Consider the following 56970-nt stretch of genomic DNA (forward strand, 5'->3'; position numbering starts at 1 on the left):
CGCATCCGCACACTCAAGGTGTGACAGCAGTTTCGGCGTTACCAGGGTATCGCTAACCGGATCGTAGACATCGTGTGGGAAGTCCACCAGGATGCCGGTCAGGCGTTGATGTTCTTCAATCGCCACCGAGGGGGACAGGCCAATACCGCATTGTCCGTCTTGAATCACCTCGGGCTGGCCATCGACCTGCGGGAAAATCACCGGTACGCCGAAATATAACGATTCCATGCAGGATAAGCCGAAGGGCTCGGTGATCGGCGTACTCATATAAATATGTATACGGTTAAAGAAGTCGGCCACGTTATCCTGAAAGCCGCTGAAAGTGACTTTATCACCCAGCCCAAGTTTCTCGGCCAGGGCTTCAAATGCTGCCCGATCCGGGCCCTTGCCAGCGATCTCCAATGTCACGTCATGTCCACGACGCAGCAGCTCTTGCATCATCAGCAACGAAACACTAATGCCTTTCAGGCTCACCAGGCGTGATGCCGTGCCGATCCTGACAGGTTTACTGAGCGGTTTCAGACTATCGCTGATGCCCGAGGGCGTCTTCAGTCGATTTATCACCACGTGATTAGGGCAGGGCAGGTTAAACCGTAGCGCCATAACCCGTTTTGAGGCGTAGGACGCAGAGATGCAACCGTCCAACATCGCCAGAAAACGCAATGTCTTGTGGTTTTTCGGATAGCGCCATGAACAGCCGTGATCGTAATACACCAGCTTGCCGCGTTTAGGTTTTCCAGCCAGGCCCGGAATCAGGTCCCAAACGATCACCACGTCGGCGTTGGCCCGCTCGATTTTTCTTTTCAGCAGGTATTTACGCAAAAACTGCGGGCAGCGCAGGGGGAGCGCGTTGATCAGTCGATTGGCAAAGGTCACTTTCTGGCCAGGCATTTGCCGACGTATTTCTTCGCCGACTTCACTGCTGATGCAAATCACCTCATTGCTGCCGTCGCTGGTGTCGTTGATATACTGCAGGAACAGGCGTTCAACGCCCCCCATTTTCCCCAAATTGATAACATGCAGTTTTTTCATTCAATAACCTTTTGCAACTCTGCCCAGACTGCGTCGGCGGTGAGGGTTGCCATGCTTTTTTCTGGGGAAATCAATGAGTGTTGATTCTGACCATAGCCGCCGATCAAGCCTGGATCGGTAGGGCCGAACAGGGTGATATTCGGCCTGTCGAGCGCGGCGGTCAAGTGGCTGAGGCCGGTATCAACCGAGACCACGGCTTTTGCTCCTGCCAGGACTTCGGCAACCTGTTGCAAACTGAGTTTTGGCAACACATCTACGTGCGGAAAGCCTTCCGCCAGACGCAGCGCGCGCTGGCGTTCGTGCTCAGCGCCCCATGGCAGTTTAATCTTTAATCCGCTCGGTGCGGTTAACGCAATCAGATCGCGCCAATGAGCTTCCGGCCAGTGCTTATCATCGCGGGTGGTGGCGTGCAAAAACACCAGATACTGTCCGGCGTCGGCCGGTGGATGGCTGAGAAAACGGGCCGCAATGGCGTAATCACCGTAGCTGTCCGGTTTATCATAGCCCAGGCTTTTGGCGAACAGCTCACGTGTGCGTTCTACCGCATGCTGCTTTTTGTCGATCTCATGGCGGTGGTTATAAAACCAACTGGCGAAGGGCTCGCGGGCGCTTTTACTGTCCTGGCCGTGCTTGCTGCCTTTGGCGATGCGGGTGATCAGCGCGGAACTCTTGATTAGCCCCTGGGCGTCGATCACGACATCGTAGTCACGTTCCTGAACCACACGTTTAAAGTCGCAGCGTTGCTGGCGAGTTTCGCTGCCGAACCAGTTTTTGCGCCAACGGCGGATCGCCACCGGGATCACGCGGTCTACCGCCGGGTGCCAGGTAGGAATTTGGCTGAAACCTTCCTCGACCACCCAGTCAAAGCGGATGCCGGGAATAGCCCGCATGGCGTCGGTCAGTGCCGGCAGCGTATGGAGCACATCCCCCATGGAGGAGGTTTTTACAATCAACACCTGCATGTTTATTCCTCGCTGGCGGCAAGTAACGGCGTCAGCGCGTCCAACACCTGCTGTGGCTGAATATCGATCAGGCTCTGATGATAACCCTGGTCGGCATCGCCTTTGCGTATCTTATGGTAACCACTGATTAAGCGGATCACTTTGGCCTTGTCGGACAGCGGCGGTGTGAAGTCCGGGCTGCTTGGGCCGTACAAGGCAATCAGCGGCTTATTCAACGCGGCTGCTACGTGCATCAGGCCGGAGTCGTTACTGACCACGGCCGAACAGGAAGCCAGCAGGATCACCGCTTGCTCAAGCTGGGTTTCTCCAGCCAGATTCATGCAAAAACCGCGGGAGTCATCATCCAGCGCGGCCCGTATCTGCTCACCGGCTTCATTATCTTTGGCGGAGCCAAACAGGGCGATTTGATAACCCTGGTCAATCAGCTTCTGCGCCAGTGCGGCGTAGTGATAGTGCGGCCAGCGTTTGGCCGGGCCAAATTCGGCGCCTGGACAAAAGCCGATAATCGGCCGGTGATCGGTCAGATTGAAGGCAGCGGTGGTTTCGGCAATTTCTTCGTCGCTGACCTGCAGTTGCGGCCATAGCAGTGGCTGCGGCAGATCTGCGGCGCTTTGAATGCGTTGTTTATCGTAGGCCAGCGCCACGTAACGCTGCACCATCAGTGGAAAGGCGGCTTTGTCCAGCAAGCGAATATCATTCAGCAGGCCATAGCGCATTTCTCCGCGCCAGCCGGTGCGTTGCGGCACCTTGGCAAAGAACGGCACCAGCGCGGATTTGAATGAATTTGGCAGCACATAAGCGCGATCGTAGCCGTTGGCTCGCAGGGCATGCCCCAGTCGTCGGCGTTCACCGAGCGCCAGCGCACCGTGGCCCAATGGCATCGACAGGGCCTGACTGACCTCTGGCATACGTGCCAGTAATGGACGGCACCAGGCCGGCGCCATCACATCAATTTCTGCCGTTGGGTGCTCGGCCTTCAGGGTGCGGTAGAGACTTTGCGACATCATCATATCGCCAACCCAAGAAGGGCCGATAACCAGTATTTTCATACCCTACGTCAAATCCCTTCAGCTTAAGCGGTGCGGTTTAACCAGGCCATGTACTCTTTCACGCCTTCGGCGACCGTTTTGAACGGTGCGTCATAGCCGGCATCGCGCAGCTTGGTCAGATCGGCCTGGGTAAACGCCTGGTAGCGGCCCTTCAGCTTTTCCGGGAACGGGATGTTTTCTACCGCACCTTTTTGGTGGAAGTCGACTACGGCATCGGCTACCGCCTGGAAGGTTTCCGCACGGCCGGTGCCGCAGTTGAAGATGCCGGACACGCCACTTTTCAAGAACCACAGGTTGACTGCCGCCACGTCGCCGACGTAGATGAAGTCACGTTTGAAGTCTTGGCTGCCGTCGAACAGTTTTGGGCTTTCGCCGCGGTTGATCTGGCCGTTCAGGTGGAACGCCACGCTGGCCATGCTGCCTTTGTGACCTTCGCGTGGGCCATAAACGTTGAAGTAACGGAAGCCGCAAATCTGCGACTCCGCCTGCGGCAGAATTTCGCGGACATATTGGTCGAACAGGAATTTGGAGTAGCCGTAGACGTTCAGCGGTGCTTCAAATTGGCGCTCTTCGATAAATTCTACGCGGCCGCCGTAGGTAGCGGCAGACGAGGCGTACAGGAACGGGATCTCCCGATCCAGGCAGTAGTGCAGCAGGTCTTTGGAGTACTGATAGTTATTGTCCATCATGTACTTGCCGTCCCACTCGGTGGTGGAAGAGCACGCGCCCTCATGGAAGATGGCGTCGATTTCGCCCAGATCGTCACCGGCGATGATATTGGCGATGAAATCTTCTTTATCGATATAGTCGGCGATATCGAGATCAACCAGATTGGCGAATTTGGTGCCGTCTTTCAGGTTATCTACCACCAGGATATCGCGATACCCTGTGTCATTGAGCGCTTTAATGATATTGCTGCCGATCATGCCGGCGCCACCAGTGACGATAATCATTGGGTTACCCCTGTTATTCTGCCCGGTGGGACAGGCTGTCCCACACACAATGTCGCTTATAATAGCATTTCATGTCGCCGCAAACATCGGACGGGCTCCGAATATCCCGCAATGTCGAGCACCGCAGCACTTTGCCGTGATATCTGCTGCAATTTTCATATTCTCTCCCGCAGATTCTCGTCAGTTTGGTTACAAATCAGTAAAATATGTTGAAAACAGACCCATCCTGGAGATAACCGAATGTCCGCGTCTTTTTATCAGCAGTTGGAACAACAACTTGAGACCACCCGTAGCGAAGGTTTGTTCAAAGAAGAACGCATCATCACCAGCGCTCAGCAGGCGGATATTGCCGTTGCTGACGGCCGCCACGTGATCAACTTCTGCGCCAACAACTATCTTGGCCTGGCCAACCATCCGGCAATGATCGCGGCAGCCAAGGCCGGTATGGACAGCCACGGTTTCGGCATGGCGTCGGTACGCTTTATCTGTGGCACCCAGGACAGCCATAAACAGTTGGAACAAAAGCTGGCCGATTTTCTCGGTATGGAAGACGCCATTCTGTACTCCTCCTGCTTTGATGCCAACGGCGGGCTGTTCGAAACCCTGTTGGGCCCGGAAGACGCGATTATCTCCGATGCGTTGAACCATGCGTCGATCATTGACGGTGTCCGCCTGTGCAAGGCGAAGCGCTACCGCTACGCCAACAACGACATGACCGAACTGGCCGCGCAGCTTGAGCAGGCGAAAGCCGACGGCGCCCGCCACATTATGATCGCCACCGACGGTGTGTTCTCTATGGACGGCGTGATCGCCAACCTGAAAGGGGTGTGTGACCTGGCGGACCAATATCAGGCGCTGGTGATGGTAGATGACTCCCACGCGGTTGGTTTTGTTGGGGCCAATGGGCGCGGCACCCACGAATATTGTGAAGTCATGGGGCGCGTCGACATCATTACCGGCACCCTGGGTAAGGCATTGGGCGGCGCTTCCGGCGGTTATACTGCGGCGAAGAAAGAAGTGGTGGAATGGCTGCGTCAGCGTTCGCGCCCTTATCTGTTCTCCAACTCGTTGGCGCCGGCGATCGTTGCCGCTTCGATTAAAGTCCTGGAACTGCTGGAGCAGGGTGACGCGTTGCGCGACCGCCTGTGGGCCAATGCCAGCCTGTTCCGTGAAAAAATGACCGCGGCGGGCTTTACGCTGGCCGGGGCCGATCACGCCATCATCCCGGTGATGTTGGGTGAAGCAAAACTGGCGCAGGAATTCGCCAATGCGTTGCTCAAGGAAGGCATCTATGTAACGGGTTTCTTCTATCCGGTGGTGCCGAAAGGCCAGGCGCGCATCCGCACCCAGATGTCCGCCGATCACACCCCGGAGCAAATTGAACGAGCGATTGCGGCGTTCATTCGTATCGGTAAGGATCTTGGCGTTATTGCATAAGGTAAAACCATGAAAGCATTGTCAAAACTGAAAGCGGAAGAAGGGATTTGGATGACCGATGTGCCTCAGCCGGAGCTGGGCCATAACGACATCATGATTAAAATCCGTAAAACTGCGATCTGCGGTACCGATGTTCATATTTATAACTGGGATGAATGGTCACAGAAAACCATCCCGGTCCCTATGGTGGTCGGCCATGAGTATGTCGGTGAAGTGGTTGCCATCGGTCAGGAAGTTAAAGGCTTCACCGTTGGTGACCGTGTTTCCGGCGAAGGCCATATCACCTGCGGCCATTGCCGTAACTGCCGTGGTGGCCGTACGCACCTGTGCCGCAATACCACCGGCGTAGGCGTGAACCGCCCAGGCTCGTTTGCTGAATATCTGGTGATCCCGGCGTTTAACGCATTCAAGATCCCGGACAATATTTCCGATGAACTGGCGTCTATCTTCGACCCGTTCGGCAATGCGGTGCACACCGCGCTGTCGTTTGATCTGGTTGGCGAAGACGTGCTGGTTTCCGGTGCCGGGCCGATCGGCATCATGGCGGCGGCGGTGTGCAAGCACGTTGGTGCCCGCCATGTGGTGATCACCGACGTTAACGAATACCGCTTGGATTTGGCGCGCAAAATGGGCGTGACCCGAGCGGTAAACGTCAGCAAAGAAAACCTGAATGACGTGATGGCCGAGCTGGGCATGACCGAAGGCTTTGACGTTGGGCTGGAAATGTCCGGTGCGCCACCGGCGTTTCGTACCTTGCTCAATGCGATGAACCACGGTGGGCGTATTGCCATGCTGGGTATTCCACCGTCGGATATGTCGATCGACTGGAATCAGGTGATCTTCAAAGGGCTGTTTATCAAAGGGATTTACGGCCGTGAAATGTTTGAGACCTGGTATAAGATGGCAGCGCTGATCCAGTCTGGTCTGGATCTGACGCCTATCATCACCCACCGTTTCTCAATCGACCAGTTCCAGCAGGGCTTTGACGCCATGCGTTCCGGTCAGTCCGGCAAAGTGGTTTTGAGCTGGGATTAGTTTTAAACAACTGCTCAGGAGTAAAAGGGGCCGGGATTCCGGCCCCTTTCTTTATGCTTTGACCCGTCCTAAATAGCGTTGACACATTTTACTCACGCGCAGAGGAAAATGTGATGAACCAGTATGTTAAACGCACGCAACGCGATTACTCTCTATCCTTTAAATTAGCCGTCGTCGAACAGGTCGAAAAAGGTGAAATGACCTGCCGTCAGGCCACTGACCGGTACGGTATTCAGGGAAACGCAACGGTGTTGAACTGGCTACGCAAGCACGGTCAACTCGACTGGCGTTCATCCTCCCCCACAAGAACGTGCGGAGTCACCATGCCCAAAATGCCGCTTACGCCCGAACAACGCATTAAAGAGCTGGAACAGCAACTGGCTGAATAAGAAGTCAAAGCCCAGTTTTTTGAAGCCGTTGTGAAAGTGATGAATACCGAGTTCGGAGCCACACTGACAAAAAAGCAGTTGGCCGTCTTATCACGCAAACACAAACGCCGAGACTCACAATAACGCGCGTCTGCCGGTATATGGGCATCAGTCGGCAGGCGTGGTATCAGTCATTGCAACGCGAGTGCGGGAAAGAAAGACAGGCCCGGCACATCGTTGAGCACGTGACCGCCATTCGGCTGCACCAGCCCCGGCTGGGCACACGCAAACTGCATTACTTGTTGCGACAGCAGCCAGAGCCCGCGTTGCACGTTGGCCGGGACCGCCTGTTCCAGATACTGCGCTGTTCACGGCTGCTGGTGATGCCCAAACGGGCCTATCACAAGACGACACACAGCCATCATCGTTTTTACCGCCATCCCAATTTGCTGAAGCCGGGTGCAAATCAGGTCATTGCCCATCGCCCGGAACAGGTGTGGGTAGCGGATATCACCTACCTTCCGCTGCGGACAGGCACGGCGTATCTGAGTCTGGTAACCGATGCCTGGTCGCGAAAAATCGTGGGTTATCATGTTCACGATAGCCTGCATACCCGGCATGTGGCCAACGCGTTCAAAATGGCGTTAGCCGGCAGGCGCACAACCCATGCGCTGGTTCATCACTCAGACCGGGGTATCCAGTACTGTTCGAAGGAATATCAGGAATTACATCAACGGCATGGTGTTACCTGTTCAATGACGGATGGGTATGACTGTTACCAGAATGCCCTGGCGGAACGGGTAAACGGGATATTAAAAATGGAGTATCTGCTTGGCAGACCGGAAGATATCGGGCAGGCAAGGAAGATGGTCAGGCAGTCAGTGGAAATCTACAACACACGACGGCCACATCTGTCGCTACAATACAAAACGCCCGATGAAGTACATCGGGCGTTATAAGGCTGAAAAGTGTCAACCTATAGCAGGACTAGTCATTTAGGTTTGTCTACCGCTGACCCTGTCCAGCGTTGCCATTGGTGTTTGATGAACGTCACGGCCGGCGACTGTGCCACGCTTTCGCCGATCACGCTTATGGCTTTGCCTGCACTGACTTTTTCCTTCGGCAACTTGACCTTACACTGCTTGATACCGCCGGTGAACGGGTTCTTCGGCTGCGGTTTCGGCGGTTTGACCGCTGGTGGGACGTAACTGCCACCGCTGCCGCCCTGCGGTTCATTCAGCAGTGAGCTGGGTTTTACCAACACAATATCGGCCGGCAATGTCGGCAGCATTTGCTGTAACACTCTTACCGTCGCCGGGCGCGGGTGACCAATGGCGATGGCGGAACCGTTGCGTCGTGCCAACTCGACCGCGCGGTTGAACTGACGGCGGATATCGGCTTCGTTGGCGGTATCGTCCAGGAACACCTTCCGCTTGATCACCTTCACGTGTGTGCCGGCGGCAGCGCGAGTGGCCTGGCTATTGCCAATGGTCATGCTGTCGAGGAAATAGAGCTGGTAGCTGTCGAGCGCCTGCATCACTTTCTGCATGCCCGGCAGGCTGGAGGTCATGGCGCTGCCCATGTGGTTATTCATACCTACCGCATAGGGCACATTATTGACCGCATTGCGGATAATACGCTGGATCTCTTCGCTGCTCATCGAAGGCTGCAACGTATCGCGTTCCAGCGGTTGTTTGCTGAGCGGTGCCATTGGCATATGGATCAGCACTTCACGCCCCTGACTGTGGGCGCGGGTAGCCATTAAGCGGGCATGGGGTGCGTTGGGCAGTACGGCGACGGAGATCGCCGTTGGCATCTGCAACACCGCGCCTTCTTCATGCGGTCGATAGCCCACATCATCGATAACGATGGATAATTTTCCTGCCTGTGCGGCGCAAACCTGCAGCAGGCAGCCAATCAATACGACAGTACGGGTTTTGATATAGCGCAAATCTATCTTCCCAACCACGGCAGTGGGTTAACGGCCTGACCCTGGCGACGAATTTCGAAATAGAGCGACGGCGTTCCCTGGCCCCCGCTGGTACCCACTAAGGCGATTGGTTGACCGGCACGCACCTGCGCCCCGACATTGACCAACGCGCTCTGGTTGTAGCCATACAGGCTCATGTCACCCTTACCGTGCTCGATGACGACCACCAGACCATAGCCCTGCAACCAGTCGGCCAGCAATACGCGGCCATCGGCGATGGCTTTCACTTCGCTGCCTTCTCTGGCCTCGATGACCATGCCTTTCCAGCGTAACTCGCCTTGCAGCTGTTCGCCAAAGCCGTGCAGTGTGCGGCCGCGCACTGGCCATATGGCCTGTCCATTTGGTCGGCCGAGGCCACCGGTACGGGCCATCAGCGAGCGATCGGCTTCGCTTGGTTTATAACTGGTGCCGGTTTTCTTCGCCTGTTGTTCTTTGACGCGAACCTGTTCGCGCACCTTGGCGGCTTCACGCGCTTCACGTTCCGCGCGGGCGCGGGCTTCACGTTCGGCCCGGGCAATTTTGTCGCGCATGCGGGTTTCGTTCTGACGCAGTTCCACCAGACGCTGCTGGTCTTTTTCCAGCGAGGCTTCCAGTGCGGTCAGGGTTTTCTTACGCGCTCCGCGTGCCTGCTCCAGCTTTTGCTGTTGCGTCTGTTGTTCGCCCAGCAGTGATTTCTGTTGGCCTTGCTTGGCGACCAGCGTGGTTTTTTGCTTGGCCAGTTCGGCGCGGGTTTGTTTCAGCTCTTCAATCGTTTGCTGACGTGCTTCGTTCAGATAACCGAAGTAAGCCAAAATACGCTCGCTGCGCTGGCTTTCTTCACCGCTGAGTACCAATTGGACGGCGCTGTGCTGGCCCTGCCTAAAGGCGGCATCGAGTTGTTTGGCCAGGATTTCCTGCTGGGTAGACTGCTGCTTTTGCAGCTTGGCGATTGAGGCGTTCAGGCCGGAGATATCTTTCCCCAACTGGCTCAGTGTGCCCTGGGTATCACGCAGCAGGCGGCTGGCCTGGGCAATGGTTTTTTCTTGCTGCTTAAGTTGATCCTGCAGTGAGCTGCGCTGTTGTTGCTGCTGTTTAACCGCCTTTTCTTTCTCGGCGATACTCTGCTGGATGTCTTTGAGCTGGGATTTGTTGTCCTCCGCCGCCTGGCTGGCTAACGGCAACAACAAGACGCCAGCGTAAAATACGCTGGCGCACATGGTGGTCAACTTCCTTGGCGCGGTGCGTTCAGGCAGCGGTTGGCTGCCTGCGTTTGCGCTTCGGGTTACCCTTGATAGTGCAAAAAACGCCTTTTCCCTCATGGAGAAGGATTATTCCACGATGAACAGCGGCTTACCAGTCATCTCTTGCGGGATTTCCATTCCCATCAGCGTCAGCATGGTTGGCGCGATGTCCGAAAGCTTGCCACCATTGACTGCCTTGGCAGGCTTGCCGATGTAAATCAGCGGTACCGGCAGGCTGGTGTGAGCGGTATGCGCCTGACCGGTAGCCGGGTCACGCATCTGTTCGGCGTTGCCGTGATCGGCGGTGATCAGCAACTGCCCGTCAACAGCCTTAACCGCCTCGACTACCTGGGCGATGCAGTTATCCAGCGTTTCTACTGCTTTCACCGCTGCGTCGTAAACCCCGGTGTGACCTACCATGTCGCCATTCGGATAGTTGCAGATAATAGCGTCGTACTTGCCGCTGCCAATGGCTGTCAGCAGTTTATCGGTCAGTTCGGCCGCGCTCATTTCCGGCTGCAAATCATAGGTAGCGACCTTTGGTGAGTTGATCAGCACGCGATCTTCACCGGTGAACGGCTCTTCAACACCGCCGTTATAGAAGAAGGTGACGTGGGCGTATTTTTCGGTTTCCGAGATGCGTAGCTGGGTCTTGTCGTGTTTCATCAGCCACTCGCCGAAGGTATTGCTCAGCGATGCCGGCGGATAGGCGCAAGGGGCTTTGATGTCGGCGGCATACTCGGTCAACATTACGAAATCACCAAAATTGATGACTTTGGCGCGAGGGAAACCGTCGAAATCGGCATTAACGAAGGAGCGGACGATCTGGCGTGCGCGATCGGCACGGAAGTTCATGAAGATCAGTGCGTCGCCATCATGTAATTCGGCAGAGGCTTCACCGGCGGCTTGCAGCACGGTCGGCTTGACGAATTCGTCGTTTTCACCGCGCTCATAGGCGGCCTGCAGGGCTCCCACGGCATTATCGGTGAGGTAATCGCCCTTGGCCTGAGTCAGCAGATCGTAGGCCAGCTGAACGCGGTCCCAACGGTTGTCGCGGTCCATGGCGTAATAACGGCCAATCAGTGATGCGATACGCCCGGTACCCAGTTTGGCAAAGGCTTCGCTAAAGCGTTGCAGAGAGGCTTCTGCGCTGCGCGGCGGGGTATCGCGACCGTCCAGGAAAGCGTGCAGGTAAACGGCTTTGGCGCCGCGCTGTGAAGCCAGTTCAATCATCGCCAGAATATGGTCTTCGTGGCTGTGGACGCCGCCCGGTGACAGCAGACCCATGATATGCACCGCTTTGCCTGCCTGCACGGCCTTATCGACCGCTGCCGTCAGCGTTGGGTTAGCGAAGAAATCACCTTCTTTGATTTCTTTATCCAGTCGGGTCAGGTCCTGATAAACGATGCGCCCGGCACCCAGGTTGACGTGGCCGACTTCGGAGTTGCCCATCTGGCCGTCAGGCAGGCCGACATCCAGCCCGGACGCGGCGATTAGCGTATGGGGTTGCTGTTGCCACAGACGATCCATCACCGGCGTTTTGGCGTTCAGAATGGCGTTGTCCTGTTGTTCCTCGCGGTGGCCGTAACCGTCCAGGATCACCAGTACCATCGGCTTTTTGTTGCTCGACATTGCGTTAACCTCGTTATGAACTTTATGAACTTTTAAGTTGTGAATAGCCATCAACCCATGGCCGGGCGGATGGCTATTCACTCTCAAAACTGCCCGATTTTACAACGCAACCGCTTAAAAAGAGCCCAGAGAGATCAAAGTTGCGGTGAACAGGGGCGGCTTTTATGCTGTGGTATCGTGAATTTCTCAGCGTAGCCCGCAGTTTCTGCAATAGCGCTTGCTTATTGGCTGTATTTGCTGCACTCGGCAGGTATACTCTGGAACCTTGAGTTATTTTTTCCCTTAACTAACGGGAGTTGTTACACCCCATGCTGCAAGAAATTATGCAATTCGTTAGCAAGCATCCCATACTGAGCCTGGCCTGGATCGCCCTGCTGGTTGCGGTGATCGTCATGACGTTCAAGAGCAGTTTCTCCAAGGTGAAAGAGATCACCCGTGGTGAAGCCACCCGCCTGATAAATAAAGAAGATGCCGTTGTGGTTGATACCCGCAGCCGTGATGATTTCCGCCGAGGCCACCTGGCCAACGCCATCAACCTGACCGCCAGCGAAATCAAAAGCGGCAGTCTGGGCGAGCTGGAAAAACACAAGGCTCAGCCGATCATCGTGGTTTGTGCCAACGGCACCACCTCCCGCGAGCCGGCAGAGAACCTGAGCAAGGCCGGTTTTGAAAACGTAGTTACGCTGAAAGACGGTATTGCCGGCTGGAGCGGGGAAAACCTGCCGTTAGTGCGCGGTAAGTAATTCTTTAACGTATTTGAGGTGGTAATCCATGGCTAACATTGATATCTACACCAAAGCGACCTGCCCGTTCTGTCATCGCGCCAAAGCGCTGCTGAACAGCAAGGGCGCCGCGTTTAACGAAATCGCCATTGATGGTGATAATGAAAAACGCGAAGCGATGATTGCGCGCAGTGGGCGCACCACCGTGCCTCAGATTTTCATCGACGGCCAACATATCGGCGGCTGTGATGATTTATATGAACTCGATGCTCGTGGTGGTCTGGATCCGCTGCTTTAAGCGGATGACTGCCGGTTACTGAGTATCAATAAGGACGTTTAACCAAGGGTATTACACACATGTCAGAACAAAACAGCACCGAGATGGCTTTCCAGATCCAACGTATTTATACCAAGGATATCTCCTTCGAAGCGCCAAAGGCTCCGCAGGTTTTCCAGCAGGAATGGCAGCCAGAAGTTAAACTGGATCTAGATACCGCTTCCAGCCAGTTGGCTGATGAAGTGTATGAAGTTGTACTGCGCGTAACCGTGACTGCGTCCCTGGGCGAAGAAACTGCGTTCCTGTGTGAAGTGCAGCAGGCGGGTATCTTCTCCGTAGCGGGCATCGACGGTACTCAACTGGCGCATTGCCTGGGTGCATACTGCCCGAACATCCTGTTCCCGTATGCGCGTGAGTGCATCACCAGCCTGGTTTCTCGCGGTACATTCCCGCAGTTGAACCTGGCACCGGTTAACTTTGACGCGCTGTTCATGAACTATCTGCAGCAGCAGTCAGAAGGCGAAGGTGCCGCCCCACATCAGGATGCCTGATGAACACCGTCAATGCTTCAATGACTGTAATCGGTGCCGGCTCGTACGGCACCGCATTAGCTATTACGCTGGCGCGTAACGGCCACTCCGTGGTGCTGTGGGGCCATAACCCCGAGCAAATTCAAAAAATGCAGCACGATCGCTGCAACCAGGCATTTCTTCCCGATGTAGCTTTCCCCGATACGCTGTTGCTCGAAGCCGATCTGGCGCGCGCGCTGGCTGCCAGCCGCGATGTGCTGGTGGTGGTGCCAAGCCATGTGTTCGGTGACGTGCTGCGCCAGTTGAAACCGCATCTGCGTCCGGATGCCCGCATTGTGTGGGCCACCAAAGGGCTGGAAGCGGAAACCGGCAGGCTGTTGCAGGACGTGGCGCGCGAAGCGCTGGGCGAGGCTATTCCGCTGGCGGTGGTCTCAGGGCCGACGTTCGCCAAAGAGCTGGCTGCCGGGCTGCCGACCGCGATTGCGCTGGCCTCTACCGATGCACAGTTCGCCGAAGATTTGCAGCAGTTGCTGCATTGCGGCAAAAGTTTCCGCGTATACAGCAACCCCGATTTTATCGGCGTTCAACTGGGCGGAGCGGTGAAGAACGTGATTGCCATCGGTGCCGGGATGTCTGACGGTATCGGTTTTGGTGCCAATGCGCGTACTGCACTGATTACCCGTGGCCTGACAGAAATGACCCGTCTCGGCTCTGCATTGGGCGCTGATCCATCGACCTTTATGGGCATGGCCGGGTTGGGCGATCTGGTGTTAACCTGCACCGATAATCAATCGCGTAACCGCCGTTTCGGTATTATGCTGGGGCAGGGTAAAGGCGTACAAGAAGCGCAGGACAGCATCGGTCAGGTAGTCGAAGGTTATCGCAATACCAAAGAGGTATTGGCGCTGGCGCAACGCTACGGCGTAGAAATGCCGATTACCGAACAGATTTATCAGGTGCTGTATTGCCATAAAAATGCCCAGGAAGCTGCGCTGAGCCTGCTTGGGCGTACCAGAAAAGACGAAAAGCACAGCGCATAACCTATAAAACCGATATGCGGGGCGGCATGCTGACCCGGCAATTGAATTGGGCTGTCTGACTGCGATGCGGTGAGGCAGCCTGTTTTGCAAGGCGGAGAGGAACCTGATGTCGTCAGAAGAGTTAGAGCAGGTCTGGAATAGCATCAAATCAGAGGCGAGAGAGCTGGCTGAGTGTGAACCGATGCTGGCTAGCTTTTATCATGCGACGTTGCTCAAGCACGACAACCTGGGTGGTGCGCTCAGCTATATTCTGGCAAACAAGTTGGCTAACCCGATTATGCCCGCTATTGCGGTGCGTGAAGTGGTGGAGGACGCCTACCTGGCCGATCAGCAAATGATCGCTTCGGCGGCTCGCGACATCCTGGCGGTACGCTTGCGTGACCCGGCAGTAGACAAGTACTCGACGCCGCTGCTGTACCTGAAAGGCTTCCACGCGCTGCAGGCATACCGTATTGGCCATTGGTTGTGGTTGCAGGGGCGGCAGGCACTGGCGATCTATCTGCAAAACCAAATTTCGGTCGCTTTTGGCGTGGATATCCACCCGGCGGCAACCATTGGCTGCGGCATCATGCTCGACCACGCCACCGGCATTGTGATCGGTGAAACCGCGGTGGTAGAAAACAACGTCTCTATTCTGCAGTCGGTCACCCTCGGCGGTACCGGGAAGACCAGCGGCGATCGCCATCCGAAGATCCGCGAAGGCGTAATGATTGGCGCCGGGGCTAAAATTCTCGGCAATATCGAAGTGGGAAAAGGCGCGAAAATCGGTGCCGGTTCAGTAGTGCTGCAATCGGTGCCACCGCATACTACGGCTGCCGGTGTGCCGGCGCGCATTGTCGGTCGGCCGGAAAGCGATACGCCATCGATGGATATGGATCAGTATTTCAACGGTACCAACCACGGCTTTGAGTACGGCGATGGCATTTAAGCCGGTGGGTTACAGAATAAAATCAGGGGAGCTTCGGCTCCCCTGATGCTTTTTAGCGCGGCGTTAACCCTGTTTCGGGAAAGCTACGGTATCGGCGACCATTTCATCGATTGCCGCTTTGACTTCTTCTTCCGTTACCGGTGAGCTGCCGTTGTTGACGGTTTTGCCGTAGTTCTTGCGCACAACCTCCAGCACCGTCTTGCCGGTATCTTGATCGATCAGCTGCGCTTCCAGGAACAGGGTGGTGTTTTGCGTCCGGTGCCCGGTGGCGGCCATGGTGCTGGCAACGACTGCGGCAACGGGCACCACTTCATAGAATTTCACGTCTTCATCTTCGGCGGAGACGGCGGTAATCGCCACTTTTGCCAGCAAGACGCGAGAACCCGCCGGGCTTTTCAGGATTGTCGTGCGCTCGGCTACCGCTTTTCTCATGCTTTGGTCGGTATAGTTCCTGATTTTATCCAGCGTTTGCTGGCTGACGCGATCGTTGGGTTTTGCCGCTGGATAGTAGACTACAGGGGAGAAATACACGCCTCGGTAGTTGGATTCTTTAAAGTCAGGATCGATCCAACGCAGCGTTTTATGTCCGCTTGGCGAGCTGGTTTCCTGCAGTTTGCTGTAGTCCGGCAGGAAGCCCGAGTACTGCTCTGTTTTAGTCACTTTCGATGCACAACCCGCCAGCAACAGGCCAGCCGCCAATACTGCAATGGCAACGCTCAAGCGTTGTTTTTTCATACGATTTCCTATGATGAGTGCCGATTACCCTTACAAAACATAGCTCATTATCTTCTGCTACAGCGATTGTTTTGGCGCCGAGCGTGCCATGTTTCAGAGCGGCCTATCAGGATCGTGATGTACAGCTTGTTTTTACCTGCAAAGCACGTGGTCAGGATTTGATCAGTGCGCCAGCATAGTCCAGCTGCCGCCAGGCTTCATACACCACCACGGCCACGGCATTAGACAGGTTCATGCTGCGGCTTTGCGCCTGCATGGGAATGCGGATTTTCTGCTGGGCGGGCAGCGCCTCGAGGATCTCTGCAGGAAGGCCGCGGGTTTCCGGTCCAAACAGCAGGTAATCGCCGGCCTGATAGCTGACCGCGCTGTGTGCCGGAGTGCCTTTGGTGGTCAGGGCAAACAGCCGCTGAGGGTTTTCGCTGGCGATAAAAGCGGCGTAGTCGGCGTGACGTCGGATGCTGGCGAATTCATGATAGTCCAGCCCGGCGCGGCGCAGGCGTTTGTCATCCCACGGGAAGCCCATCGGTTCTATCAGGTGCAGTTGAAAGCCGGTATTGGCGCACAGGCGGATGATATTACCGGTATTGGGTGGAATTTCAGGTTCGAATAAAACAATGTTCAACATGTAAAAAGCCCCTCATGACGAGGGGCGCAGAATAACAAAATCTTACCGACCTGTCTTAGGCGATCAGCGCTGATGCAGCGGTAGCCATAACACCAACCGCAGGCCACCGAGCGGACTGTCTTCCGCTTTTACCCAGCCGCGATGCTGGTTGACCGCCGCCTCTACGATTGCCAGGCCCAAACCGGTGCCACCGGAGGCGCGATCGCGTGCTTCGTCGGTGCGATAAAACGGACGGAAAATTTGCTCGCGATCTTCCGTACTGACGCCCGGGCCGTCGTCGTCGACCACAATAGTGATGCCCTGGTTGTCCGCGCTGAACGCCACGGCGATCCTGGTGTTTGAGTAGCGCAGCGCGTTACGCACAATGTTTTCCAGTGCGCTGTCCAACGCGCCGGCGTTGCCGAACAGCGTCCATGGACCGGGAGGGGCGGTAACTTCCAAATGCTTGCCCATTTGCTCGGCTTCAAAGCTGGCGTCATCGAGTACATTGGCCCACAGTTCATTGGCCAGCAGCCGCTCACGGACCAACTCGCTTTTCTGCTGTCCTCGTGACAACACCAACAGATCGTTGATCATCGAGTCCAGACGCTGCGCCTCGGTTTCGATGCGCTCCAGCTCACGCCCTTCGCCGTGGCGACGACGCATTAACGCGGTAGCCAGCTGCAGACGGGTTAGCGGGGTGCGCAGCTCATGCGAGATGTCGGAGATCAGCCGCTGTTGGGCGGTCATCATGCGTTCCAGAGAACTGACCATTTGGTTGAAACTGGCGCCGGTGGCCAGGAACTCTTGTGGCCCGGCTTCCAGTTCCGGATGCTGTTTCAGGTTGCCACGGGCGACGTCATCGGCCGCGTTTTTCAGCTTACGTGCCGGTTTCGCCAGACTCCAGGCCAGCCATAGCAGCAATGGGGCGCTGATCAACATGGTGACGATCAGCAACAGTAGCGGCCGGTCGAACATCAGGTTGATGAAATCGGATTGTGGGCTGTTGGCGGGGCGAATTAGATACAACTGGTAATTGTCTTCACCATCGCGCACGGAGAAGGGACCGACCAGCTCGACACGGCCGTATTTCTTCTTCTTCGGGTGGTCGGAATTATCAGATTGGCCGATAAAATTACGTACCAACTGCATTTCGTTGCGCTGCATGTTACCAATCACCCGGCCTTCGCTGGTGACCAGGATCAGACGCTGCCCTGGCGGGGCCCATTTTTCAATGGCGCGGAATAAACGCCGCCACCACATCAGGTCGTTGGCCGGATCGTTTTGCAACTCGGCCTCGACATGTTGTTCCAGCATCAGCCCCTGCCGCTGCTCGCTGTCCAGCAGCGAGGTCATTTGGCGGGAGTCGAGCTTGGGCACCATCAACACCAGCATCAGCACCAGGGCTAATGTGAACCAAAAAATGGCGAAGATGCGTGCCGTCAAACTGTTGATCATGTTGCAGATACCATTAAGTAACCCCGTCCACGCAACGTTTTGAACCACGGGTGGCCGTCTTTGCGGTTCGGTAGTTTACGTCGCAGGTTAGAGATGTGCATATCGATGGCGCGATCAAACGGCGTCAGACGTTTGCCCAGCACTTCCTGGCTAAGCAGTTCACGTGATACCACCTGGCCCAGATGCTGTGCCAGCAGGTACAACAGGGTAAATTCGGTGCCGGTAAGATCCAGCGTTTGGCCGTCAAAGCTGGCTTCCTGGCGGCCTGGATTGAGCTGCAAGCCGTCAACGTCCAGCGTGGGCGCGCCCGTATCGACGTTTTGCTGCTGTTCGCTCCAGTTGGAACGGCGCAGGATCGCCCGAATGCGAGCTACCAGCTCACGATCGTTAAAAGGTTTTGGCAAGTAGTCATCGGCACCCAGTTCCAGACCCAGTACGCGGTCCAATTCGCTGCCGCGTGCGGTCAGCATAATCACTGGCGTCTGGTGGTGCTGACGCAGCTCTTTTAACGTATCGATACCGTTTTTCTTCGGCATCATGATATCGAGCAACAGCAGATCAATGGAGCTGTCCAGAAGCGACAACGCCTGTTCACCATCGTAGGCCACGACGATGGTAAAACCTTCCATTTCAAGCAGTTCTTTTAACAGCGAGGTCAGCTCGCGGTCGTCGTCAACTAACAGAATTTTGTTCATTGTATTTTTTCCTCCTGACGCAAAATACGTCATCAACTGTTGGCATTCCATGACTTTACGTAGTTTTACATGCACTGACGCATGTTTGCAGGTGCAGCAGTACACTGCTCCTCGTTGATTCGCAAAGTGAGAAAGCACGAGGAGTTAAAATGCGTAAGGTGACCGCATTAGTTATGGCATCAATGCTGGCAATAGGTTCTACCGCTGCGTTTGCTGCTGACACTACATCGGAAACTGTACCGACTCCCGGCAACGACACGATGACTCGAGCACCAGGTCAGCACCACATGTTTGACGGTGTCAGCCTGACCGAAGAGCAGCGTCAGCGAATGCGCGATTTAATGCGCCAGGCCCGCCACGATTTGCCTGGTGTCAATGTAGCTGAAATGGAAGCCATGCATAAGCTGGTGACCGCAGACAAATTTGATGAAGCCGCCGTGTATGCCCAGGCGGAACAGATGGCTCAGCAACAGGTTAAGCGTCAGGTCGAAATGGCCAGAGTACGCAACCAAATGTATAACCTGCTGACGCCACAGCAAAAAAGTGTTTTAGACCGGAAACATCAGCAGCGCATGCAGCAGATGGAGCAACAAATTTCTGGTTTGCAGCAAACTTCTGCCCAGAAGTTAAGTATGACTGAGTAGTCCCTGTTTTTCCTTGCCATAGACACCATCCCTGTCTTCCCCCGCCATGATGGCGGGGTTTTTTTTGTCAATTTTTTAGTCGTTCTTGAGTTGTTGATTAAGATCACGGCATTAATGATTGTTCTTAGATGCACTCTATCCACTAATTGTATAGTAGCGATTGATTTTCTCTGTTATTTCTGTTTTTTCACCAATGCTCATTTTTGAATTTTTAGTGTTAACAATGAAACTTCCAATAGCCGTAGTATTCTCAAAGACACTTGAACAATGACTGTCAAATAAAGAGCAGCCAAGGAAGTAATTCCCTCCATTCTTTACTCCAAGTATATCCAGCAGAGTTGGAGCCAGAGCTAGTGAGTTTTTACCATCCACATCAAAATTTATTGTTGGTGCGTTTTTCTTATAAATCATCAATGGTATTTTATCAACAAATACATCGCTTTCTGAGTTAAATGTTTCCTTGAATTTTGGCGTAGGGAAGGCAGCATGATCAGCTGTAAATACAAGGATGGTATTGTCTGCAATTTTGCTATTTTTAAACTTCTCAAAAAAAACGCCGAACTGATGGTCAAGATTATGGAATTTATTATTGTATTCGTTATTGCCGTCACCAAATTTTTCGTCCGGACTATCCATTCCAATATGAGTGCCTACGGTGTAGACGCCTATAAAGAAAGGTTTATCATGGGGTTCATTAATTTTTTCCCACAGTAACTCATAGGTTTGTTTATCGGTTAACTTAATATCTGTGGCATCATTGAAATCCTCGTTACCATAAACATCATCAAATCCTAGTGTGGATATCATTTGGCTAAGATTTTCTTGTCTGCTGTTCGGAGCGATAAAATAAGATGTATAATTATGCGTTGCAAGTATGTTTGGTATACTGATCAATTTTCCGTTAAAACGTCTCTTTACCGTGGTAGCTGATACTTCACCTACACCAACATGTTCTGGATTGAATCCACCGAGGAATTGATAACCTGATGTCAGTTGTCCCCGGATACCACGAAATGTCGCTGCTGTATGGTTATAGTAATTTAAAAAATTGAAAGACTGCCGGGAGAGCTTGATAAGATTAGGTGTCATATTATCACTCATAACCACAGAGGATAGTCCTTCGGTAAAGATGACGACTATATTTTGGTTTTTTGAATGTAGCGACAGAGGAAGGCTGTCTTTTTCAGATGAGATAGACTCCCTTTTAAAGTATTTCGCATTGCTTGGGTTTATCGCATAGATGCTGCTATATTGGTTATATGCTTCATAAACGCTATTTGAAAATTTATATATTGGTGTGTTTTTCCATAATAAAATTGCCATCACTGAAGAAAATAATAAACAAACCAGTGGTAAGCCTTTAAGCGGTTTTTGAGATGATTTAAAAGATAAAGCAAAATAAAGTAGAGTGATTAATATTGTTGATGCAATAATTTCAACGCCTACCACTCTAGCTTCGCCAAGGTTTGTTATGGTTAATGGCTGTATGTAAAATCCCGTGTTAAATATTGAGGACAGCTGAACCCCTTCAATTACAACAAAAAACAGCGCAATTATTTTAATTAATAAGTATGATCTATATCGCACGAGCAAAGTGATTGCTGTCATTTCCATGATGAAGGGGAGTAAAAAACTGTGCGAAAAACCAACAATGTAAATTATTATAAATAATTTGATGGGGTAGGTTAAATTTGTGATTAATTTGTTCATTGCCGCTTCTTGTGATTATATACAGTTTAAACTAACTGTAATTGAAAGATGAATGGTATTTTATAGTGGGATAGTTGTTATTTTCAATAAATTGTTTTTTGTTTATGATTGAGGTTGTAGTTGTAATATTTTTGGTTTTTTGTCAGTGGTATTTTTATTTAATCATAATTATTATTTTTTTGTGAAAAAATAATAATTTAAGTTATCGGATGAAATAATTTAGATAGGTCGCGCCCAATATAAAAAGTATTTTTTTTGCGTAACCGGTTCCGAAGATATGCATTCCGTGACGTATAAAGCTAAATATTACATTTTTTCGTAGCACCAAAACTGGCCAGACTTAGGCAATATCATGCAAGGTGAGTCTTCCCCCGCCATGATGGCGGGGTTTTTTTTGTCCATCATTCCGCTATATTGACCCTCTCAATGTTTAACATGGATGGGTTATGGAACCGCAATATGCGCGTCTGGTGAAATCCGCCGCGTTAGCTGCCACTGCGTTGGCCTCCATACTGCTACTGATCAAGATTGTCGCCTGGTACCACACCGGTTCCGTGAGCCTGCTGGCGGCGCTGGTAGATTCATTGGTGGATATTGCCGCGTCGCTGACAAACTTGCTGGTGGTGCGTTATTCGCTGCAGCCAGCCGACGAGGAACACACCTTCGGGCATGGTAAGGCCGAGTCGCTGGCCGCGCTGGCGCAGAGCATGTTTATTTCCGGTTCGGCGCTGTTTCTGTTTCTGACCGGCTTCCAGCATCTGTACTCTCCGGAAACACTGCGCGATCCCGGTATTGGTATTGCCGTGACGGTGGTGGCGTTGTTCAGCACCTTGCTGCTGGTCACCTATCAGCGTTGGGTGGTAAGGAAAACCCGTAGTCAGGCAGTACGAGCAGATATGCTGCATTATCAGTCAGATGTCATGATGAATGGTGCTATTCTTATAGCGCTTGCGCTAAGCTGGTACGGTTTTCAACGAGCGGATGCGCTGTTTGCATTGGTCATTGGCGTCTACATTCTTTATAGCGCGTTGCGGATGGGTAATGAAGCTGTGCAATCGCTGCTGGACAGGGCATTGCCGGATGATGAACGTCAGGCGATCATTGATGTGATTTCTTCCTGGCCAGGGGTGAAAGGGGCGCACGATCTGCGGACCCGCCAGTCCGGTCCGACGCGTTTTATCCAGTTGCATCTGGAAATGGACGATGCGCTGCCGCTGATGCAGGCGCATCTTCTGGCCGAGCAAGTGGAGCAGGCATTGTTGCATCGTTTCCCCGGGGCGGATGTCCTCATCCACCAGGATCCCTGTTCTGTGGTACCAGAGGGCCGACAGGGGCGTTGGGAGCTATAATCAATGCAGGGCCTGTAAGATTGGTGCAACGGGTGAATGGCGGAGTTAGCTCGGCGTGCCATAGTGGTTTTTTACCGCAATATTGCGTGACTTGAATCAATTCAGCTGGGTGTTTTTGTTATAATATCCAGCAATAAGCCGTAAAGCTGATTTTCTGCAGCCGGAGAGGTTCCAAGACAATCGGCGAATACAGAATTCTTAAGAAATTGCATCTACAGTTCAGAGGTAGTCATGATCAAGAAAATCGGTGTACTGACGAGTGGCGGTGATTCGCCGGGTATGAACGCTGCGATCCGTGGCGTTGTGCGTGCTGCACTTTCAGAGGGTCTGGAAGTTTTTGGTATTTACGATGGCTACCTTGGCTTGTACGAAGATCGCATGGAAAAATTGGACCGCTACAGCGTGTCCGATATGATCAATCGCGGCGGCACCTTCCTTGGTTCAGCCCGTTTCCCGGAGTTCAGAGACGACAGCGTACGTGCCAAGGCGATTGAAAATCTGCAAAACCGCGGCATTGATGCGCTGGTGGTGATTGGCGGTGACGGTTCCTATATGGGCGCTAAACGCCTGACGGAAGAAGGTTTCCCTTGTATTGGCTTGCCGGGCACTATCGATAACGACGTGGCCGGTACCGACTACACCATCGGTTTCTTCACCGCGCTTGAAACCGTGGTGGAAGCGATTGACCGCCTGCGTGACACCTCATCTTCACATCAGCGTATTTCTATCGTTGAAGTGATGGGGCGTTATTGCGGCGATCTGACGCTGGCGGCGGCGATTGCCGGCGGTTGCGAGTTCATCGTATTGCCTGAAATTGAGTTCAACCGCGAAGATCTGGTGTGTGAAATCAAAGCCGGTATCGAAAAGGGTAAAAAACACGCGATCGTGGCGATCACCGAGCATATCTGCGATATCGATGAGCTGGCGCGCCATATCGAGCAAGAAACCAAGCGTGAAACCCGCGCTACCGTGTTGGGGCATATTCAGCGCGGCGGTTCTCCGGTAGCTTACGACCGTATTCTGGCTTCCCGCATGGGCGCTTACGCCATCGAGCTGTTGTTGCAGGGCTACGGTGGCCGCTGTGTCGGTATCCAAAACGAGAAGATGGTGCACCACGACATCATCGATGCGATCGAAAATATGAAGCGTCCATTCAAGGGCGACTGGCTGGATACGGCGAAAAAGCTGTACTGATCCCGTTTTTATTCAGGCAATCGAAGCCTCCGCATGCGGAGGCTTTTTTTATGTCTGCCGCGGTATATTCCAGAATCGTCTAGCCCAACATTTTTTATTCTTTAATTGATAGACCAGTTTCTGGCAGGCTCTGATGCTAAATCAACCGATTGAGGTTGCGATTATTTTTCCTGGGGAGCGAGTCGATGCGTACGAGTAAATGGGGTGTAGGTCTGACAATCATGCTGCTGGCGTCCGGCGCTATGGCGAAAGATATCCAATTGCTGAACGTTTCATACGACCCGACGCGTGAATTCTATCAGGAATACAACACCGCATTCGGTAAATACTGGCAGCAACAGACCGGCGATAAAGTCACGGTTCGCCAGTCGCATGGCGGCTCCGGCAAGCAGGCGACCTCGGTGATTAACGGCATTGAGGCAGACGTGGTGACACTGGCGCTGGCCTATGACGTGGACGCTATCGCCGAGCGCGGGCGCATTGACAAAGCGTGGATCAAACGCCTGCCGGACAACTCGGCGCCTTATACCTCGACCATTGTGTTCCTGGTGCGCAAAGGCAACCCAAAACAAATTCACGACTGGGCGGATTTGATCAAACCGGGTGTCTCGGTAATCACGCCGAACCCGAAAACCTCTGGCGGCGCGCGTTGGAACTATCTGGCAGCCTGGGGTTACGCGCTGCATCAGAACAATAACGATCAGGCCAAGGCGCAAGAATTCGTTAAAAACCTGTATAAGAACGTCGAAGTGCTGGATTCCGGTGCACGAGGCTCAACCAATACCTTCGTTGAACGCGGTATCGGTGATGTTCTGATCGCCTGGGAGAACGAAGCGCTGCTGGCGGAAAAAGAGCTGGGTAAGGACAAATTTGAAATTATCACTCCAAGCGAATCGATTCTGGCTGAGCCGACCGTGTCGGTAGTGGATAAAGTGGTTGATAAGCGCGGTACCCGCGATGTGGCTACGGCTTACCTTAAGTATCTGTATACGCCGGAAGGGCAGACCATTGCGGCGAAAAACTATTACCGTCCACGCGATGCGGCAGTGGCGGCCAAGTTTGCCGACCAGTTCCCGAAACTGAAGTTGTTCACCGTGGATGATACTTTCGGTGGTTGGACCCAGGCGCAGAAGGTGCACTTTGCCACCGGCGGTGTGTTTGACCAAATAAGCAAACGTTGATGCTCAATGGGCAGCAATAAAAAACCCCGGCAAGCCGGGGTTTTGTTATTTATTAGCCGGGTGAAATCAGGCTTTTTTAGCTGCTGCAGCGGCTTTGACGATCACGGCGAAAGCATCGGCTTTCAGTGATGCGCCGCCAACCAGCGCGCCGTCGATGTCCGGCTGAGTGAACAGCTCGGCAGCATTTTTATCGTTCACGGAGCCGCCGTACTGGATGATCACTTCTGCAGCCACGGCTGCGTCCTGCTTGGCGATGTGATCGCGGATAAATTTGTGTACTGCCTGTGCTTGCGCAGGGGTAGCAGATTTACCGGTACCGATAGCCCAAATTGGCTCATAAGCGATAACCGCGCCTTTAAAGGCTTCTGCACCCTGGGTTTTCAGTACGGCGTCGATCTGGCGTGCGCAAACTTCTTCGGTTTTACCCGCTTCGTTTTCAGCGTCTGTTTCACCGATGCACAGCACTGGGATCAGACCGGCAGTTTTCAGCACGGCAAATTTCTCGGCGATCGCAGCGTCAGTTTCTTTGTGGTAAGTGCGACGCTCGGAGTGGCCGATGATGATGTATTGCGCACCAATATCTTTCAGCATGTCGGCGGAAACTTCACCGGTGAATGCGCCGGACAGGTTCACGTCTACGTTTTGGGCGCCCAGAGCGATGCGGCTGCCGGCCAGTGCGTGCTTGGCCTGGTCCAGGTACATGACCGGTGGTGCGATAGCGACGCCACAACCGTCAACGCTGCTCAGTTCATTGCGCAGCGCGGCGATCAGTTCGTTAACCATGTGAGTGCTGCCGTTAAGCTTCCAGTTACCCATAACTAATGGATGACGCATGTTTTTTCCTCCAACAAGGGAACGCGAGAGTCGAAATAACCACTGCCGGACCGGCAGTTTACCTGCCCAACAGTATAGAGATGATTAAGCGCGAAGGCTTTGCTTTTCGTCATTAAATGACCAGCTGTTACGGCTCGGATAGCGTCAGCTTAACCGGTTCAACAGCGAAAGTTACCCCTTTATCGCCGTTGTCCGCGACCACATAACGGATCGCACCGACCTGCTGTTGGTAAAAGCGTGACCCTTTGCCTTTCTCCAGCAGGTTGGCTACTTTGCTCAGGCTTTTTTCCACCGTCAGCGCCGGTTCAAACTGGCGCATCAGTGCGGCCATATAGCTGATGGCAATGGTACGGGCCGCCTTTTCTTCGCTGCTTTGCTGCAGCGGCAGATGGGTAATTTGCAGCGTTTTGATTTTGCCGGTGCCCTTCTCCAGCGCAGTGGAGGCATAGAGATTTTCGTTCAGCTTGCTGGCGGCTCGCGTCAGCAGTGGCGTATCGTCTTCTGCGGTGGCGATGGCGCGAAATTCGCCAATCGGCAGCGCCGGGTTGTCGCGGTTATATTTTTCGCGGAATTTTACCACTGTCAGATCAAACGTCGGCGCCCCTGCCTGCAGGTACGGCGCGGTGGGTGATGCACTGACTGTGGCATCCGGCGGATCGGCCCAGGCGCTGCTGATACTCAGCAACAGGCCGGCGATGGCGATGGTTTTTCTCAGCATGGTATAACACGGCATCAAGAACAAAGATGGCTCCGATTAAAGCGATAACCGAGGGGGATTGTCAAAGATCCCGCGTCATTATCGCTTGCTGACAGGAAAGCTGTGCGTTACTCCGCGTAATGCGGGGCAGAAATCTTCGCCCGGCAGTGCCTATGTTACACTGCACGGCAGAATATGGGCAGGCTAACAACGCAGGATTCAATGACAATACAACAGTGGTGCTTTTCGTTTAAGGGCCGAATTGGGCGGCGTGATTTTTGGATTTGGATGGTGCTGTGGCTGGTGCTGATGGTTGTGGCTTTTTCTCTCGCCAGTCGTGAGCTGGTGGATATCCAGACCATCGCATTCTTTATCGTGGGCTTGCTATGGCCGACGGCGGCGGTGCTGGTGAAACGGCTGCATGACCGTAATAAAGCCGGTTGGTGGGCGTTATTGCTGATCCTGGCGTGGTTGCTGGCGGCGGGCAACTGGGACATGCTGGCACCGCTCTGGCAATGGGGCGTCGGGCGTTTTATCCCGACGCTGATCATTGTGATGATGATGATCGATTTGGGCGCCTTTGTTGGCACGCCCGAGACCAACCGTTTTGGCCCGCCGGCCGAGCCGGTGAAGTTCAGCGCACAATGAGGTGGCAGCTTACCAGTATTGCTCGCTGGTGATATGGCCAGGCTTGCGGCGCAGGTGCTTGCGCATCTGCCGCTGCTCCTTCAGCGTTTGCTGGGTATCCCGCACCATTTGCGGGTTACCGCACAGCATTACATGGTCGGTTTCCGCGTTGAGGGGTAATCCCACCGCCGCTTCCAGCCGACCATCCTCGATCAGTGCCGGCACGCGGCCGGTCAGCGAGCCGGTGACTTCTTCACGGCTGACAATAGTCTGAATGCGCAGTTTGCCGTTGTAACGCTGCTGTAATTGCTGCATCAGCGGCAGGTAGCTGAGATCGCGCGCAAAGCGGGTGGCATGCACCAGCACCAGATTTTTGAAGCGCTCCAGGTCTTTGCCTTCCTGCAGCATCGACAGGTAAGGGCCGATGGCGGTGCCGGTCGCCAGCATCCACAGGGTGTCGCATTCAGGCACTTCCTCCAGCACGAAAAATCCGGCGGCCTCTTTGGTCACCATCACTTCGGAACCTGGTCGCAGCTGATTGAGGCGTGGGCTCAGTTTGCCTTCCGGCACGGTGACCAGGTAAAACTCCAGGTTCGGATCGCTGGGGGCGTTGACGTAGGAATAGGCGCGTTGCACGCGTTCGCCGTCGATTTCCAGCGCCAGTTTGGCAAATTGCCCGGCGAAAAAGGGAGCAATGGGGGCATGGACGGTGATGCTGAACAACCCGTCGGTCCATTGCGTGACTTGCGTAACCTTGCCATTAACCCAGTCAGCCATACTCTAAAGCTCCAATGGTCGAATCAAATAAGCACAATGTCGTGAGCCGGAAATGGCGTGCGCAGTACGTTCTATGCGATAGCCTTGGCCAAACAGACGGTTAAACAGTTGTAGCTCCGAGTTGCACAGGCTGCTGCAAGCGGTGGCCGCCACGCCGATTGGGCAGTGGTTTTCCACCAATAGCATGCCTTGCGGGTGCTCTAACAGTTCGGCCATGTAGCCATCATGCTGCCGCAGGCGCACCAATCGGGCGAGTTTGGCCTGATGGCAGTCCTCCTCAGACAGTTCTTCAGCATAGCGCTGATAAAGCTTGTCTTCGCGCGCGCTGAGCAACTGCTCCACTCCTTCGGCACCAAACAACTGATGAGCCGATCCCAACAACTCTGTCGCCAGCCGATCGTGGCCATTGGCAAACTGGGCGTGGCCCTGCTGGGTCAGCGACCAGTAGCGTGTGGGGCGACCTACCTTGGTGCGCGCTTCCTCGTAACCCACCAGCTCACGTTTTTCCAGAGATTGCAGATGCTGACGAATACCCATGGGGGTGATGTCCAGACGCTCAGCCAGCATTTTGGCGGAATGCGGCCCCAAGGTTTTTAACTGCAATAAAATCAGCTCTGTTGTCTTCATAAACCCAATCCCTATGGCGTTATTTTATTTCAAGATGATGAAAATAATTATCGATTAAATGCTAAAGCCAAACTATTGAAAGTTTGCCATTTTTAACCCATAAGCAGTAGACGTACAGTTTAATTTACGAGGCTGGTTGGCTTTGCTGCCACTGTGACGCAGATCAATATCTGTCTGAAACTCGCTAAAAAAATTAAATTTGTTAGCTTATGCCGCCATAGAGGGCTGCTCGCCGTTCTGGCTGAATTTGGGGCCATACCGGGACGCTGTGACGAGTTAATACGTTAACGAAGATAATGAGAAAAATAGAAAACTTTCACCTGTTGGTGATGCTTACACTGTTAGTGGCCGTCGGTCAGATGGCACAAACCATTTATGTCCCCGTGATTGCTGATATTGCCAAGGATCTGTCGGTGCGCTCCGGTGCCGTGCAGCGGGTGATGGCGGCTTATCTGATGACCTATGGTTTCTCGCAGTTGATTTACGGCCCGCTGTCGGACCGTATTGGCCGTCGGCCGGTGATCCTGGCCGGGATGATGATCTTCATGATGGGTGCGCTTGGCGCGCTGTTGTCCACGAACCTGACGATGCTGGTTGCCGCCAGCGCCATTCAGGGGATGGGGACCGGTGTGGCGGGGGTGATGGCGCGAACCATGCCGCGTGATCTGTATGCCGGTACTTCGCTGCGCTATGCCAACAGCCTGCTCAACATGGGCATTCTGGTCAGCCCGTTGCTGGCACCGATCATCGGTGGGGCATTGGCGATGGTATTTGGCTGGCGCGCCTGTTATGCCTTCCTGTTGGTGTTGTGCGCCGGAGTGGCCTTCGCCATGTTCCGCTGGCTGCCGGAAACCCGACCGCAGCAGACTGAAAAAAGGCGTATGTTGGCAAGCTTCCGCAAGCTGCTGGCGGACAGTACTTTCAGCTGTTATCTGGTGATGCTGATTGGTGCTCTGGCGGGGATCGCGGTCTTTGAAGCCAGCTGCGGCGTGCTGATGGGGGGCGTACTCGGCCTTAGCGGGCTGACCGTCAGTATCCTGTTTATTCTGCCCATCCCGGCGGCGTTCTTTGGTGCCTGGTATGCCGGTCGTGACGGCAAAAGTTTCCACAGTCTGGTGTGGCATTCGGTGATCAGTTGCCTGCTGGCGGGTCTGATGATGTGGATCCCCGGGTGGTTTGGCGTGATGAATATCTGGACGCTGATTGTGCCGGCGGCGCTGTTCTTCTTCGGTGCCGGGATGCTATTCCCGCTGGCCACTACCGGGGCGATGGAGCCGTTTCCCTATCTGGCTGGTGCGGCGGGCGCATTGGTCGGGGGCATGCAGAACATGGGTTCCGGTCTGGCGACCTGGCTTTCCGCCATGCTGCCGCAGACCGGGCAGTTCAGCCTCGGCCTGCTGATGTTTGCCATGGCATTACTGATTCTGCTGTGCTGGTGGCCGTTATCGCACCGGATGCAGCATCAGGGACATACCGTATAAAACTGACAGGGCGCCTTCGGCGCCCTGATCATTTACAGCAGGAATTCGTGCAGCGCCGGGTCTTTACGATCCAGATAATGGGTCGAGCGGATGCGGCGGATAGTGCGTGATTTGCCGCGGATCAGCAGGGTTTCCGTGGTGGCCATATTGCCCTGACGGCTAATGCCTTCCAATAAATCGCCCTTGGTGATGCCGGTAGCGGAGAAGATCACGTTGTCGTTGCGTGCCATATCATCCAGCAGCAACACTTTGCCGGCTTCAATGCCCATCTCTTTGCAGCGCGCCAGTTCTTCCTCGCCGATACGGCGATTCTCGGCGCTGTCGCCCTTCACCTGGTGGCGTGGTAACAAACGCGCTTGCATATCGCCATCCAGTGCGCGGATCACCGCAGCGGAAATGACCCCTTCAGGCGCGCCGCCGATGCCGTACATCACGTCGACTTCACTGTCGGGCATACAGGTCAGGATCGAGGCCGCCACGTCGCCGTCGGGAATAGCGAAGACTCGCACCCCAAGTTGCTGCATCTGGGCGATAACTCCGTCGTGACGCGGCTTGGCCAGAATGACCACCGTCAATTGACTCAGCGGCTTGCCCAGACAGACCGCGACCTTGTTCAGGTTCTCAGCCAGCGGCAGGTTAAGGTCGATAGCGCCGCGTGCTGCCGGGCCCACCACCAGTTTTTCCATATACATGTCGGGGGCGTGCAGGAAGGTGCCGCGATCGCCCACTGCCAGTACTGCCAACGCATTGGGCTGGCCCATGGCGGTCATGCGGGTGCCTTCGATAGGGTCGACGGCGATATCCACCGCGTCGCCCTGGCCACTGCCGACCTGCTCGCCGATATACAGCATTGGCGCTTCATCAATTTCGCCTTCGCCGATCACGATGCGGCCATCGATATCCACTTTATTGAGCATAATGCGCATTGCGTTGACTGCAGCACCATCGGCGGCGTTCTTGTCGCCGCGTCCCAACCATTTGTAGCCCGCCAGCGCGGCGGCTTCGGTAACACGGGAAAATTCGATGGCTAATTCACGTTTCATGGCAAAACCTGTCTGTGAGAAAGGGAGAAAATATCGACAAAGTTTATCACAGCGGGCGATGGTGGGGCGGGGCAAAAAAAACGCGCCGCCCGGAGGCAGCGCGTGATGGGGTTAACCTGACCAAACAGCGTTAGTCGTGTTCTTCCCATGCTTGCGCGCGGGCTACCGCTTTTTTCCAGCCGCTGTAACGGAAGTTACGTTCGGTGGTTTCAATGCTTGGACGGAACTCACGCTCGATGACCGCCTTGCTCTTCACTTCATCCAGGTCATTCCAGTAGCCGATAGCCAGACCGGCGAGGAATGCCGCACCGAGCGCAGTCGACTCCCGCACTTCAGGACGCTCTACACGGGTCCCGAGGATGTCAGACTGGAACTGCATCAGGAAGTTGTTGGCGACCGCACCACCGTCCACACGCAGCGATTGCAGGCGGGTGTTGGAGTCAGCCTGCATGGCATCCAGCACGTCGCGCGTCTGGTAGGCAATGGATTCCAGCGTGGCACGGATGATGTGGTTGCTGTTCGCGCCACGGGTCAGACCGAAGATCGCACCGCGGGCATACGGGTCCCAGTAAGGCGCGCCCAGACCGGTGAAGGCAGGTACCACATATACGCCGTTGCTGTCTTTCACCTTGGTGGCGAAGTATTCGGAGTCGGCCGCATCGCTGATCAGTTTCAGCTCATCGCGCAGCCACTGAATAGAAGCGCCGCCGATGAAGACTGCGCCTTCCAGTGCGTAGTTCACTTCGCCGCGTGGGCCGCAGGCGATAGTGGTCAGCAGGCCGTGGTTCGAACGTACCGCTTCTTTGCCGGTGTTCATCAGCAGGAAGCAGCCGGTGCCGTAGGTGTTTTTCGCCATACCCGGTTGAACGCACAATTGGCCGTAAAGTGCCGCCTGCTGGTCACCGGCAATACCGGCGATAGGAATACGCGTACCGCCTTTACCCCCGATGTTGGTCTGACCGTACACTTCAGAGGATGGACGGACTTTCGGCAACATGGCGCGCGGGATATCCAGCGCTTCCAGCATGCGCTCATCCCAGTCCAGCTCATGGATATTGAACATCATGGTGCGCGAGGCGTTGGTGTAATCGGTCACATGCACCCGCCCCTGGGTCATTTTCCACACCAGCCAGGTGTCGACGGTACCGAACAACAGTTCGCCACGCTTGGCGCGTTCACGGGCGCCTTCAACATGATCGAGGATCCATTTTACCTTGGTGCCGGAGAAGTACGGGTCAACCACCAGGCCGGTGTTGTGACGGATGTACTCTTCCATGCCATCGCGCTTGAGTTTTTCACAGATATCGGCGGTACGGCGGCATTGCCAGACGATGGCGTTATAGATCGGTTTACCGGTCTCTTTTTCCCAGACGATGGTGGTTTCACGCTGGTTGGTGATGCCGATACCGGCGATCTGATCGGAGTTTATGTCGGCTTTCGCCAGTACTTCCACCAGCGTGGAGCTCTGTGATGACCAGATCTCCATCGGGTCATGCTCAACCCAGCCGGCTTTCGGGTAAATCTGCGTGAATTCACGCTGCGACACCGCAACAATATTGGCATCGTGGTCCAGCACTACGGCACGTGAACTGGTAGTTCCCTGGTCGAGCGCGACAATGTATTTTTTTTCTACAGTCATGATTTTAGTCCTGCTGTTGTTAACCGTTTTAAAACTGTGCCAATCACGCTTTACGCTGCTGAGCCTTGGCGGCGGGTTTTTCTTCTTCTACGCAAACGTCACACGGCAGATTGCGGCCAATGAGCATGCGGTAGCCGAAGGCACCCAGGCAGGCACCGATGATTGGGCCAAAGATTGGCACCAGGAAGTACGGGATATCACGTGCACCGGTGAAGGCCACTTTGCCCCAACCGGCCAGATAGGCGAACATTTTCGGACCGAAGTCACGTGCCGGGTTCAGCGCAAAGCCGGTCAATGGTCCCATAGAGGCGCCGATCACGGCAATCAGAATACCGATTAACAGCGGTGCCAGCGGGCCACGTGGAATGCCGTTGCCGTCGTCGGTCAGCGCCAGGATCAGGCACATCAGGATCGCGGTAATCACCGTTTCAACCAGGAAAGCCTGACCCACGGAGATGTGTGCATTAGGGTAAGTGGAGAAGATGCCGGCCAGCGCCAGGCTTTCGTCGCTGCCACGCACCATATGGTTGGCCGCTTCAAAATCGAAGAACAGGTTGTAATACAACCCGTAGACCAGCGCTGCGGCGCAGAAGGCTCCGGCGATCTGCGCGACGATGTAAGGCAGTACCTTGCGTCCGTCAAAGCAGGCGAACAGCCACAGTGCGATGGTGACTGCCGGGTTGAGATGCGCGCCAGAGATGGCAGCGGTCAGATAGATGGCCATGGCAACGCCCAGGCCCCAAATGATACTGATTTCCCACTGGCCGAAGCTGGCGCCAGCCAGTTTCAACGCGGCAACGCAGCCTACGCCAAAAAATATCAACAGGCCGGTGCCGAGAAACTCGGCGATACATTGGCCTTTTAGGGTCGGACTGGTGGTTTGGCTCATAATGTTGTTGTCCTGCAAAACGGCGGTTATGGGTTTATAGGCTCGGGATGTGTATCGATCTGGCCTATGGGTACAGTTTTTTCATCTCGTCCAATTATTAATTGAGGACGTGATGTAAATTTATCGTTAACGAACATAAACGAGAAATAGCGAAATCAAAATGTGTGTGCTTCGTCATAAAATTGAGCGAATTCGCGTCGTTTTGTGTTCTTTCTGCTCCATGAAACTGTGATCTGACCAGTGATTTGCCCACCGTTCGTTAACAAACCCATTTACGCACGCTGGGCATTTTCAGTTTTTGCTGATGGTCGCGGCAGGAAAATTGCAACAGACTGCGCGTTGAGCCGGATGTTGCTAGACAGTCGGGGACAGGCTACTTACAATCGTTTTTATCGAAAGAAGCGTTTTATCGAGACAGGCGCGTTATTTTCAATAAAAGCGTGTGTCACTTGGCGCGATGCATATTCGCAGCAGTTGCAACCAAAGTTGCGGCCGTTACCTATAGATGTACGCCTTGCTATCATGAGGGGACTGAAGAATGTCATTTGAAGTATTTGAGAAATTGGAATCAAAAGTTCAGCAGGCGATCGATACCATCACCCTGCTGCAGATGGAAATTGAAGAGCTGAAAGACAAAAACAACACTCTTTCACAGGAAGTTCAGGCTGCCTCTGGCAACCACGAATCGTTGGTTCGCGAGAACCAGCAACTGAAAGAAGAGCAGCACGTATGGCAAGACCGTCTGCGTGCGCTGTTGGGCAAAATGGAAGAAGTCTGATTCCGTATTGCACGATCGAAAAGGGCGCCTAAGGCGCCCTTTTTCATATCTGAAGATTACTCGATATCGAGTGGATCCTCGGACAGGATAATACCGGTATTGTCGGCATACAGATGATCGCCGGAGAAGAAGGTCACACCGCCGAAGTTAACGCGGATATCGCTTTCGCCAATGCTTTCACTGGCGGCGCCGACCGGAATGGCCGCCATAGCCTGAATACCAATGTCCATCTCTTCCAGATCGTCTACCTGGCGAACCGCGCCGTAAACCACGATGCCTTCCCACTCGTTCTGGGTGGCCAGACGTGCCAGTTCTGCGTTGATCAGGGCACGACGTACCGAGCCGCCACCGTCAATCACCAGGACGCGACCGCGGCCGTTTTCTTCAAGCAGCTCGAATAACAGACCGTTATCCTCAAAGCATTTCACCGTAGTGATTTGCCCGCCAAATGAAGTACGCCCGCCAAAATTGGAGAATAGAGGCTCAACTACGTTCACCTCTTCGTGATAGATGTCGCAAAGTTCGGAAGTATCGTATTTCATAGGATTTTACGTCTGTTTGCCGCTGGAATAACCAGTATATCCCTTTATTCGCCCTGTTGGCAAAATCATCAGTTCGATGGCTAACTGAGCACCACGCCGATAGCGAACAATATGTTGGCCAGTAACGCCGCCTTGACCATATGCTCAAGCATCGGTCGCATGCCGGCTGGCGTAGGGTCGCGCAACACGCGCAAGCCATGACGTACCAGCAGCGGGATAGCCAATACAAACAGCCAGCCCCACAGGCTATGCAGATTGAGCAGCGTGAACAGCGTAAAGCACGCCACTGCGCCGATCAGCAGCAACAGGTGGTAATAACGCGCCTTCTGCGGCCCGAGCCGGACTGCCAGGGTATTCTTGCCGTTGGCGCGATCGCTTTCGATATCGCGCAGATTATTGATATTGAGCACGGCCGCTGCCAGCAGGCCACAGGCAGTGGCCGGCAGCATGACGATGCTGTCAAAGGTGTGGGTTTGCAGGTAGAAAGTCCCCGCCACGCTCAGCCAGCCGAAGAACACCAGCACCGAGATATCGCCCAGCCCCAGATAGCCATAAGGTTTGTTGCCGACGGTATAGGTAATGGCGGCAACGATAGAAAGCCCACCCAAGACCAGGAAACCCACCACATCGCTGGGTTGTTCACAGGCTACGGCGATCAGCGAACTGCCGGCGATGGCGATCAGTACCACCGTCACCACCAACGCCCGTTTCATCTGCGCCTGGGTGATCATGCCTTTTTGCATGCCACGTAGCGGCCCGATGCGGTCTTCCTTGTCGCTGCCTTTTATCGCATCACCATAGTCGTTCGCCAGGTTGGAGAGAATTTGCAGCAGGCCGGCCGTCAGCAGCGCCAACAGCGCCACGCCGGGTTTCAGGCTACCTTGCCAGGCGGCAATGGCAGAACCGACGACGATCGAGGCAAAGGCCAGCGGCAGGGTGCGCGGTCGTAAACTTTCAAGCCAGGCTCTGGCCGGGGAGATGGTAGTTGATGAGCTCATTTTTCGCTTCAGAGTTAGTGGCTGTGTCCGTTAGAAATAATTGTGGGAGGCGAAATGCCTCCCACAGATGACTGACTGGACATGATTGAGCGATTATAGGATAAAACGACTCAAATCTTCATCCGCTACCAGTTCATCCAGATGATTACCTACGTAATCCGCATCAATTGTAATGGATTGACCATTAATTTCACTCGCATCATAGGAAATATCTTCCATCAGACGCTCAAGCACGGTGTGTAAACGACGCGCGCCGATGTTTTCGGTGCTTTCGTTAACCTGCCATGCGGCTTCGGCGATGCGGCGGATGCCTTCGGCGGTGAACTCGATATTGACGCCTTCGGTGCCCATCAGCGCTTTATACTGCTCGGTCAGCGAAGCGCTTGGCTCGGTCAGAATACGCTCGAAGTCTTCGGTGGTCAGCGCCTGCAACTCAACGCGGATCGGCAGACGGCCCTGCAGTTCCGGGATCAGGTCTGACGGGCTGGCGGTCTGGAATGCGCCGGAAGCGATAAACAGAATGTGATCGGTTTTCACCATCCCGTGCTTGGTGGAAACGGTACAGCCTTCCACCAGCGGCAACAGGTCACGCTGCACGCCTTCGCGAGACACGTCAGGGCCGGAGCTTTGGCCGCCACGCTTACAGATTTTGTCGATCTCGTCGATAAACACGATGCCGTGCTGCTCAACCGCTTCGATCGCCTGTTCTTTCAGCTCTTCCGGGTTCACCAGCTTGGCCGCTTCTTCTTCCACCAGCAGTTTGAAGGCTTCTTTGATCTTCAGCTTGCGTGGTTTCTGCTTCTGGCCGCCGAGGTTCTGGAACATTGACTGCAACTGGTTGGTCATTTCTTCCATGCCAGGAGGCGCCATGATTTCTACGCCCATCGGTGCGGCAGCCAGATCTATCTCAATTTCCTTGTCGTCCAACTGGCCTTCACGCAGTTTCTTGCGGAATGCCTGGCGAGCTGCGGACGGCTCCTGATGCTCTTCCGCCTGGCCCCAGTTGTTCTTGGCCGGCGGGATCAACGCATCAAGGATGCGCTCTTCCGCCAGCTCTTCGGCGCGGGTACGGTTCTTGTCGATGGATTGCAGACGCACCATTTTGATCGCAGCATCGGTCAGGTCGCGGATAATAGAATCCACTTCTTTCCCAACGTAGCCCACTTCGGTGAACTTGGTGGCTTCAACCTTGATGAACGGCGCATTGGCCAGTTTCGCCAGACGGCGGGCGATTTCAGTTTTACCGACGCCGGTCGGGCCGATCATCAGAATGTTCTTTGGGGTGACTTCATGGCGCAGCATCTCGTTGAGCTGCATCCGGCGCCAGCGGTTACGCAGGGCGATGGCAACGGCACGTTTGGCCTTGTTCTGGCCAATGATGTAGCTGTCCAGTTCGCTGACGATCTCGCGCGGGGTCATTTCAGACATAGTATTCGATCCTTACGCTTTGGAAGGCAATTCTTCAATGGTGTGGAAATGGTTGGTGTAAATACAGATGTCACCGGCGATGTTGAGGGACTTATCAACAATTTCGCGGGCGCTCAGCTCGGTATTTTCCAACATCGCGCGGGCGGCTGCCTGGGCGTACGGACCGCCGGAGCCAATCGCAATCAAATCATTTTCAGGCTGGATCACGTCACCGTTGCCGGTGATGATCAGCGAAGAGTTTTCATCCGCTACTGCCAGCAGCGCTTCGAGCTTGCGCAGCATGCGGTCGGTACGCCAGTCTTTCGCTAATTCAACGGCTGCTTTCACCAGGTGACCCTGGTGCATTTCCAGCTTGCGCTCGAACAGCTCAAACAGCGTGAAGGCATCCGCGGTGCCACCGGCAAAACCGGCAATCACTTTGTCGTTATACAGGCGACGCACTTTCTTGACGTTGCCCTTCATTACCGTATTGCCCAAGGTAGCCTGGCCATCGCCACCGATCACTACCTGGCCGTTACGGCGTACGCTTACAATTGTTGTCACGAGCAGACCCTCGTTGAAGACGGAAAGAAGCCCTCGCAGTATCTGCTTGCACAGACACTACGAGGCATATTGAGAGTATAGATGGGGGGGGATTGAAGCTTTTCAACCCCCAACGGAGAGGGGAATGCAACTTGACATGCCTACGCCCTTCAGGCGCGACAGGGTTTTGTCCGCAGCAGCCCGGCTGCTGTATGGGCCGAGCACCACACGATTCCAGCCGCCGCCGGCGGTGATGCGGCTTTCGATACCTTCAAACGCCAGGCGTGCGCGCACGGATTCCGCCTGATCGGTTGCGCGGAATGAGCCACACTGCACCATCCACTTTTGCTTCGATTCAGGTTTGGTTTCCTGCTTGGCCGTTTCCTGTGTCACTTCCGGTTTGGTTTCCGGTTTCGGCTGCGGTTTCGGCTCTGGATGCTTAACCTGAACCGGCGGCTGGGTTACCGGCTGCGGCTTGGGTTGTGGCTTCGGCTGCTGTACCGGGGTGGTCGTCGCGCCGTTGTTAAACGGGTTACGCGGTTGAGTCACCTGCGGTTGCTGCACCTGTTGCTGCTGAATCTGCTGTTGTTGCACCTGTTGCTGTTGCTGCTGCTGACGGCTACGTGCGGCGGCCTGTGAAGGGTCGTTATACGGCACTTCATTGAGCTGTGTCGGACGTTGTTGCATATCCGCCTGCATTTGATCCAGCAGTTGGCGTTGTTCCGCCGTGAGCTGAGTCTTGGAGTTGGCTTCACCGCCTGCCGTAGGTTCGGTAGGGGTTTGCACGCCAATCTGACGGTTCTCCAGCTCTTTGATGTAGCGCCAACGTTCTTCCGGTTTCGGCGGCAAGCCGTTACCTGGACGAGCGCTGTGCACAGGTAGCAACTGCGTATCATCCGGCTTGTTGTGCGTAATGAAATAGAGGCCACCGATAAAGACAACCAGAAGTGCGACGGCCAGCGCCAACACGGTTTTGGAGACCTTCGGAGAACTGCGTTTTTTACGGCTGGGGGTTTTACGCTTAGCTCCTGCTGCGCGCCCACGGCTTACATAGTCTTTTTGTGCCACTATTATTCCGCTGTGTCCTGATGAGGGGATAAGTCCGTCATGTTACTGAACCCTAAAATATTTGACTAGCGTTTCGGGGCAGCGGTGCTGCCTCTGATAATCAATTCACTGTCCAATAGCCGGGAGCCGCTTGCCACGGTCTGCCCGTGTAGCTGCTCCAACAGCAATAACATTGCCTGCTGGCCAATCTGGTAGCGCGGTTGAGCCACGGTGGTTAACGGTGGATCGCAATACTGCGCCAGTTTGATGTCGTCAAAGCCGATGATAGAAAGGTCCTGCGGTACCCGCAGCCCCATCTTTTTCGCCTGTGACAGCACGCCGATTGCCATTACGTCACTGTGGCAGAACACTGCCGTCGGCGGTTTTGGCTGTGCCATCAACGTTGCCAGCGCCTGAGCGCCAGCTTCGTAGGTGAAATCACCCCGGGTAATATAGCTGCTTTCGACGGTAATGCCATTACGACGTAGCGCCTGAATGTAACCTTGCAGGCGATAATGGCTGAGCGGCATCTGCTCCGGCCCGGCGACACAGGCAATTTGCTGGTGGCCGAGCTGATGTAAATAATGTACGGCTTCGAAGGCGGCGGTCAGGTTATCGATGTGCACCGTCGGCAGTTCCAGCTCCGGAGCAAACTCGTTGGCCATCACCATCGGCGGCAGGTTGCGCTGCTCTTCCTTGCTGGCGTCGAACGGCAGGTTGGAGCCGAGCAGCAGCATGCCATCGATTTGTTTGGTGATGATCAGATTGACGAAGGTGCGTTCCTGCTGGTTTTGCTGAGCGCAGTCGCCAATCAGCACCAGGTAGCCCTGTTGTGCGGCGGTTTGCTCGATCCCCTGGATCACATCGGCGAAAAACGGATCGCAAATGTCGGGGACGATCACCAGGATAGTCCGGGATTCGTTACGCTTGATATTGCGTGAGAGGGCATGAGGAGAATAGCCCACGGCCAGTACGGCCTGTTCCACTTTCTGACGCGTCGGCGTTGACACCTTTTCCGGGTTCATCAGCGCACGCGACACGGTTGCCGTTGAAACGCCCGCCATTTCGGCAACGTCTTTCATGGTTGCCATGGATAATTCTTTCTTGTGTTCCAACGCCTTTCTCCTTGCGTTAGCCCCATGCCAACGCGACGACTTCAGTTTGCTCACAAATTCTGGCGTGCGGTGGTGTTGTTATCATTTAGCGCCATCCGCGCTCAAACATTCCGTCACTGTCCTGCAAGAGGTGACAAAATTGCCTTCGCAGTTATTCTAAACAGAATATGTCCTGCCTTTGTTACCTAATTTGCATAAAAAGTGTGACCTGGGAAGGTTTTTTAGCGTTCGCTCGCAATTTCAAGGGTAAACGTTTGCATTGGATCAACTGAATCAGACTTTTCTGGGTTCAGCTGTCTATCGGATCGATATCCAGCGTCCATTTCACCTTACGTGCCTGTGGCAGGGTGCCGACCAGTGGCAGGGAGCTCTTCATTAACTGTTGCAGTACCCGCCGGGAAGGGTGTTGCAGCAGCAGTTGCCAGCGGAAACGACCGCCGCGTTTCGACTGCAGCGCCGGGACTGGCCCCATCACCCATAGCGAGTCGTCTTTCAGCGGGCTGGATTCCAGCAGATTGCGCAGTTGCTGCAGGAACTGAGGAGCCTGCTGGTTATCGTGATCTTCCGAACGCACGATGATATGGCTGGTATAGGGCGGCAGGAACACGCTGTTGCGCTCCGCCAACGTCTGTTTGGCAAAGGCGTCGTAACCCTGTTGCAGCAGAATTTGCAGCAGTGGGTGTTCCGGATGGTGAGTCTGCAACAAGACCTCTCCAGGTTTACCGGCACGGCCGGCGCGGCCGGAGACCTGGGTATACAACTGGGCAAAGCGCTCGGCGGAACGGAAGTCGGCCGAGAACAGAGCGCCGTCGACATCCAGCAGGGCTACCAGCGTCACATCCGGGAAGTGGTGGCCCTTGGCCAGCATCTGGGTGCCGATCAAAATGCGTGAGCCGCCACGGTGAATATCCGCCAGATGCTGTTCCAGTGAGCCTTTGCGGCTGGTGGTGTCGCGATCGATACGGGTGATCGGTGTTTCCGGGAACAGCGGCGCCAGTTCGTGCTCCAACTGTTCGGTACCGACGCCGACCGACACCAGATGAGTCGAGCCGCACTGTGGGCACTGGTGGGGCACCGGACGCTGGCTGTCACAGTGGTGGCAGCGCAGTTGACGATGATTCTGGTGAAAGGTGTAGTAATGATCGCAACGCTGACATTCGGCGATCCAGCCGCACTCGTGGCACAACAGCGCCGGTGCGTAGCCGCGCCGGTTAAGAAACAGCATCACCTGATTACCGGCCTTCAAATGATGCTGCATGCTTTTCAGCAATGGTTGCGAAAGACCCACCTTCAGCGGCAGGCCTTTCAGATCGATCAGGTGTTGAGTCGCCGGTTTGGCGTTGCCCGCACGCTGGGTGAGTTTGAGCTGGCGATATTTACCCAGTTGCACATTGTGCAGCGTTTCCAGCGCCGGTGTGGCGGTGCCCATGACCATCGGGATGTTTTCCTCGCGGGCACGGAATACCGCCAGATCGCGGGCGTGGTAGCGCCAGCCTTCCTGCTGTTTATAAGAGCTGTCGTGTTCTTCGTCGATGATGATCACGCCCAGGCGTGAAAACGGCGTAAACAGCGCCGAGCGGGTGCCGATAACAATTGCTGCCTCGCCGCTGCGGGCGCGCAGCCAGACTGCCAGCCGTTCACTGTCGTTAAGGCCGGAGTGCAGCACTTCCACCGGGGCGTTGAAACGTTCGCGAAAACGGGCAATGGTCTGCGGTGTCAGGCCGATTTCCGGCACCAGTACCAATGCCTGTTTGCCCTTCGCTAAAATGTTTTCCAGTACGCTGAGATAAACCTCGGTCTTGCCGGAACCCGTGACCCCGGCCAGCAGCCAGGTGGCGAACTGCTCGTCTTCGCTGCGAATGGCACCCACGGCGGTCGCCTGTTCGGTGTTCAACCGCAACCGTTCACCCAACACTTCAAAACCGGGCCGCCAGTCCTGCGTGGCCACAGTCTGTGCCCGTAAATCGACCAGCCCCTTGGTACGTAATGCCTGCAAAGCGCTCTCGGTTAATTCCAGTTCACTGACCTGATGGCGATAGACCGGGCGTTGCAGCAACGCGGCCAGCGCTTGCTGCTGCTTGGGCGCGCGTTTCAGGCTTTCCGGCAGCGTAGCGCGGCCCTGTTCGGTAGCGAACCACTGCCACAGCGGCGCCGTTTCAGCCGGTTTTCCCTGGCGCAGCAGGATAGGCAATGCGTGGAACAGCACTTCACCGATCGGGTAATGATAATAGTCGCTGGCCCAGCGCAGAATGCGCCACAGGCTGGGGGAGAACAGCGACGCGTCGTCGAGAACGCTGTCGATGGGTTTGAGCTTGTCCAGCGGCAATTCGCTGGTTTCGCTGCAGCCGGTGACGATGCCGATCGCCCGTTGCTTGCCCCAGGGCACACCTACGCGCGCGCCGACCGCCGGCTGCAGGCCCTGCGGCAGCAGATAGTCGAAGGTGCGGGCGAGGGGGACCGACAAAGCAACGTGAACAACAGGCATGGGGTCATCCAGAGTGAAAAAAATAGTCCATCAGTTTACACTGCGCATCGGCAAATGTACGGTTCCGATTGCGCGGCATTTTTAATTTCTGTATAATTTGCCGCCTTTGGTATAATTCGATACCAAATTCTTTATCAACCACGTGTGGTGTCTGGCGAAACAGGGCTGGATAGCGACACGGCCTTAACTGAGGTTTCCCATGAAACAAGGTATCCACCCAAAATACGAAGAAGTTACTGCTAACTGCTCTTGCGGTAACGTGATCAAAATCCGCTCTACAGTGGGTCACGATCTGAACCTGGACGTTTGTGGCGAATGCCACCCGTTCTACACTGGCAAGCAGCGTGATGTTGCTACCGGTGGCCGCGTTGACCGCTTCAACAAGCGTTTCAGCGTGCCAGGCGCTAAGAAATAAGATTTCTTATCGTCAGATGAAAAAGGCGCCTTCGGCGCCTTTTTTCGTTTCTACCGTCTGCAAGCAAGTGCAGACCGGCGCTTAGTATTCCCAGGTATCGGGATCCACACCCAATTCACGCATCAGCAGTTTCGCGGCTTCCGGGATTTCATCGCTGCGTTCTTTGCGCAGGTCTTCGTCGTTCGGCAGCGGCTGGCCGGTAAAGGCGTGCAGAAATGCTTCGCACAGCAATTCGCTGTTGGTGGCATGGCGCAGGTTATTCACCTGGCGACGCGTCCGTTCATCGGTAAGGATTTTCAGGACCTTCAGCGGAATGGATACCGTGATTTTTTTTACTTGCTCGCTTTTTTTACCGTGTTCAGCGTAAGGGCTGACATACTCGCCGTTCCACTCAGCCATGGGACACCTTAAAATTGTCAGAAAAATTACAAAATTCTAAAAACCGGCCAATTATGCCCGATCTTCACTGTTCTCACTAAATAAATGTCAATTTTACGCGACCAGGGTCACTGAATGCGGACGATCAATAGGCGTCGCCTATGCATTCCGGGTTAACATCGTATCGTCATCTAAAACTGGCATAATTTTAGCGGGTATTAGGCTTTTGCTCAATCTATACGCAAAGAAGTTTAGATGTCCAGATGTATTGACGTCTATCCTCGCTGCGATTAATCTTTAGGCCTCATTCATCCCAATCCCGAGAGCCGAGAGACCCTATGACGCGTAAACCTGCCACGATTGCCGTACGTAGCGGCCTGAACGATGACGAACAGTACGGCTGCGTTGTCCCGCCGATCCACCTATCCAGCACCTATAATTTCACCGACTTCAACCAGCCTCGTGCTCATGACTACTCACGTCGCGGTAACCCGACGCGTGACGTGGTCCAGCGTGCGCTGGCAGAACTGGAAGGCGGCGCCGGTGCGGTGATGACCAGCAGCGGGATGTCGGCAATCCACCTGGTGACCACGGTATTCCTGCAACCCGGCGATCTGCTGGTGGCACCGCATGATTGCTATGGTGGCAGCTATCGCCTGTTCGACAGTTTGAGCAAGCGTGGCGCTTACCGCGTGCTGTTTGTCGATCAGGGGAATGAAGAAGCATTGCAGCAGGCGTTGGCGCAAAAGCCCAAGCTGGTGCTGATTGAAAGCCCAAGCAATCCGCTGCTGCGCGTGGTAGATATTGCGGCGATTTGCGATGCGGCACACGCCGTGGGGGCGTTGACGGTGGTGGACAACACCTTCCTCAGCCCGGCGCTCCAGCAGCCGATTGGGCTGGGTGCCGATTTGGTGGTGCATTCCTGTACCAAATACCTCAATGGTCATTCCGACGTGGTGGCCGGTGCGGTGATCGCCAAAGATAAAGACCTGGCGGTGGAATTGGCGTGGTGGGCCAATAATATCGGTGTGACCGGTGGCGCGTTCGACAGCTATTTGCTGCTGCGCGGCATGCGCACGCTATCGCCGCGTATCAAGGCAGCGCAACAAAACGCCGATGCGATTGTCAGTTATTTACAGCAGCAACCCTTGGTGAAAAAGCTGTATCATCCTTCTCTGCCTCAGAACCCTGGGCACGAGATTGCACGTCGTCAGCAACGCGGCTTTGGCGCGATGCTCAGCTTTGAACTGGACGGTGATGAAGCGCTACTGCGTCGTTTTCTGTCTGCCCTTGAGCTGTTTACTCTGGCAGAATCCCTGGGCGGCGTAGAAAGCCTGATCTCGCATGCAGCGACCATGACCCACGCAGGTATGGCGGCAGAAGCCCGTGCGGCGGCCGGTATTTCCGAGAGCCTGCTGCGTATCTCCGTGGGTATTGAAGACAGTGAAGATTTGATTGCCGATCTGGAACGAGCCTTCCAGGCGGCGGCAACGAGGTAAGCATGAATGCAATTGCGGTAGCAGGGCCGGTGAGCGGCCGTCAACTACACAAGTTTGGCGGCAGCAGCCTGGCGGACGTGAAGTGTTATCTGCGGGTGGCCGGGATCATGGCCGAATACAGCCAACCGGGTGACATGATGGTGGTATCGGCTGCCGGTAGCACCACCAACCAACTGATTAGCTGGCTGAAGCTCAGTCAAAGCGATCGCCTTTCTGCGCATCAGGTTCAGCAGACGCTGCGTCGCTATCATAGCGAATTGATTGGCGGTCTGCTCCCACCGGAAACTGCCGAGCCGTTGATCGCCGAATTTATTCAGGATCTGGAGCGTTTGGCGGTATTGCTGGACGAAAAGCTCGACGACGCTGTGTATGCCGAGGTGGTTGGGCACGGTGAGATTTGGTCGGCGCGGCTGATGGCAGCGGTACTGAACAAGCTGGATATGCAGGCCGCCTGGCTGGATGCGCGTGACTTCCTGCGCGCAGAACGTGCCGCTCAACCCCAGGTTGACGAGGGCCGCTCTTATCCATTGCTGCAACAGTTGCTGGCTCAGCACCCGGGCAAACGCCTGGTGGTGACCGGCTTTATATCACGCAACGACGCTGGTGAAACCGTGCTGTTGGGGCGTAACGGCAGTGACTATTCCGCTACCCAGGTCGGCGCGCTGGCCGGTGCGGAGCGCGTGACCATTTGGAGCGACGTGGCCGGGGTGTACAGCGCCGATCCACGCAAGGTAAAAGATGCCTGCCTGCTGCCACTGCTGCGTCTGGATGAAGCCAGTGAACTGGCGCGCCTGGCGGCACCGGTGCTGCATACTCGTACCCTGCAGCCGGTGTCCGGCAGTGATATCGATCTGCAACTGCGCTGTAGCTATCAGCCGGAACAAGGCTCAACGCGTATCGAACGCGTGCTGGCTTCCGGCACCGGCGCGAAGATTGTCACCAGCCATGACGACGTGTGTTTGATTGAGCTGAACGTTGCCAGCCAGCATGACTTCAAACTGGCGCAGAAAGAGCTGGATTTGGTGCTTAAGCGCGCTCAGATCAAACCGCTGGCGATCGGCATTCATCCTGACCGTAATCTGGTTCAACTGTGCTACACCTCGGAAGTGGTGAACAGCGTGCTGCGTACCTTGCAGGATGCGGCATTACCGGGGGAACTGCGGCTGCGTGAAGGCCTGGCGCTGGTGGCGCTGGTGGGCGCGGGCGTTTGCAAGAATCCGCTGCACAGCCACCGTTTCTATCAACAGTTGAAAGACCAGCCGGTAGAATTTATCTGGCAGGCCGAAGACGGCATCAGCCTGGTCGCGGTACTGCGTCAGGGGCCGACTGCGTTGCTGATCCAGGGCCTGCATCAGACCCTGTTCCGCGCCGAGAAAAGCATTGGCCTGGTGCTGTTCGGTAAAGGCAACATCGGTGCACGCTGGCTGGAGCTGTTTGCCCGCGAGCAGAAAAACATTTCCGCCCGCAGCGGCTTTGAGTTCAGCCTGGCGGGCGTGGTGGACAGCCGCCGCAGCCTGCTCAATTACGATGGGCTGGATGCCAGCCGCGCCCTGGCGTTCTTTGAGGACGAAGCACAGGAGCTGGACGAAGAGTCCTTGTTCCTGTGGATGCGTGCGCATCCGTTCGACGATCTGGTGGTGCTCGACGTGACCGCCAGTGAGGAACTGGCCGAACAGTATCTGGATTTTGCCAGCTATGGCTTCCATGTGATCAGTGCCAACAAGCTGGCGGGCGCATCGTGCAGCGATAATTATCGTCAAATTCGTGATGCCTTCGCCAAAACCGGTCGTCACTGGCTGTATAACGCGACCGTCGGTGCCGGCCTGCCGGTCAACCATACGGTGCGTGACCTGCGCGACAGCGGCGACAGCATTCTGGCGATTAGCGGTATTTTTTCCGGCACGCTTTCCTGGCTGTTCCTGCAGTTCGATGGCACGGTGCCGTTCACCGAGCTGGTGGATCAGGCCTGGCAGCAGGGGCTGACCGAACCGGATCCGCGGGTTGACCTGTCCGGCCAGGACGTGATGCGCAAGCTGGTGATCCTGGCGCGAGAAGCGGGCTACGATATTGAACCGAATCAGGTGCGAGTCGAATCGCTGGTGCCTGCGGGGGCCGAACAGGGCTCCGTCGATCAGTTCTTCGAAAACGGCGATGCGTTGAACCAGCAGATGCTGCAACGTTTTGAGGCCGCCAGTGAAATGGGGCTGGTGCTGCGCCACGTGGCGCGTTTCGATGCCAACGGTAAGGCGCGAGTCGGCGTGGAAGCGGTACGGCCTGAACATCCGCTGGCATCGTTGTTGCCGTGCGATAACGTGTTCGCTATCGAAAGCCGCTGGTACCGCGACAACCCGTTGGTGATCCGCGGGCCGGGTGCCGGGCGTGACGTCACTGCCGGTGCGATCCAGTCAGACCTTAACCGTTTGGCGCAACTGCTTTAATTTTCTTGTGGGCGCGGATCTGCCGCGCCCTTCGTTTTTCCTGCCATAATTCTTCTTATTCTGAACGTGAAGTTCTTTCTCTTAACGGGTGAGGATTAATCATCTTATTCCCCTCAGTTTCCTGTTGACTCTTTAGTCAACATACGGCATTTTCTATCTAGACGTCTAAACGTATAGACGCTTAATAAGATAAAGCAAAACAGTGATCGATAAGAGGCGGACAGGGTATGAGTTTTTTTCACGCAAACCAGCGGGAAGCGCTGAATCAGAGTCTGGCGGAGTTAAACGGCCAGATTAACGTATCATTCGAGTTCTTCCCGCCGCGTACCAGCGAGATGGAAGACACCCTGTGGCAGTCCATCGATCGTCTGAGCAGCCTGAAACCCAAATTTGTCTCTGTGACCTATGGTGCCAACTCCGGCGAGCGCGATCGTACCCACAGCATTATCAAAGGGATTAAGGAGCGTACCGGTCTGGAGGCAGCACCGCACCTGACCTGTATCGACGCCAGCCCGGCTCAATTGCGTGAGATTGCTACCGACTACTGGAACAGTGGCATCCGCCATATCGTGGCGCTGCGTGGCGACCTGCCACCGGGCGGCGGTAAGCCCGATATGTATGCCACAGATTTGGTGGCCTTGCTGAAAGACGTCGGCGATTTCGATATTTCGGTGGCGGCCTACCCTGAAGTGCATCCGGAAGCCAAAAGCCCGCAGGCGGACCTGATTAACCTGAAGCGTAAAATCGATGCCGGTGCCAACCGCGCAATTACCCAGTTCTTCTTTGATGTGGAAAGCTACCTGCGTTTTCGTGACCGCTGTGTGGCGACCGGCATTGACGTGGAAATCGTACCGGGTATTCTGCCGGTGTCCAACTTCAAGCAGTTACAGCGTTTCGCCACCATGACTAACGTACGTGTGCCGAGCTGGATGACCAGCATGTTTGAAGGGCTGGACGACGATGCCGAAACCCGCAAAATGGTCGGGGCCAATATCGCGATGGATATGGTGAAAATTCTCAGTCGCGAAGGGGTGAAAGACTTCCACTTCTATACGCTGAACCGCGCCGAGATGAGTTACGCCATTTGCCATACGTTGGGCGTGCGCCCAGGTCCCGTGGCGGTCGCCTGAAAAAATGCCGGTCAGTATATTCTGACCGGCATTGTTGTTTGCTGATGACCGCTTAAAGATCCAGCACCAGCGTGGGTGAACGAGCGCGGGAAACGCAGATTAGAATCGAACGGTTGGCGGCGCGTTCTTCATCGCTTAAAACATAATCCCGATGGTCTGCTTCACCCGCCAACAGCGTGACTTCGCAGCTGCGACACAGCCCCTCACGGCAGTTGAAAGGCAGATTGATGCCGTTTTGTTCCAGAGTTTCCAGAATCGAGATACCCGGCAACACCCGATAACGCCCACCGCTGCGCTGCAATTCAATATCAAAAGCCTCTCCCTCCTCGCTGACAACATCCCCGGCGGTAAAGCGTTCGAAATGGAGCCGATCGGCAGGGATTTGTTGTGCCTGGGCAAGGCGTTGTACTTCTTCCATCAGCGACTCCGGCCCACAACAGTAAATGTGCTCCTCCGGCGCAATGGCTTTCATGGCCGACACCAGATCCTGGCTGCGGGTTTGGCTGTCGGTATGGATCCGTACGTTATTTCCTGCCGCTAACAAAGGCTCCAGCCAGGACTGAGGGTAGTGAGAGCGGATAAACCAGTCCAAATGCCATAAATATCCGTGCCGCTGACACCACAGGATCATGCTGCGGATCGGGGTAATGCCAATGCCCCCGGCAATAAAGCGGTAGTGCGGAACACCGGGCACCAAAGGAAACAACGAACGCGGTTCACCAATGGTCAGTTGTTCCCCTACGCGCAATTGCTGATGAATATAGGAAGACCCTCCACGCGAAGCGCTGGCCAGAGCGATCCCCAGACAATAGCGATGCGTTTCATGAGGATCGTTGCATAACGAGTAAGGCCTGACCTGGCCATTGGGTAAATGCAGATCCAGGTGATCGCCGGCGGCAAAGGGCTGCAGGGGACGATCGTCGGCCGCTGTTAGCTCAATGCCGATGACGTTTTCCGCCAGGTGATAAAGCCGGGAGACCTTAACCGTCCTCATGGTGCTTCCCCGCTGCGACTTTCCTGCTCCAGACGCTGTGTGACATGCCAGCGGAACTGCGCCAGGGCGGCATCAATGGCAAAGGGCAACATCTTGAAGTCCGGTGCCAGCGCCAGGCTCTGTTGCTGGGCGGTGATAATCACGCGGTCTTCATCAAAAGCCTGCAGGATAGCGCGGTGGATCTGAGCGGTGACCTCTGGTTTATCCAGCGCAAAATTATGTGGCTGGCAGAAAAAATAGTGGGTGCTGTTTTCCGTTTCCGGCGTGAGCGCCTGACAACTGTAAAATTCCAAAGCGCCATTGCGATTACCCTCAGGTGCACCCTGACCGGCCGGGGCGACGCCGGAATCCATCCGCAGAATGCCCGGCAGGGTGAAATGGTAAATATTCCAGCGGTCGACCCGTTCGGGGCAGCCTTCAATATCGCCGACAAACGGCGGCGGCGGCATATTCATCAGCCAGCGGGTGATGCGAACGCCGTCTTCCATTTTTTCCACTTTGGGCTGCACATTGGCGTATTCCTCACCCCCACCCAGGGTGGTGCTGTGCACGTAGGGCAAGTGGGAAAAGTCGAGCAGGTTGTCGCAGATCAGCAGGTAGTTGACGTCATAATGCAGATAGCCGGGGATATAGCGCCATTGCGGCGAGTCGAGCCAGGGCGTGTCGGGAATGGTTGCCGGGTCAGCCAACTGCGGGTCACCGGGCCACAGCCAAATCCAGTTATTGCGCTCTACCACCGGGAAGCTACGCACCCGCGCCTGCGGGGGTAAACGGCTTTGCAGCGGGGCTTCAACGCAGACGCCTTCTGAAGTGAATCTCAGCCCGTGATACATGCAGCGGATATCGTCACCTTCACGGTTTCCTAAAGACAAAGGTGCGCCGCGATGGCAACAACGGTCTTCCAGCGCCTTCACCGCTCCGGATTCGGTCCGATAAAATACGATGGGAATACCAATGATGGTGCGAGCAAACAGCGCATCGTCGAGAATTTCATGTGACCAGGCAGCGACATACCACGTATTGCGAATAAACATAGCACACTCCTGTGTAGGGGTTTTGTGGCCGCCTAAAGGCAGCTCGTTGCATTCCCTGCAAGCTATGTAATTATATTGTTAAATTCAACGCGAAGAGATTCATCAGGAGATGCATGCTATGCATATGAAAGGACTTGATTTAAATCTCCTTATTGTTTTTGATGCGCTTTTGTGTGAAAAAAATGTTACATGCGCAGCGCAAAAGCTCGGTCTTTCTCAAAGTGCGGTAAGCCATGCACTGGCACGTTTGCGGACTTTCTTTGACGATCCTCTGTTTATCAAAGGGGCGGTTGGCATGGAGCCGACCCCCAGAGCCTTGCAACTGCGCGCGCCGATCGGCCGGATATTGTTGGAAGTGCGCCAGCATATCCAGTCGCCGACCCCTTTTGAACCCGCCTTGGCGCGGCGCCAATTTACCCTGGCCTTGACCGACCTGGGGGAGGTGGTGATGCTGCCCACGTTGCTGAGGCAGTTTCGGCAATTAGCTCCGCGTTGCACGCTGCGTAGCGTGCAGATCCCGCCGGAGCAGATGGAGCAGGCGTTGGCCGGAGGAGAGCTGGATTTGGCGGTAGGGGCATTTCCCTCACCGGCGGAAGTGTTGTTTCAGCAACGGCTTTATGATCACACTTTTGTGGTGCTGGGCAGTAGCCACAATAGCCAATTACACAAGGGCATCACGCGCGAGCTCTTTGAGTCCTTGCCTCATGTGGCGGTCAAATATCCCGGCCGGTTGGGGGCCTGCTATGACGCGGTGCTGGAACAGTTGGAGATACGGCGCAATGTATGCCTGACCACCCCGCATTTTCTGACCATTCCGTTTTTACTGGAGCAAAATCCAGATCTGATTGCGACGGTGCCGTTAGAGCTGGGGCTGATTTTTGCCCAGAGTCGCCACATCACATTGTTGCCACCGCCTATCCTGCTGCCATCCTTTACTCTGCGTCAGTATTGGCATCCGCATTTTCATGATGATGCGGCAAATCAATGGTTACGGCAGTTGATACGGCATACGTTCGAGAATTATCCCGAAGTTGACGGCAACCGGCCGTTGCGGCTGAGTGCCTTATAACCCATCAGCGACGGATAAAAAAAACGGCCCCTGTAAACAGGAGCCGTTTTTTACAACGCTCAACCTAGCCGGTGTTGCGCATCCCGGCGGCGACGCCGGCAATGGTCACCATCAGCGCCTGCTCAACGCGGGCATCCGGTTGCTCCTGCTGACGTGAACGGTGCAGCAGTTCGGCCTGCAGCACGTTCAGCGGATCGGTATACACGTTACGCAGCGCAATGGATTCGGCGATCCATGGCAGGTCTTCCATCAGGTGCGCGTCATTGGCGATGGTCAACACCACCTTGATGTCGCTTGCCAACTGGTCGCGCAATTGCTGGCCCAGTGGCCACAGCGATTTGTCGACCAGACGCTGATCGTAGTATTCCGCCAGCCACAGGTCGGCCTTGGCGAACACCATTTCCAGCATCGCGATGCGGGTGGAGAAGAATGGCCAGTCGCGGCACATGGCTTCCAGTTGATCTTGCTTGCCAGCTTTCACCGCCTCTTGCAAACCGGCACCGGCACCCAGCCAGGCCGGCAGCATCAGGCGGTTCTGCGTCCAGGCGAAGATCCATGGAATGGCGCGCAGGCTCTCAACGCCGCCGTTTGGCTTGCGTTTGGCCGGGCGTGAACCCAGCGGTAACTTGCCCAGCTCCAGTTCCGGCGTCGCAGCGCGGAAGTACGGCACGAATTCCGGATTTTCACGCACGTAACCACGATACATTTTACATGAGGTGTCTGACAGGTCATCCATCAGTGCACGCCACTCTTTTTTCGGCTCCGGCGGCGGCAACAGGTTGGCTTCCAGGATCGCACCGGTGTACAGCGCCAGACTGCTGATGGTGACTTCCGGCAGGCCAAATTTGAAGCGGATCATCTCGCCCTGTTCGGTGACGCGCAGGCCGCCTTTCAGGCTGCCCGGCGGTTGCGACAGCAGTGCCGCATGCGCCGGAGCGCCACCACGGCCGATCGAGCCGCCGCGGCCGTGGAACAACGTCAGCGCTACGCCGGCCTTTTCACAGGTTTTGATCAGGGCGTCTTGCGCGCGGTACTGCGCCCAGGAGGCGGCCATCACCCCGGCGTCTTTCGCCGAGTCGGAATAGCCAATCATTACCATCTGTTTGCCCTGGATAAAGCCGCGGTACCAGTCAATATTCAGCAACTGGGTCATCACGTCGTCGGCATTGTTCAGGTCGTCGAGGGTTTCGAACAGCGGGGCCACCGGCAGGGCGAACGGGCAACCGGCTTCTTTCAGCAACAGGTGAACCGCCAGCACGTCAGAAGGCGTACGCGCCATGGATATCACGTAGGCGGCAATCGAACCCTGCGGCGCTTCGGCAATGACCCGACAGGTTTCCAGCACTTCCTGGGTGTCGGCACTCGGCTCCCATTTAAGCGGCACCAGCGGGCGTTTGGAGTTCAGTTCGCGGATCAGGAACGCCTGTTTGTCGGCTTCCGACCAGCTTTCGTAATCGCCCAGCCCCAGATAACGGGTCAGCTCGGCAATGGCCTCGGTGTGGCGAGTGCTTTCCTGACGTACGTCGATACGTACCAGCGGCACGCCAAAGCAGCGCACGCGACGCAGGGTATCGAGCAACTGGCCATTGGCGATGATGCTCATGCCGCAGGCCTGCAGCGACTGGTAACAGGCGAACAGCGGTTCCCACAGCTGTTCGTTATTCACCAGCAGGTCGTGTGGTTTGAGTACGCGCTCACCCTTCAGGCGACCTTCCAGATAAGCCTGAGAGCTCATCAACTGGCTGCGCAATTGCTTCATGATCTCGCGGTATGGCTCTTGCACCTCGTCGCCACCGGCCCGTGCGCGCAGTTCCGGAGTACATTCGGTCATCGACAGCTCGGAGACCAGCACCTGAATGTCGCGGGTGAACAGGTCGCAGGCCTTCCAACGGCTGAGCAGCAGCACGTGGCGGGTGATTTCAGCCGTCACGTTAGGGTTACCGTCGCGGTCACCGCCCATCCAGGAAGTGAAACGTACCGGCACGGCTTCCGCCGGCAGGCTGTAATCGATGGAGTTTTCCAACTGTTCGTTGAATTCACGCAGGAAGGCAGGCACCCCTTCCCACAGGCTGTTTTCCACTACCGCAAAGCCCCATTTGGCTTCGTCGATCGGGGAAGGGCGATGTTTGCGGATCTCGTCGGTATGCCAGGACTGGGCGACCAATTGGCGCAGGCGGCGCATGATCTTGTTGCGCTCGTAGTCGGCCAGATCGTTATGGTCGAGCTGGCTGAGGCAGGTGTTGACCTCAACCAGCTTGTGGATCAGGGTGCGGCGGGTGATTTCCGTCGGGTGCGCGGTCAGCACCAGTTCGATGGAAAGCTGGGATACCGCATTTTGCAGCTCTTTGGTGCTGAGCTTTTTGTCTTTCAGCCGGGTGAACAACTGCGCCAGCGCTTCCGGGTTGCTGGCGGCTTCGCCATTGGGTGAAATGCTGTGGTACTGCTCGGCGACGTTGGTCAGATTGAGAAACTGGCTGAAGGCGCGTGCCACTGGCAGCAGTTCGTCGTTGGACAGGTTTTGCAAGGTAGAAAGCAGCTCCTGGCGATGTGCCTCGTTACCTGCACGTGAAGATTTGGAAAGCTTACGGATAGTTTCAACGCGATCGAGAATATGCTCGCCCAGCGCTTCTTTGATGGTATCGCCGAGCAATTTGCCGAGCATACTGACATTACTTCGCATTGCCGAATATTGTTCGTTCATATAACCCCTGACCCAGTTCTGTATGATTTTTATCTTGTAAGTAAATTTCACGTGTCAGGCAAACCGCGCCTGTTTCATCTCGCCACGTTCCTGTCCAATGGCCAATTGACACTATTTTTAGCAAAAAAACATCAAAATCGGCGCATTTTCTGAAATTTAATTACGGCGCGCCGGTTATCAGTCTGGCTTATTTCATTGGTTTTCTACTTATTAGGAGGTAGGGGAATGATAAATCATTAACCCTACCTTGTATCCGGTTTATTGGCGACAGAAGTGGCTGACCAATTGACCCAGCAGCTTGCGTGTCGGTTCGATAAAGCCGGTATCTATATATTCGTCCGGTTGATGCGCCTGGTCGATAGAGCCGGGACCCAACACCAGCGTCGGGCAGACCTGCTGGACGAACGGGGCTTCGGTGCAATAGTTGACCACCTGCGTGCGGGTGCCCAGCAGTTTCTCAATCACCGCCACCATATGGTGATCGGTCGGGCACTCATAACCCGGTACCGAGGCATGCAGCTCCTCAATGCTCAGGCGGCCCGGCCAGCGCTGGCTGATCGGTTCGAGGGTTTGCTGCATCAGTTCGTTGATGTTGTCGAGCGTCATGCCCGGCAACGGGCGGATATCCAGATGCAGCTCGCAGCAGGCGCAGATACGGTTGGCCGCATCGCCCCCGCTGATATGACCGAAGTTCATGGTCGGGTAGGGCACGGCAAAGGCCGGGTTGTTAAAGCGCTCTTGCAGCGTTTTGCGCAACTCCATCAGGCGGCCGATAGTTTCATGCATCAGATCGATGGCGTTCACGCCGCGCGCCGGGTCGCTCGAGTGGCCGGATTGGCCGACGATGCGGATAGCGTTGGCTATATGGCCTTTATGCGCCCGCACCGGCTGCAGCGAGGTTGGCTCCCCGATAATGGCGAAGTCCGGACGAATGCTGGTGGAAGCGGCAAAATAACGTGCGCCGGCCATCGTCGTTTCTTCATCTGCGGTGGCCAGAATGTATAAAGGCTTGGTCAGTTGGCTGGCGTCGATGTCGCGCACCGCATCCAGAATAAAGGCAAAGAAGCCTTTCATATCGGCGGTACCCAGACCGTACAGCTTATTGTCGTGTTCGGTCAGAGTGAAAGGATCGCGCGTCCAGCGGCCTTCATCATAAGGCACGGTGTCGGTGTGGCCCGCCAGCAGCAGGCCGCCGCTGCCTTCACCGATACTGGCCAGCAGGTTGAATTTGTTGCGGCTATCCGGCACCGGTTGCACGTCGACGCGAAAGCCCAAATCGGCAAACCAGCCGGCCAGCAAGTTGATTAACGCTTCATTACTCTGATCGAGGGCGCCATCGGTGGCACTGATCGACGGAGTGGCGATCAACGCCCGGTACAGCTCAATAAATGGAGGTAATTTCATCTTCACTGTTGACAGCCTTTGGTTAGGTTGGTATCAATATTCATGCATTTATTGTGAATAAAAATACAATAAGCTGGAGCGTAAGGGAACCCGATTCCCGGATGATTATAAAAACATCAACGCTCGACCTCGTGGGTGAACGGCAAAACAACGCTGGTGAGCCTGGAAACCTGAGTCGAATACGACCAAACGCAAGTCTAGAAGGTGAAAGGCCCCATGTTGAATACGCTGATTGTCGGTGCCAGCGGTTATGCCGGAGCAGAGCTCACGGCGTACCTTAATCGTCACCCACACATGAACATAACCGCTTTAGCGGTTTCAGCGCAAAGTGCAGATGCAGGAAAATTGCTTTCCGATTTGCACCCCCAGTTAAAAGGCATTGTCGATCTCCCCTTGCAGCCGCTGGTTGACGTAGCCGCCGCCGCTGTGGGTATCGACGTAGTGTTCCTGGCGACGGCACACGAGGTCAGCCACGATATCGCGCCGGCATTCCTGGCCGCAGGTTGCGTGGTGTTTGACCTGTCCGGCGCATTCCGCGTGAAAGATGCCGCCTTCTACAGCCAATATTACGGTTTTGAACATCAGCATGCCGACCTGCTGGAGCAAGCGGTGTATGGCCTGGCGGAATGGCAGAGCGACAAAATCAAACAGGCGCAGCTGATCGCCGTACCGGGTTGTTATCCGACGGCGGCGCAGTTAGCGCTGAAACCGCTGATCGACCAGGAGTTGCTGAACCTGGATCAGTGGCCGGTGATCAACGCGACCAGCGGCGTCAGCGGTGCGGGCCGTAAGGCCAGCGTCACCACCAGTTTTTGTGAGGTGAGCCTGCAGCCGTACGGTATTTTCAACCACCGTCACCATCCGGAAATCGTCGCGCATCTGGGCGTGCCGGTCATCTTCACGCCACATTTGGGTAACTTCCCGCGTGGTATTCTCGAAACCATCACCTGTCGCCTGAAAGCCGGCGTGACTGCGCAGGACGTGGCCGCCGTTTATCACGCCGCCTATGACGACAAACCACTGGTGCGGCTGTATGACCAGGGCGTACCGGCATTGAAGTCCGTCGTCGGGTTGCCGTTCTGCGACATCGGCTTTGCCGTACAGGGTGAACACCTGATCGCCGTAGCGACGGAAGACAACCTGTTGAAAGGCGCGGCCGCTCAGGCGGTGCAATGCCTGAATATCCGTTTTGGGTTCCCTGAAACCCAGTCATTACTTTAATAAATCACCAGCGTGGGATGTATACAGCGATGAACCCGTTAATTATCAAGTTAGGTGGCGTGTTATTAGACAGTGAAGAGGCGCTGGAGCGTCTGTTTACCGCACTGGACAGCTACCGTCAGCAGCATCAGCGCCCGTTGGTGATCGTCCACGGCGGTGGTTGTCTGGTGGATGAGCTGATGAAAAAGCTTTCCCTGCCGGTGGTGAAGAAGAATGGCCTGCGGGTGACCCCGGCCGATCAGATTGACATTATTACCGGCGCGCTGGCCGGCACCGCCAACAAAACCTTGCTGGCGTGGGCCATCAAGCACCAGATTAACGCGGTCGGCCTGAGCCTGGCAGACGGTGGCAGCGTCACCGTCACCCCGCTGGATCCGGCGCTGGGCCACGTGGGCAATGCGCAACCGGGTTCC

Annotated in this window: 52 protein-coding genes and 1 pseudogene (2 of these 53 running past the window's edge); 22 read left to right on the forward strand and 31 right to left on the reverse strand. The window is 55.2% G+C overall.

Going from position 1 to position 56970, the window contains the following annotated elements; genetic code table 11:
• The 4 genes in view from FCL49_RS23465 to rfaD are tightly spaced (at most 23 nt apart) and all read right to left on the reverse strand, a layout consistent with a single transcriptional unit that may run on beyond the window.
• Nucleotides 1–1032, reverse strand: the 5' portion of a protein-coding gene (locus tag FCL49_RS23465; RefSeq protein ID WP_174355342.1) for a glycosyltransferase family 4 protein. The gene continues 138 nt to the left of window position 1, outside the view; only the first 1032 of its 1170 coding nucleotides appear in the window; its start codon is at nucleotides 1030–1032; its stop codon lies off the left edge, out of view.
• Entirely contained in the window at nucleotides 1029–1994 is a 966-nt protein-coding gene (rfaC, locus tag FCL49_RS23470) for a lipopolysaccharide heptosyltransferase RfaC (protein WP_174355343.1), read from the reverse strand. The genes FCL49_RS23465 and rfaC overlap by 4 nt, the downstream gene beginning before the upstream one ends.
• 2 nt (nucleotides 1995–1996) lie before the next feature.
• The gene (rfaF, locus tag FCL49_RS23475) at nucleotides 1997–3043 is read right to left on the reverse strand and encodes an ADP-heptose--LPS heptosyltransferase RfaF (RefSeq protein WP_174355344.1); all 1047 of its coding nucleotides are present in this window, start codon (nucleotides 3041–3043) and stop codon (nucleotides 1997–1999) included.
• A 23-nt stretch (nucleotides 3044–3066) separates the two neighbouring features.
• The gene (rfaD, locus tag FCL49_RS23480; RefSeq protein WP_174355345.1) at nucleotides 3067–3996 is read right to left on the reverse strand and encodes an ADP-glyceromanno-heptose 6-epimerase; all 930 of its coding nucleotides are present in this window, start codon (nucleotides 3994–3996) and stop codon (nucleotides 3067–3069) included.
• 240 nt (nucleotides 3997–4236) lie between these two features.
• Between rfaD and kbl the strand changes: the two genes are divergently transcribed.
• From kbl to FCL49_RS23495, 3 genes and pseudogenes are all read left to right on the forward strand, one after another.
• A complete protein-coding gene (gene kbl, locus FCL49_RS23485) occupies nucleotides 4237–5433 on the forward strand; it encodes a glycine C-acetyltransferase (protein ID WP_012147497.1) in 1197 nt (398 codons plus the stop codon).
• 9 nt (nucleotides 5434–5442) lie between these two features.
• A complete protein-coding gene (gene tdh / locus FCL49_RS23490; protein WP_135318523.1) occupies nucleotides 5443–6468 on the forward strand; it encodes an L-threonine 3-dehydrogenase in 1026 nt (341 codons plus the stop codon).
• Between the two features lie 113 nt (nucleotides 6469–6581).
• Nucleotides 6582–7795, forward strand: a pseudogene (locus tag FCL49_RS23495) (IS3 family transposase).
• Between the two features lie 32 nt (nucleotides 7796–7827).
• Here FCL49_RS23495 and FCL49_RS23500 read toward each other — a convergent pair.
• Genes FCL49_RS23500 through gpmM form a run of 3 tightly spaced genes read right to left on the reverse strand, consistent with a single transcriptional unit; the run spans nucleotide 7828 to nucleotide 11678 of the window.
• Nucleotides 7828–8787 carry a divergent polysaccharide deacetylase family protein gene (locus tag FCL49_RS23500; RefSeq protein ID WP_174355346.1) on the reverse strand — a complete coding sequence of 320 codons (960 nt, stop codon included), beginning with the start codon at nucleotides 8785–8787 and terminating at the stop codon, nucleotides 7828–7830.
• Between the two features lie 2 nt (nucleotides 8788–8789).
• On the reverse strand, nucleotides 8790–10124 hold the full coding sequence (gene envC, locus FCL49_RS23505; protein ID WP_026142594.1) for a murein hydrolase activator EnvC: 1335 nt from the start codon (nucleotides 10122–10124) through the stop codon (nucleotides 8790–8792).
• 9 nt (nucleotides 10125–10133) lie between these two features.
• A complete protein-coding gene (gene gpmM, locus FCL49_RS23510; RefSeq protein WP_174355347.1) occupies nucleotides 10134–11678 on the reverse strand; it encodes a 2,3-bisphosphoglycerate-independent phosphoglycerate mutase in 1545 nt (514 codons plus the stop codon).
• Nucleotides 11679–11986: 308 nt separating this feature from the next.
• Between gpmM and FCL49_RS23515 the strand changes: the two genes are divergently transcribed.
• The 5 genes from FCL49_RS23515 (at nucleotide 11987) to cysE (ending at nucleotide 15175) form a co-directional block, all read left to right on the forward strand.
• Nucleotides 11987–12421 carry a rhodanese-like domain-containing protein gene (locus FCL49_RS23515; RefSeq protein WP_012147491.1) on the forward strand — a complete coding sequence of 145 codons (435 nt, stop codon included), beginning with the start codon at nucleotides 11987–11989 and terminating at the stop codon, nucleotides 12419–12421.
• Between the two features lie 28 nt (nucleotides 12422–12449).
• A complete protein-coding gene (grxC, locus tag FCL49_RS23520) occupies nucleotides 12450–12698 on the forward strand; it encodes a glutaredoxin 3 (protein ID WP_012147490.1) in 249 nt (82 codons plus the stop codon).
• A 59-nt stretch (nucleotides 12699–12757) separates the two neighbouring features.
• Complete coding sequence (secB, locus tag FCL49_RS23525) at nucleotides 12758–13228, forward strand: protein-export chaperone SecB (RefSeq protein ID WP_012147489.1); 471 nt, start codon at nucleotides 12758–12760, stop codon at nucleotides 13226–13228.
• A complete protein-coding gene (gpsA, locus tag FCL49_RS23530) occupies nucleotides 13228–14247 on the forward strand; it encodes an NAD(P)H-dependent glycerol-3-phosphate dehydrogenase (RefSeq protein WP_174355348.1) in 1020 nt (339 codons plus the stop codon). Before secB ends, gpsA begins: the two co-directional genes overlap by 1 nt.
• Nucleotides 14248–14353: 106 nt before the next feature.
• The gene (cysE, locus tag FCL49_RS23535) at nucleotides 14354–15175 is read left to right on the forward strand and encodes a serine O-acetyltransferase (protein WP_174355349.1); all 822 of its coding nucleotides are present in this window, start codon (nucleotides 14354–14356) and stop codon (nucleotides 15173–15175) included.
• Between the two features lie 63 nt (nucleotides 15176–15238).
• Here the strand turns inward: cysE and FCL49_RS23540 are convergent, their stop codons facing one another.
• The 4 genes from FCL49_RS23540 to cpxR all read right to left on the reverse strand — a co-directional run bounded on the left by FCL49_RS23540 (nucleotide 15239) and on the right by cpxR (nucleotide 18667).
• Nucleotides 15239–15910, reverse strand: a complete 672-nt coding sequence (locus tag FCL49_RS23540) for a DUF3313 domain-containing protein (RefSeq protein ID WP_174355350.1) — start codon at nucleotides 15908–15910, stop codon at nucleotides 15239–15241.
• 151 nt (nucleotides 15911–16061) lie between these two features.
• Complete coding sequence (gene trmL / locus FCL49_RS23545; RefSeq protein ID WP_012147485.1) at nucleotides 16062–16535, reverse strand: tRNA (uridine(34)/cytosine(34)/5-carboxymethylaminomethyluridine(34)-2'-O)-methyltransferase TrmL; 474 nt, start codon at nucleotides 16533–16535, stop codon at nucleotides 16062–16064.
• Between the two features lie 63 nt (nucleotides 16536–16598).
• Nucleotides 16599–17972, reverse strand: coding sequence for an envelope stress sensor histidine kinase CpxA (cpxA, locus tag FCL49_RS23550; protein WP_017894427.1), 1374 nt, complete (start codon nucleotides 17970–17972; stop codon nucleotides 16599–16601).
• On the reverse strand, nucleotides 17969–18667 hold the full coding sequence (gene cpxR, locus FCL49_RS23555; RefSeq protein ID WP_004953234.1) for an envelope stress response regulator transcription factor CpxR: 699 nt from the start codon (nucleotides 18665–18667) through the stop codon (nucleotides 17969–17971). Before cpxR ends, cpxA begins: the two co-directional genes overlap by 4 nt.
• A gap of 149 nt (nucleotides 18668–18816) precedes the next feature.
• Here cpxR and cpxP point away from each other — a divergent pair, with 149 nt between their 5' ends.
• Nucleotides 18817–19311, forward strand: coding sequence for a cell-envelope stress modulator CpxP (gene cpxP / locus FCL49_RS23560; protein ID WP_174355351.1), 495 nt, complete (start codon nucleotides 18817–18819; stop codon nucleotides 19309–19311).
• A 135-nt stretch (nucleotides 19312–19446) separates the two neighbouring features.
• On the opposite strand, the gene FCL49_RS23565 is transcribed toward cpxP, so the two are convergent.
• A complete protein-coding gene (locus FCL49_RS23565; RefSeq protein ID WP_174355352.1) occupies nucleotides 19447–21021 on the reverse strand; it encodes an LTA synthase family protein in 1575 nt (524 codons plus the stop codon).
• A gap of 446 nt (nucleotides 21022–21467) precedes the next feature.
• On the opposite strand from FCL49_RS23565, the gene fieF reads away from it, so the two are divergent.
• From fieF to FCL49_RS23580, 3 genes are all read left to right on the forward strand, one after another.
• Entirely contained in the window at nucleotides 21468–22370 is a 903-nt protein-coding gene (gene fieF / locus FCL49_RS23570) for a CDF family cation-efflux transporter FieF (RefSeq protein WP_174355353.1), read from the forward strand.
• A 231-nt stretch (nucleotides 22371–22601) separates the two neighbouring features.
• Complete coding sequence (pfkA, locus tag FCL49_RS23575) at nucleotides 22602–23564, forward strand: 6-phosphofructokinase (RefSeq protein ID WP_174355354.1); 963 nt, start codon at nucleotides 22602–22604, stop codon at nucleotides 23562–23564.
• A gap of 185 nt (nucleotides 23565–23749) precedes the next feature.
• Nucleotides 23750–24745 carry a sulfate ABC transporter substrate-binding protein gene (locus tag FCL49_RS23580; RefSeq protein WP_174355355.1) on the forward strand — a complete coding sequence of 332 codons (996 nt, stop codon included), beginning with the start codon at nucleotides 23750–23752 and terminating at the stop codon, nucleotides 24743–24745.
• A gap of 66 nt (nucleotides 24746–24811) precedes the next feature.
• Here FCL49_RS23580 and tpiA read toward each other — a convergent pair whose 3' ends face one another.
• Together tpiA and FCL49_RS23590 are read right to left on the reverse strand one after the other, a co-directional pair.
• The gene (tpiA, locus tag FCL49_RS23585) at nucleotides 24812–25579 is read right to left on the reverse strand and encodes a triose-phosphate isomerase (protein ID WP_012147479.1); all 768 of its coding nucleotides are present in this window, start codon (nucleotides 25577–25579) and stop codon (nucleotides 24812–24814) included.
• Between the two features lie 127 nt (nucleotides 25580–25706).
• Nucleotides 25707–26297: a DUF1454 family protein gene (locus tag FCL49_RS23590; protein WP_174355356.1), complete on the reverse strand. Its 591-nt coding sequence runs from the start codon at nucleotides 26295–26297 to the stop codon at nucleotides 25707–25709.
• 201 nt (nucleotides 26298–26498) lie between these two features.
• Here FCL49_RS23590 and FCL49_RS23595 point away from each other — a divergent pair, with 201 nt between their 5' ends.
• On the forward strand, nucleotides 26499–26924 hold the full coding sequence (locus FCL49_RS23595; RefSeq protein ID WP_174355357.1) for a DUF805 domain-containing protein: 426 nt from the start codon (nucleotides 26499–26501) through the stop codon (nucleotides 26922–26924).
• Nucleotides 26925–26933: 9 nt separating this feature from the next.
• Here FCL49_RS23595 and fpr read toward each other — a convergent pair whose 3' ends face one another.
• Both fpr and FCL49_RS23605 read right to left on the reverse strand, forming a co-directional pair.
• Nucleotides 26934–27680: a ferredoxin--NADP(+) reductase gene (gene fpr, locus FCL49_RS23600; protein ID WP_174355358.1), complete on the reverse strand. Its 747-nt coding sequence runs from the start codon at nucleotides 27678–27680 to the stop codon at nucleotides 26934–26936.
• Nucleotides 27681–27683: 3 nt separating this feature from the next.
• Nucleotides 27684–28307 (reverse strand): helix-turn-helix transcriptional regulator, encoded by a 624-nt coding sequence (locus FCL49_RS23605; RefSeq protein ID WP_012147475.1) that lies wholly within the window; start codon nucleotides 28305–28307, stop codon nucleotides 27684–27686.
• 296 nt (nucleotides 28308–28603) lie between these two features.
• Between FCL49_RS23605 and emrD the strand changes: the two genes are divergently transcribed.
• Entirely contained in the window at nucleotides 28604–29788 is a 1185-nt protein-coding gene (gene emrD / locus FCL49_RS23610; protein ID WP_135318506.1) for a multidrug efflux MFS transporter EmrD, read from the forward strand.
• A gap of 32 nt (nucleotides 29789–29820) precedes the next feature.
• On the opposite strand, the gene glpX is transcribed toward emrD, so the two are convergent.
• The 3 genes from glpX to FCL49_RS23625 all read right to left on the reverse strand — a co-directional run bounded on the left by glpX (nucleotide 29821) and on the right by FCL49_RS23625 (nucleotide 33359).
• Complete coding sequence (gene glpX / locus FCL49_RS23615; protein ID WP_017894418.1) at nucleotides 29821–30831, reverse strand: class II fructose-bisphosphatase; 1011 nt, start codon at nucleotides 30829–30831, stop codon at nucleotides 29821–29823.
• Between the two features lie 130 nt (nucleotides 30832–30961).
• A complete protein-coding gene (glpK, locus tag FCL49_RS23620; protein ID WP_112349227.1) occupies nucleotides 30962–32470 on the reverse strand; it encodes a glycerol kinase GlpK in 1509 nt (502 codons plus the stop codon).
• Nucleotides 32471–32513: 43 nt separating this feature from the next.
• Nucleotides 32514–33359 (reverse strand): MIP/aquaporin family protein, encoded by an 846-nt coding sequence (locus FCL49_RS23625; RefSeq protein WP_012147471.1) that lies wholly within the window; start codon nucleotides 33357–33359, stop codon nucleotides 32514–32516.
• 538 nt (nucleotides 33360–33897) lie between these two features.
• Here FCL49_RS23625 and zapB point away from each other — a divergent pair.
• Nucleotides 33898–34137, forward strand: coding sequence for a septal ring assembly protein ZapB (zapB, locus tag FCL49_RS23630; protein WP_012147470.1), 240 nt, complete (start codon nucleotides 33898–33900; stop codon nucleotides 34135–34137).
• A gap of 56 nt (nucleotides 34138–34193) precedes the next feature.
• Here the strand turns inward: zapB and rraA are convergent, their stop codons facing one another.
• The 7 genes from rraA to priA form a co-directional block, all read right to left on the reverse strand.
• Complete coding sequence (gene rraA / locus FCL49_RS23635) at nucleotides 34194–34679, reverse strand: ribonuclease E activity regulator RraA (RefSeq protein ID WP_012147469.1); 486 nt, start codon at nucleotides 34677–34679, stop codon at nucleotides 34194–34196.
• 80 nt (nucleotides 34680–34759) lie between these two features.
• Nucleotides 34760–35677, reverse strand: coding sequence for a 1,4-dihydroxy-2-naphthoate polyprenyltransferase (locus FCL49_RS23640; RefSeq protein WP_174355359.1), 918 nt, complete (start codon nucleotides 35675–35677; stop codon nucleotides 34760–34762).
• A 93-nt stretch (nucleotides 35678–35770) separates the two neighbouring features.
• Nucleotides 35771–37105: an HslU--HslV peptidase ATPase subunit gene (hslU, locus tag FCL49_RS23645; RefSeq protein WP_174355360.1), complete on the reverse strand. Its 1335-nt coding sequence runs from the start codon at nucleotides 37103–37105 to the stop codon at nucleotides 35771–35773.
• 12 nt (nucleotides 37106–37117) lie between these two features.
• Entirely contained in the window at nucleotides 37118–37648 is a 531-nt protein-coding gene (gene hslV / locus FCL49_RS23650; protein WP_012147466.1) for an ATP-dependent protease subunit HslV, read from the reverse strand.
• 102 nt (nucleotides 37649–37750) lie between these two features.
• On the reverse strand, nucleotides 37751–38695 hold the full coding sequence (gene ftsN, locus FCL49_RS23655; protein ID WP_174355361.1) for a cell division protein FtsN: 945 nt from the start codon (nucleotides 38693–38695) through the stop codon (nucleotides 37751–37753).
• A gap of 65 nt (nucleotides 38696–38760) precedes the next feature.
• Nucleotides 38761–39789 (reverse strand): DNA-binding transcriptional regulator CytR, encoded by a 1029-nt coding sequence (gene cytR / locus FCL49_RS23660; RefSeq protein ID WP_012147464.1) that lies wholly within the window; start codon nucleotides 39787–39789, stop codon nucleotides 38761–38763.
• A gap of 289 nt (nucleotides 39790–40078) precedes the next feature.
• Nucleotides 40079–42274, reverse strand: a complete 2196-nt coding sequence (gene priA / locus FCL49_RS23665; RefSeq protein ID WP_174355362.1) for a primosomal protein N' — start codon at nucleotides 42272–42274, stop codon at nucleotides 40079–40081.
• Nucleotides 42275–42473: 199 nt separating this feature from the next.
• Between priA and rpmE the strand changes: the two genes are divergently transcribed.
• Complete coding sequence (gene rpmE / locus FCL49_RS23670; RefSeq protein ID WP_012147462.1) at nucleotides 42474–42689, forward strand: 50S ribosomal protein L31; 216 nt, start codon at nucleotides 42474–42476, stop codon at nucleotides 42687–42689.
• 81 nt (nucleotides 42690–42770) lie between these two features.
• On the opposite strand, the gene metJ is transcribed toward rpmE, so the two are convergent.
• On the reverse strand, nucleotides 42771–43088 hold the full coding sequence (gene metJ / locus FCL49_RS23675) for a met regulon transcriptional regulator MetJ (protein WP_012147461.1): 318 nt from the start codon (nucleotides 43086–43088) through the stop codon (nucleotides 42771–42773).
• A 317-nt stretch (nucleotides 43089–43405) separates the two neighbouring features.
• Between metJ and metB the strand changes: the two genes are divergently transcribed.
• The 3 genes from metB (at nucleotide 43406) to metF (ending at nucleotide 48134) form a co-directional block, all read left to right on the forward strand.
• Nucleotides 43406–44566 carry a cystathionine gamma-synthase gene (metB, locus tag FCL49_RS23680; protein WP_012147460.1) on the forward strand — a complete coding sequence of 387 codons (1161 nt, stop codon included), beginning with the start codon at nucleotides 43406–43408 and terminating at the stop codon, nucleotides 44564–44566.
• A gap of 2 nt (nucleotides 44567–44568) precedes the next feature.
• On the forward strand, nucleotides 44569–47004 hold the full coding sequence (locus FCL49_RS23685) for a bifunctional aspartate kinase/homoserine dehydrogenase II (protein ID WP_135318499.1): 2436 nt from the start codon (nucleotides 44569–44571) through the stop codon (nucleotides 47002–47004).
• Nucleotides 47005–47231: 227 nt separating this feature from the next.
• The gene (gene metF / locus FCL49_RS23690) at nucleotides 47232–48134 is read left to right on the forward strand and encodes a methylenetetrahydrofolate reductase (protein ID WP_174355363.1); all 903 of its coding nucleotides are present in this window, start codon (nucleotides 47232–47234) and stop codon (nucleotides 48132–48134) included.
• Between the two features lie 52 nt (nucleotides 48135–48186).
• Here the strand turns inward: metF and FCL49_RS23695 are convergent, their stop codons facing one another.
• Nucleotides 48187–49128 carry a PDR/VanB family oxidoreductase gene (locus FCL49_RS23695; protein ID WP_174355364.1) on the reverse strand — a complete coding sequence of 314 codons (942 nt, stop codon included), beginning with the start codon at nucleotides 49126–49128 and terminating at the stop codon, nucleotides 48187–48189.
• Entirely contained in the window at nucleotides 49125–50162 is a 1038-nt protein-coding gene (locus tag FCL49_RS23700; RefSeq protein ID WP_174355365.1) for an aromatic ring-hydroxylating dioxygenase subunit alpha, read from the reverse strand. The genes FCL49_RS23695 and FCL49_RS23700 overlap by 4 nt, the downstream gene beginning before the upstream one ends.
• 124 nt (nucleotides 50163–50286) lie before the next feature.
• Here FCL49_RS23700 and FCL49_RS23705 point away from each other — a divergent pair, with 124 nt between their 5' ends.
• Nucleotides 50287–51231, forward strand: a complete 945-nt coding sequence (locus FCL49_RS23705; protein ID WP_254611137.1) for a LysR family transcriptional regulator — start codon at nucleotides 50287–50289, stop codon at nucleotides 51229–51231.
• Nucleotides 51232–51295: 64 nt separating this feature from the next.
• Here the strand turns inward: FCL49_RS23705 and ppc are convergent, their stop codons facing one another.
• Both ppc and argE read right to left on the reverse strand, forming a co-directional pair.
• Entirely contained in the window at nucleotides 51296–53932 is a 2637-nt protein-coding gene (gene ppc, locus FCL49_RS23710; protein ID WP_012147457.1) for a phosphoenolpyruvate carboxylase, read from the reverse strand.
• A 258-nt stretch (nucleotides 53933–54190) separates the two neighbouring features.
• On the reverse strand, nucleotides 54191–55336 hold the full coding sequence (gene argE / locus FCL49_RS23715) for an acetylornithine deacetylase (RefSeq protein WP_174355367.1): 1146 nt from the start codon (nucleotides 55334–55336) through the stop codon (nucleotides 54191–54193).
• A gap of 216 nt (nucleotides 55337–55552) precedes the next feature.
• On the opposite strand from argE, the gene argC reads away from it, so the two are divergent.
• Nucleotides 55553–56557: an N-acetyl-gamma-glutamyl-phosphate reductase gene (argC, locus tag FCL49_RS23720; protein ID WP_174355368.1), complete on the forward strand. Its 1005-nt coding sequence runs from the start codon at nucleotides 55553–55555 to the stop codon at nucleotides 56555–56557.
• A 29-nt stretch (nucleotides 56558–56586) separates the two neighbouring features.
• Nucleotides 56587–56970: the beginning of an acetylglutamate kinase gene (gene argB / locus FCL49_RS23725; protein WP_153858464.1), read on the forward strand. 390 nt of this gene lie beyond the right edge of the window; the window shows 384 of its 774 coding nt (coding positions 1–384); the start codon lies at nucleotides 56587–56589; its stop codon lies off the right edge, out of view.

The organism is Serratia proteamaculans, from assembly GCF_013337185.1.
Lineage (GTDB): Bacteria > Pseudomonadota > Gammaproteobacteria > Enterobacterales > Enterobacteriaceae > Serratia > Serratia proteamaculans_D.

What these genes read in the sequence shown, in the direction of transcription:
- rfaC (WP_174355343.1), bottom strand. Translation starts at nt 1,994, where the DNA reads ATGCAGGTGTTGATTGTAAAAACCTCCTCCATGGGGGATGTGCTCCAT.
- rfaF (WP_174355344.1), bottom strand. Translation starts at nt 3,043, where the DNA reads ATGAAAATACTGGTTATCGGCCCTTCTTGGGTTGGCGATATGATGATG.
- rfaD (WP_174355345.1), bottom strand. Translation starts at nt 3,996, where the DNA reads ATGATTATCGTCACTGGTGGCGCCGGCATGATCGGCAGCAATATCATT.
- kbl (WP_012147497.1), top strand. Translation starts at nt 4,237, where the DNA reads ATGTCCGCGTCTTTTTATCAGCAGTTGGAACAACAACTTGAGACCACC.
- tdh (WP_135318523.1), top strand. Translation starts at nt 5,443, where the DNA reads ATGAAAGCATTGTCAAAACTGAAAGCGGAAGAAGGGATTTGGATGACC.
- envC (WP_026142594.1), bottom strand. Translation starts at nt 10,124, where the DNA reads ATGAGGGAAAAGGCGTTTTTTGCACTATCAAGGGTAACCCGAAGCGCA.
- gpmM (WP_174355347.1), bottom strand. Translation starts at nt 11,678, where the DNA reads ATGTCGAGCAACAAAAAGCCGATGGTACTGGTGATCCTGGACGGTTAC.
- FCL49_RS23515 (WP_012147491.1), top strand. Translation starts at nt 11,987, where the DNA reads ATGCTGCAAGAAATTATGCAATTCGTTAGCAAGCATCCCATACTGAGC.
- grxC (WP_012147490.1), top strand. Translation starts at nt 12,450, where the DNA reads ATGGCTAACATTGATATCTACACCAAAGCGACCTGCCCGTTCTGTCAT.
- secB (WP_012147489.1), top strand. Translation starts at nt 12,758, where the DNA reads ATGTCAGAACAAAACAGCACCGAGATGGCTTTCCAGATCCAACGTATT.
- gpsA (WP_174355348.1), top strand. Translation starts at nt 13,228, where the DNA reads ATGAACACCGTCAATGCTTCAATGACTGTAATCGGTGCCGGCTCGTAC.
- cysE (WP_174355349.1), top strand. Translation starts at nt 14,354, where the DNA reads ATGTCGTCAGAAGAGTTAGAGCAGGTCTGGAATAGCATCAAATCAGAG.
- FCL49_RS23540 (WP_174355350.1), bottom strand. Translation starts at nt 15,910, where the DNA reads ATGAAAAAACAACGCTTGAGCGTTGCCATTGCAGTATTGGCGGCTGGC.
- trmL (WP_012147485.1), bottom strand. Translation starts at nt 16,535, where the DNA reads ATGTTGAACATTGTTTTATTCGAACCTGAAATTCCACCCAATACCGGT.
- cpxA (WP_017894427.1), bottom strand. Translation starts at nt 17,972, where the DNA reads ATGATCAACAGTTTGACGGCACGCATCTTCGCCATTTTTTGGTTCACA.
- cpxR (WP_004953234.1), bottom strand. Translation starts at nt 18,667, where the DNA reads ATGAACAAAATTCTGTTAGTTGACGACGACCGCGAGCTGACCTCGCTG.
- cpxP (WP_174355351.1), top strand. Translation starts at nt 18,817, where the DNA reads ATGCGTAAGGTGACCGCATTAGTTATGGCATCAATGCTGGCAATAGGT.
- FCL49_RS23565 (WP_174355352.1), bottom strand. Translation starts at nt 21,021, where the DNA reads ATGAACAAATTAATCACAAATTTAACCTACCCCATCAAATTATTTATA.
- fieF (WP_174355353.1), top strand. Translation starts at nt 21,468, where the DNA reads ATGGAACCGCAATATGCGCGTCTGGTGAAATCCGCCGCGTTAGCTGCC.
- pfkA (WP_174355354.1), top strand. Translation starts at nt 22,602, where the DNA reads ATGATCAAGAAAATCGGTGTACTGACGAGTGGCGGTGATTCGCCGGGT.
- FCL49_RS23580 (WP_174355355.1), top strand. Translation starts at nt 23,750, where the DNA reads ATGCGTACGAGTAAATGGGGTGTAGGTCTGACAATCATGCTGCTGGCG.
- tpiA (WP_012147479.1), bottom strand. Translation starts at nt 25,579, where the DNA reads ATGCGTCATCCATTAGTTATGGGTAACTGGAAGCTTAACGGCAGCACT.
- FCL49_RS23590 (WP_174355356.1), bottom strand. Translation starts at nt 26,297, where the DNA reads ATGCTGAGAAAAACCATCGCCATCGCCGGCCTGTTGCTGAGTATCAGC.
- FCL49_RS23595 (WP_174355357.1), top strand. Translation starts at nt 26,499, where the DNA reads ATGACAATACAACAGTGGTGCTTTTCGTTTAAGGGCCGAATTGGGCGG.
- fpr (WP_174355358.1), bottom strand. Translation starts at nt 27,680, where the DNA reads ATGGCTGACTGGGTTAATGGCAAGGTTACGCAAGTCACGCAATGGACC.
- FCL49_RS23605 (WP_012147475.1), bottom strand. Translation starts at nt 28,307, where the DNA reads ATGAAGACAACAGAGCTGATTTTATTGCAGTTAAAAACCTTGGGGCCG.
- emrD (WP_135318506.1), top strand. Translation starts at nt 28,604, where the DNA reads ATGAGAAAAATAGAAAACTTTCACCTGTTGGTGATGCTTACACTGTTA.
- glpX (WP_017894418.1), bottom strand. Translation starts at nt 30,831, where the DNA reads ATGAAACGTGAATTAGCCATCGAATTTTCCCGTGTTACCGAAGCCGCC.
- glpK (WP_112349227.1), bottom strand. Translation starts at nt 32,470, where the DNA reads ATGACTGTAGAAAAAAAATACATTGTCGCGCTCGACCAGGGAACTACC.
- FCL49_RS23625 (WP_012147471.1), bottom strand. Translation starts at nt 33,359, where the DNA reads ATGAGCCAAACCACCAGTCCGACCCTAAAAGGCCAATGTATCGCCGAG.
- zapB (WP_012147470.1), top strand. Translation starts at nt 33,898, where the DNA reads ATGTCATTTGAAGTATTTGAGAAATTGGAATCAAAAGTTCAGCAGGCG.
- rraA (WP_012147469.1), bottom strand. Translation starts at nt 34,679, where the DNA reads ATGAAATACGATACTTCCGAACTTTGCGACATCTATCACGAAGAGGTG.
- FCL49_RS23640 (WP_174355359.1), bottom strand. Translation starts at nt 35,677, where the DNA reads ATGAGCTCATCAACTACCATCTCCCCGGCCAGAGCCTGGCTTGAAAGT.
- hslU (WP_174355360.1), bottom strand. Translation starts at nt 37,105, where the DNA reads ATGTCTGAAATGACCCCGCGCGAGATCGTCAGCGAACTGGACAGCTAC.
- priA (WP_174355362.1), bottom strand. Translation starts at nt 42,274, where the DNA reads ATGCCTGTTGTTCACGTTGCTTTGTCGGTCCCCCTCGCCCGCACCTTC.
- rpmE (WP_012147462.1), top strand. Translation starts at nt 42,474, where the DNA reads ATGAAACAAGGTATCCACCCAAAATACGAAGAAGTTACTGCTAACTGC.
- metJ (WP_012147461.1), bottom strand. Translation starts at nt 43,088, where the DNA reads ATGGCTGAGTGGAACGGCGAGTATGTCAGCCCTTACGCTGAACACGGT.
- metB (WP_012147460.1), top strand. Translation starts at nt 43,406, where the DNA reads ATGACGCGTAAACCTGCCACGATTGCCGTACGTAGCGGCCTGAACGAT.
- FCL49_RS23685 (WP_135318499.1), top strand. Translation starts at nt 44,569, where the DNA reads ATGAATGCAATTGCGGTAGCAGGGCCGGTGAGCGGCCGTCAACTACAC.
- metF (WP_174355363.1), top strand. Translation starts at nt 47,232, where the DNA reads ATGAGTTTTTTTCACGCAAACCAGCGGGAAGCGCTGAATCAGAGTCTG.
- FCL49_RS23695 (WP_174355364.1), bottom strand. Translation starts at nt 49,128, where the DNA reads ATGAGGACGGTTAAGGTCTCCCGGCTTTATCACCTGGCGGAAAACGTC.
- FCL49_RS23700 (WP_174355365.1), bottom strand. Translation starts at nt 50,162, where the DNA reads ATGTTTATTCGCAATACGTGGTATGTCGCTGCCTGGTCACATGAAATT.
- FCL49_RS23705 (WP_254611137.1), top strand. Translation starts at nt 50,287, where the DNA reads ATGAAAGGACTTGATTTAAATCTCCTTATTGTTTTTGATGCGCTTTTG.
- ppc (WP_012147457.1), bottom strand. Translation starts at nt 53,932, where the DNA reads ATGAACGAACAATATTCGGCAATGCGAAGTAATGTCAGTATGCTCGGC.
- argE (WP_174355367.1), bottom strand. Translation starts at nt 55,336, where the DNA reads ATGAAATTACCTCCATTTATTGAGCTGTACCGGGCGTTGATCGCCACT.
- argC (WP_174355368.1), top strand. Translation starts at nt 55,553, where the DNA reads ATGTTGAATACGCTGATTGTCGGTGCCAGCGGTTATGCCGGAGCAGAG.